This is a genomic window from Aeromonas sp. R7-5, from assembly GCF_040908015.1.
GTDB classification, from domain to species: domain Bacteria; phylum Pseudomonadota; class Gammaproteobacteria; order Enterobacterales; family Aeromonadaceae; genus Aeromonas; species Aeromonas caviae.
In genome coordinates, this window is sequence record NZ_JBFOCZ010000024.1 from 1 (window position 1) to 41,791 (window position 41,791).

Genomic DNA, 41,791 nt, shown 5'->3' on the forward strand with positions numbered 1-41,791 from the left:
ATTGCTTGATTCAAATTGTTAAAGAGCGACGCAGCTTTTGGCTGCTGCGGGAGTGGCATTCTACTCAACCGCCTTCTCGAGTCAAGCCTTATTTGAAAAGGCTTTTCGAGGCTACCGACCGGCTTGTTTGCGTTGCCGCTTGCCCTGTCGATGGAGGCGCATTATAGGGAGCGAATTCGTTCTGGCAACCCCTCCCCTGCAATAAAATTGTAAAAATCGGCACTTTTTTAGTTATTCATATCCAAACACAGCTTTTATACAAACTTATCCACAGAAACCGGTGTCGTCTTGCTAGAATGGCCGAAAACAAGGAGGCCAAGATGGACTTGCGACTGAGACCTTACAAGGGAAAACGCCCGCAACTGGGCAAACGGGTATATGTGGATCCCTGCGCCACCCTGGTGGGGGATATCCAGCTGGGTGACGATGCCAGCATCTGGCCCATGGTGGCCGCCAGAGGGGACGTCAACCATATCCGCATCGGTGCCCGCAGCAATATCCAGGACGGCACAGTGCTGCACCTGACCCGCAAGAGTGCCAGCAACCCCGGCGGCTATCCGCTGCTGATAGGTGAGGATGTCACGGTCGGTCATAAAGCCATGCTGCACGGTTGCACCATAGGCGACCGGGTGCTGGTCGGCATGGGTGCCATCCTGCTGGATGGGGTGATCGTTGAAGACGATGTGATGATCGGGGCGGGCAGCCTGGTGCCACCAGGCAAGCGGCTCGAGGCCGGCTTTCTTTATATGGGCAATCCCGTCAAGCAGGCCCGCCCTCTCAAGCCGGCCGAGATCGCCTTCCTGAAGACCTCGGCCGACAACTATGTGCTGCTCAAGGATGAATACCTGCAAGAGGCCTGACCCTGCAGCCACAAACAGGAAGCCCGGCATCATGCCGGGCTTCTCTGCTTATATAGCTAGCCAATCACTGTGGTCAGGATCAGTGGGCCTGATCCCAGTTGTCGCCGGTACCTGCCTCCACCACCAGCGGCACATGCAGCTCGGCTGCGGCTGACATCTTCTCCTTGATGATGGCGATGTACTCCTCCAGCTTCTCTTCGCGGATCTCGAACACCAGTTCATCGTGCACCTGCATCAGCATGCGGATCGACTGGTCTTCAATTCCGCGGATCCAGCCATCCACGTTGATCATGGCGCGCTTGATGATGTCGGCGGCCGTACCCTGCATGGGTGCGTTGATGGCGGCCCGTTCGGCCGCCTTGCGCAGACCTGCGTTGCGCGACTTGATATCCGGCAGATAGAGGCGGCGGCCAAACAGGGTTTCGACATAGCCCTGGGCGTCCGCCTGCTGGCGGGTACGCTCCATGTACTCCAGCACACCCGGGTAGCGTTCGAAGTAGAGATCCATGTACTTCTGCGCTTCGGCGCGACCGATCCCCAGCTGCTTGGCCAGACCGAAGGCGCTCATGCCGTAGATGAGACCGAAGTTGATCGCCTTGGCGCTGCGACGCATGTCGCTGGTCACCGCATCGAGCGCGACGCCGAATACCTCGGCGGCGGTCGCCTTGTGGATGTCCTTGCCCTCGGCAAAGGCGGTCAGCAGCCCCTTGTCACCGGAGAGGTGGGCCATGATGCGCAGCTCGATCTGGGAGTAATCCGCCGCCACCAGCTTGTAACCGGCGCACGGAATGAAGGCCTGCCGAATGCGGCGCCCCTGTTCGTTGCGCACCGGAATGTTCTGCAGGTTGGGGTCGGTTGACGAGAGTCGACCGGTCGCCGCCACCGCCTGGTGATAGGAGGTGTGCACCCGCCCGGTCTGCGGCTTGATCATCAGCGGCAGCTTGTCGGTGTAGGTGGACTTGAGCTTGGCCAGGCCACGGTGCTCCATCAGCAGACGCGGCAGATCATAGGTCTCCGCCAGCTCGGCCAGCACCTCTTCCGCAGTGGATGGTGCTCCCTTGGGGGTCTTTTTGATGATCGGCAGCCCCAGCTTGGTGAAGAGGATCTCCCCAAGCTGCTTGGGCGAGGAGAGGTTGAACTCCTGCCCGGCCAGCTCATGGGCCTGCTTCTCCAGCTCTGCCAGACGCACTTCGATCTCCTGGCTCTGCTGATGCAGCAGCTTGGGCTCGATGGTGGTACCGAGTCGCTCCATCCGCGCCAGCACCGGCAGCAGCGGCAGTTCGATCTCGCTGAACACCTTGGCAAGGCCCGGCTCGGCAGAGAGCTTGCCCCACAGTGCCTGATGCAGACGCAGGGTGATGTCGGCATCTTCCGCCGCGTAAGGAGCCGCCTGCTCCAGTTCGATCTGGTTGAAGGTGAGCTGCTTGACCCCCTTGCCAGCAATGTCCTCGAACGAGATGGTCTCGACGTTCAGATACCTGCGGGCCAGGGAATCCATATCGTGGCGGCTGGCGGTAGAGTTGAGCACATAGGACTCGAGCATGGTGTCGTAGGCGATACCCTGCAGCTCGATACCGTGGTTGAGCAGCACGTTGCGATCGTACTTGAGGTTCTGCCCCACCTTGAGACGGGCCGGATCTTCCAGCAGCGGCTTGAGCTTGCCGAGTACCACGGCCTCGGTCAGCTGGACAGGCGCCCCCAGATAGTCGTGGCCGAAAGGCACGTAGGCCGCCTTGCCCGGCTCGATGGCAAAGGAGACGCCCACGACGCGCGCTTCCATATAGTCGAGACTGGTGGTCTCGGTGTCGAAGGCAAACAGCGGCGCCGCCTGCAACCGTGCCAGCCACTCGTCGAATTCGGCCTCATCCAGGATGCAGCGATAGTCGGTTTCGATGGCGGCTGCCGGGGCGGCGCCTTCCTCATCACTTTCGGCTTCGCTCTCCTCAGCGCCACCGGACTCCAGCTCTTTGATCAGGTTGCGCAGCTCATACTCGCGATAGACCGCCAGCAGAGCCTCTTTGTCGATGGGGCCAAGCTGCAACTCTTCCAGGCTCTGTTCCAGCGCCACGTCGGTCTTGATGGTGGCCAGCACATAGGAAAGGCGCACCTGCTCTTCCTGCTCGCGGAACTTGTCGGCGAACGCCTTGGAGCCACGGAAGCCGAGCGCCGCCACCTTGTCGAGGTTGGCGGCGATCTCGTCAATGCTGCCTATCCCCTGCAACAGAGCCAGTGCGGTCTTCTCGCCGACACCTGTCATGCCGGGAATGTTGTCCACCTTGTCCCCCATCAGCGCCAGGTAATCGATGATAAGCTCGGGCGGTACGCCGAACTTCTCGATCACCCCTTCCCGATCGGTCTTCACATCCTTCATGGTGTCGATCAGGGTGACATGGTCGGAGACCAGCTGCGCCATGTCCTTGTCGCCGGTGCTGATGAGCACAGGCAACTGTTTCTCGGTCGCCTGACGGGCCAGGGTGCCGATCACGTCGTCAGCCTCCACCCCTTCGACCATCAGGAAGGGGAAACCCATTGCCTTGATCATCTGGTGGATAGGGGCGACCTGGCTGCGCAGATCGTCCGGCATGCTGGCGCGTGTTGCCTTGTATTCGGGATAGATGTCGTCGCGGAAGGTCTTGCCCTTGGCGTCGAACACCACGGCCACGTGGCAGTCGGGGTACTGCTTGCGAAGGCTGCGCATCATGTTGGCCATGACACGGACGGCGCCGCTAGGCAAGCCGGTCGAGGTGCGCAGATCGGCCTGCTGCGAGGCAAAGAAGGCGCGGTAAAGATATGAAGATCCGTCGACCAGAATAAGAGGATTGCTAGAGGCCATGAAAATCGTCCTGCCAAGAATAAACAGCCGCTAGGATGCCACAGGGCCCGCACCACACCAAGGGGACTCCCACCATCACCCCGGCGCACCGGTGGGGCATATTGCTGTGGATAACTCTGTGCTCAAAAATGGCACCATTGCATCACGGCCGTGACAAAGCTGTGGATTAAAACAAAAAATATCTTTTAAAACAATATTTTGAGATCATGAAAACTCAACATGACGCACGCATCATGATCTCGATCAATGTGGAAAAAAATTCAAGAGGGGTGCTGAGGCAGGATCCAAAACGAAACAATCCTAGCACAGGGAGATGACTTGACCAGCGGAGGTCGAACGATAACCATACAAAAGTACAACAATCTACCCTGGCTCACATTTTCAACAACGAGGAGTCTGTCATGAAAAAAGTGGCCGTGATCTTGAGTGGTTGTGGCGTGTTTGACGGCGCCGAAATCCATGAGGCCGTCATCAGCCTGCTGGCGCTGGCCCGTCAGGGAGCATCCGTTCAATGCTTCGCCCCCAATGTCCCTCAGCTTCATGTCATCAATCACCTGACCGGCGAGGTCAGCGAGGGAGAGAGCCGCAACGTGCTGGTCGAGGCGGCCCGCATCTGTCGCGGCCAGATCAGGGATGCGGCTGAACTGGATGCAGCCGACTTCGACGCCCTGCTGGTGCCGGGCGGCTTCGGCGCCGCCAAGAACCTGTGTGACTTCGCCATCAAGGGCGCAGAGTGCCGCATCCAGCCGGATGTGCTGAAGGCTTGCCAGAGCTTTGCCAGAGCCGGCAAACCGGCCGCCTACATCTGCATCGCACCGGCCATGATCCCGCTCATCTATGGGGCAGGCACCCTGGCCACCATTGGCAACGACGAGGGCGCCGCCAACGCCATCGAAGCCATGGGTGGCAGTCATCTCGACTGCCCGGTGAGCGAATTCGTGGTGGATCAGGAGCGCAAGGTCATCTCCACTCCTGCCTACATGCTGGCCAACAATATTGTGGAGGCGGCGGACGGCATCGAGAAGACCGTCAAACAGCTGCTGGCACTCTGATTGCCCGGCAGACCAAAACAAGCGGGCCGCTCAAGGAGCGGCCCGCTTTCATTCCGGTCAGTCTAGACGGGATCAGATGGCATCGCCCATCTGGTCCATCTTGCCCAGCAGGGCACGCAGACGCTCTTGCCAGGCAACGTGCTCGTTGCGCAGTTGGTGGTTTTCGTCTTGCAGCTTGCTGTTCTGCTCTTTCAGCTCGTCCAGCTCCATCTTCAGCAAGGAGATGTTGTCGACGGCGGATTGTACTTTGGATTCGAGTTGCTCAAGGACTTCTAGTGACATATGCATACCTGTATGTTCAATTGCGATGCCCCACAGAGGGCGATTCAAGCGCGTGGAGCCAGCATACCCTGATGCGCTCGGCACAAACAAGCCAGCACGTTGCAAAATGCGCCCTGCGGCCCGGTATTGCTTAAATATGCGTCGGTTTTTCTCGCAGGCAGCAGGAACCTCGATCCCGGGCGTCCGCCGTGGCACAACCCGCCCTCCTGCCGATGCCGCCATCAGCCATGCAAGGCGATGAAGCCCCCCATCATCAGACAGGCCACGGCGTACATCAACAGGCCGTAGAGCAGGTTCCAGCGCAGCAGCAGCCCGGCGCTCAGGTTGTAGCGGGACGCCAGTGCCAGATTGGAGCCGGAGAGCGGGCTCGTCCCGGTCGCCAGCCCCCACCCCATGAGGAAGCACATGCCAAGCAGGCTGGGATCCGGTGCCAGCGGCCAGAGCAGCGGCGCCACCCCCGAGATGCTGATGAGAGGATGCACACCCACTATGGCCACCAGGAAGATCAGCAGCAGGGTCAGACAGGCTTCCAGCCAGCCGAAGTGGTTGAACAGCGGCAGGCCGTGGCCACTGCCAAAGTCCAGTACTGACAGCGCGCTGTTGATGCCAGCCGCCAGCAGGCCGGCCCCCAGAAACAGCACCAGCTGGCCACCGATGGCTGGGAAGCGCTCCACCACCTGGCGCTTGAGAGCAGCCCCTCGCCCCGCTTGCGGCATGAACAGCAAGGCCAGCAAGGGCGCCACCAGGGCGATCACCGCCAGAATGCTGAGTCCGGGCCAGACACGGTGGATCACCAGCACCAGCAGTGCCAGGGTCACCGGTAGCCCCAGGGTCTGGAGCCGCAGCGGATAACCTTCAAAGGTCTCCACGCCAAGCCGCTCTACCTGCCAGGCCGTCAGCCCCATGGCCAGCAAGGCCGCCAGTATGCCAAAAGGCAGTATGCTGCCCAGTTGCAGACCCGGTGCATAGGTGAGGGCCACCGCCATGGCGACGAAGAAGGGGGACCAAAACGCAGCCGCACAGAAGATCCGGCTCAGCACCATGACCTGACGCCGCTCCAGCGTCCCGTTGCGCTCCAGCCGATCGCCGATGATGAAGAGCACCGAAAGATTGATGACGGCCCCCAGCAGATTGAGGCTGGCCATGGTGCTCCACAGCCCCTTGCGACCGGACCAGGAGGCGGTGCCGGTCAAGAGGCCGGAGGTAGCCAGATTGAGGGTGCTCACTGCGGCAAACATGGTCAGCATGTTGATGTTCGGCAAGAGCCAGTCACCTGGGCTGAGGCTGGCCCCTCGCCACCAGGAAAAGAGCAGCAGCAGGAGCGCCGCGCCGTAGAGGGCCAGCGCCTGGCGCCGTGCAGCTCCCACCAGCCAGGGCCAGGTGAGCAGGGAGGCGGCCCAGGCCGCGATGGCGGCGGGCCAGGGGGAGAAGTCCAGATAAAGGTGCAGCAGGTTGAGCAGCCACATCCCCAGGATCAGAAAGCCTGACCAGCGCTTGACCATACAACGGCCTCGGTCAGGGGATCAGAGGCACTGATCCATGTCCAGGGAAGGTTTGTCGCACTCGGGGCGGCCCACAATCCTGGCGGGCACGCCAGCGACCGTGGTGTGAGGCGGCACCGGGTTGATCACCACGCTGCCGGCACCGATCTTGGCACCGACGCCCACCTCGATGTTGCCGAGCACCTTGGCCCCCGCCCCTATCATCACCCCTTCCCGGATTTTGGGGTGACGATCGCCACTCTCCTTGCCGGTCCCCCCCAGAGTCACACTCTGAAGGATGGAGACGTCGTTCTCGATGACGGCGGTTTCCCCGACCACGATACCGGTGGCATGGTCAAACATGATGCCCTTGCCGATGCGGGCGGCCGGGTGTACATCCACGCCGAACACCACGGAGATCTGGTTTTGCAGATAGAGCGCCAGGGCACGGCGTCCCTGACGCCACAGCCAGTTGGCCACCCGATACCCCTGAAGAGCATGGAATCCCTTGAGGTAGAGCAGCGGGGTGGAGAAGAGGTCGACCGCCGGGTCGCGATCCTGCACCGCGCAGATGTCGGCGGCCACTGCGGCCAGCAGCTCGGGCTCGCTGCGCAGGGCCAGCTCGATCACTTCCCGCAAGGCGATGGCAGGCATAGTGGTGCTGTCGAGCTTGTTGGCAAGCTGGAAGCTCAGCGCCGAGCGCAAATCCCGGTGATTGAGAATGGTGGAATGAAAGAAGCTGGCCAGCATGGGCTCCTGGGCCGCCATGCTCTGCGCTTCCTGCTGAATTTTTTGCCAGGTTCTGGCAACCAGATCATCCATGTTGCAGCCTACTGTTGTTCAGGGTGAGTGCTTTGTCGTTCTTTTGTCAGCACCGAGATGGGGTCCATGTGAATGATCACATCCATCCGCTCGAAGGCCTGGCGGACGGCCAGTTCAGCCTCGTCGGCTATCTGATGGGCCCTGACCAGAGGCAGTTGATCATCGAGTTCCAGATGCAACTGCACGAAACGGGTCGGCCCGGATTGGCGGGTACGCAGGTCATGTACGCCATGCACCCCCTCTACGGCGCAGCAGAGGGCCATTATTCTCGCTTGTTCCTCCTCTGGCAACTGACGATCGAGCAGGGCCTGCACCGATTCGTAGCCGATATGGACAGCCCCCCACACCAGGAACAGACCGATCAGAATGGCAAACAGGCCGTCGGCCCAGTACCACCCCTGCCCCGCCAACACCAGTGCCACCAGCACGCCGCCATTGAGCAGCAGGTCGGAACGGTAGTGCAGCATGTCGGCCTTGATGGCCACACTGTTGGTCTTGCGGATGACAAAGCCCTGGAAGCTCACCAGCAGCAGGGTCAGCACGATGGAGCCGACACTGACCCAGATCCCCGCCTCCAGGCGCACCACGGGCACCTGATTCAGCATCGACGAGATGCCGTGCATCACCAGCAGCAGGGCGGACCCCGAGATGAAGGCCGACTGCACCAGACCCGCCAGGGACTCCGCCTTGCCGTGGCCGAAACGATGCTCTTCGTCGGCAGGGGCCAGCGCATAACGGATGGCCAGCAGATTGATGAGAGAGGCGCTGATGTCCATGAAGGAATCGGTCAGGGATGCCAGCAGGCTGGATGAATCCGTCATCAGCCAGGCGATCAGTTTGCCCAGGATGAGCAGGGTGGCGGTGGTCACAGCGGCCATGCTGGCCAGGGTGACCCAGCGGGAATAGTGTTGGTGGCTCAAAACCGGCTTTCCTCCGACGCGTAAAAACTTATTATACCCTGACCCGGACGTCAGTTTGGCGTGCAAAATCAACAGAGTGACTCCCAGATGAACAAAATACTCCTGGTCGACGACGATCTCGAACTGACCCAGCTGCTCACCGAAATCCTGACCCTGGAGGGGTTTGAGGTCACCGTCGCCGAGGATGGGGAAGAGGGATTGCAGCGACTGGCAGAACAGGCTTTCGACCTGGTGCTGCTGGACGTCATGATGCCCAGACTCAACGGTTTCGCGATGCTGACCCGGCTGCGCAAGACCCACGACACCCCGGTGTTGATGCTGACCGCCCGTGGCGACAGCCAGGATCGGGTCAACGGGCTGGAGGCCGGTGCCGACGACTATCTCGCCAAGCCGTTCGACGACAGGGAGCTGCTGGCCCGGGTGCGCGCCATCCTGCGTCGGACCCAGAGCCAGGCTCCCCAGCGCGGAGCCCCGGACGAGCTGAGATTCATGGATCTGGTGCTGCAGCCCGGCCTGCAACAGGCTCGCTGCGACGATCAGTTGCTGGAGCTCACTGCCACCGAGTTCGGCCTGCTGGAGTGCCTGCTGCGCAATCCGGGCCAGATCGTCAGCAAGGGCCTGCTCTCCGAGCAGGTGCTGGGCAAGAAGCTCGAACCTTTCGATCGGGCCATCGACATGCACCTGAGCAACCTGCGCAAGAAGCTGCCGGAGCGGGCTGACGGCCAGCCCCGCTTCAAGACGGTGCGGGGACGAGGCTACTTGTGGCTGGAGCAGGCATGAAATCGGCCCGCACCTTCAACGGCCTGTCCACCCAGATCTTCCTCTGGTTCTGGTTCATCCTGCTGCTGGTCGTGGCTGCGGTGGTGATCCTCCCCACCCTGGACCCCCGCAATATCATCCCGCTGCCGGCCCACGAGGTCACTCGTCTCAACAACAACCTGGCGGCGCTGCAACGGGGCGCGGCTCCCGAGCAGGATTTCGATCTGGCCAAGGCCATCGATGCCGCGGGCCTCTTGCCGGTGGACAACATCTATCTACGCGATGCCAAGGGGCAGATGCAGTCCAGCACCCGGCTGAGCAAGTTCGTGATCCGTTTCATGCTCGACTCGGACAACCCGGCCAAGCCCATGCTGGGCAGCGAACACCAGCGCGCCATCGCCGGCCCCTTCCAGATGGTCCATCACGGCCAGACCTATCACGTCTATTTCGGTCTGAACGTCGAAAACTCCTACCTGTTCCTGTTCATCCAGATCCTGGATCACCCCATCCAGATCCTGGGCATCGCCATGCTGGTCAGCACCCCGCTCTGTCTGTTGCTCGCCTGGCGTCTGACCCGCCCCATACTGCAGTTGCAGCAGTCGGTCTCCCAACTCGCCCAGGGCAACCTGGAAATACAGATCCCCAACCTGGGGCGGCGCGACGAGATAGGCCAGCTGGCCGAACATGTCAGTCGCATGGTCGATACCCTCAAGGACATGATCCAGAAGCAGAAGCAGCTGCTCTCCGACATATCCCACGAGCTGCGCAGCCCCCTGACCCGCATCCAGCTCGCACAGGCGCTGATCCGCCGCAAGCAGGGGGACAGCGCCGAGCTGGCGCGCATCGAAGGGGAGATAGCCCGGCTCGACAAGCTGATAGGGGATCTGCTGGATCTGTCGCGGGTGCAGCAACATGTGGAAGCGCCGGTGACGCTGCCCCTGGCGGAGCTGCTGGAGCCCATCCTGGACGATGCCATGTTCGAGGCAAACCAGAACGGCAAACAGCTCAGGCTCCCTTCCTTGCCCGCCGAATCCCTCACCATGTGGCCGGAGCTGCTGGCCCGCGCCCTGGAAAATCCCCTGCGCAACGCCCTCAAGTATGCCCGCGAGTTCATCAAGGTGGACTGGTACCGGGAGGGACGGGAGTGGGTGATGACCATACGGGATGACGGCCCTGGCGTGCCGGTGGAGCAGCAGCCCCGGTTGTTCCTGCCCTTCTTTCGGGTGGACGATGCCCGCAACGCCAAGACCGGGGGCACTGGTCTCGGCCTTGCCATCGCCGCCGAGGCGATCCAACGTCATGGGGGGACCATCCGGGCCAGCAGCAATCAGCCGACCGGACTGGTCATCACCATCCGTCTGCCCATGCCCTGACCTCCCCCTTTTCATCGACACGGGTGCTGGGTATGCTGGCGCCCGTTTCGCACCAGCCCAGGATCCTTCCATGCTCGATATCGTGCTCTACCAACCGGAAATCCCCCCCAACACCGGCAACATCATTCGCCTCTGCGCCAATACCGGCTACCGGTTGCACCTGATAGAGCCCCTGGGGTTCGAGTGGGATGACAAGCGGGTCAAGCGGGCCGGGCTCGACTATCACGAGTTTGCCGACGTCAAGCGCTGGCCTGACTATGAGGCGTTTCTGGCGGCCGTCGCCCCCCAACGGGTCTTTGCCTGCACCACCAAGGGACGCACCGCCCACTCGGCGGCCCGGTTTGCCCCCGGTGACGCCCTGCTGTTCGGGCCCGAGAGCCGAGGCCTGCCCATGGAGATCATCGAGAGCCTGCCATTCGAGCAGCGGCTGCGCATTCCCATGCTGCCCCAGAGCCGCAGCATGAATCTGGCCAACGCCGTCGCGGTGTTCGTCTACGAGAGCTGGCGGCAGTTCGACTATTCAGGCTCGCTCTGACCGCTGACGATATTGGCAAGGCGGCCAGGATTCAGACTGACTGCGCCTTCCCCTGCCCCGCCAGCAGCCGTCCATCCCGCTCCAGTCGCCAGCAGAGCCAGCCCAGCGTCAGGCCACGACCTGCCATCAGGGCGCTCATGGCGGCCCACAGGGCCGCCACACCCCATCCCTGGCAGAGCCACCAGATGGGAAAGAAGCCGGCAAACACCGCCACCAGCATGCTGTTGCGCATCTCCCGGGCCCGGGTGGCGCCGATAAAGACCCCGTCCAGCAGGAAGCACCAGACCGCCAGCAGCGGCATGGCCACCAGCCAGGGGAGCTGACGTTGCGCCTCGGCGATCACCGCCGGTATGTCGGTAATGTGGCGGATGAGCCAGTGGCCCCCCAGGGCAAACGAGAGGGTGAATGCCAGGGCGATCAGCAGCGCCCAGCCCAGATTGAGAACGATGGCCTCTCGCAGCAGCGGCCGATCACGCCGCCCGATGGCGCGCCCTACCATGGCTTCCACCGCATAGGCAAATCCATCCAGCCCGTAGGAAATCAGCATCAGGAAATTGAGCAGCACCGCATTGGCGGCTACCGCCACATCCCCCAGCCTGGCCCCCTGCAGAGTCATGAACACAAAGCAGAGTTGCAGGCAGAGGGAGCGGATGAAAATATCCCGGTTCAGGGCGAGCAGCCGCAGCAGGGCCGGCCACTGGCGCCAGCGCTGCAAGGCGTTGTGCCACACCCCGGGATCAAGTCGGCGCAGATGCCTGCTCACCAGCCAGAACCCCACCCCGAGCGTGCTGTAATCCGCCAGCAGGGAAGCCGCGGCCACCCCTTTCACCTGCCAGCCCAATCCCAGCACGAACCAGGCATCCAGCACCATGTTGACGAGATTGCCCAGGATCAGCAGCAGCATGGGACTGCGTGCATCCTGCATGCCCAGCAACCACCCCATGATGACCAGATTGCACAAGGCCGCCGGGGCGCTCCAGACCCGCACCGACACATATTGACCGGCATAGGTCTGTACCTCGGAAGAGCCGCCACCGAGGGCGATGATGGCAGGCAGGAACGGCAACAACAGGAACAACAGCGCCATGCCCAGTCCGATCGCCAAGCCCAGGGCCCGCGCCAGGGTGTCGAGCTGCCCTTCGGCATGGGCTGCACCCTGAGCCTGGGCGGCCAGCCCTGTGGTGGACATGCGCAGGAAGCCAAGCAACCAGAACAGCAGATTGATGAAGGTCGCACCGACCGAGACGCCGCCGAGAAACCAGGCCTGGCCAAGATGACCGATCACCCAGGTGTCCACCAGCCCCAGCAAGGGCGTGGTGACGTTGGAGAACACCATGGGCAGGGCCAGGGCGAAGACGGCCCTGTGGCGGCGAGGATCCTTCAGCCAGGCGGGAATCAGCATGGTGCGCGCCGGGCTCACTCGCCAGCCAGCCGCACGATGCGCGCGAAGTCGGCCACCATGGCCTGCATGTCCACGTGGGGCACCTCACCCGGTGCCACTTTGGGTCGGAAGGTGGCCACCAGCTTCCCCTCGGGGTTGATCAGCACGATGGAGGCGGAGTGGTCTATCAGGTAATCCTTGCGATCCCCTTCCACGATGGAATAGACCAGCCCCAGATTGCGGACCAGAGGAAAGAGGGCACTGTGAGGTGCTGTCGCCGCCTTGAACTCGGGCTCGAAGAAGGCGGTATAGCTTTTCAGGCGGGCGCTGTCATCCCGCTGGGGATCCGCCGAGATGAATACCACCTGGCTAGTGGGGGCTATCTTCTTCAACGCCGGATAGACGCTGCGCAGATCCGCCAGCGTGGTCGGACAGACATCCGGGCAGTAGGTGTAGCCGATGAACAGAAAGCTCCAGTGTCCCGTCAGGTTGGCAGGGGTAAAGGGCTGTGCATCCGCATCCGTGAGGGTAAACGGGTTGATGTCTCGCCCCGCCGGGTAGTAATCGGCCTGTTCCGGCACCGCGGGCTGACTCCAGTAATAAGCCGCCGCAATGGCGCCGATGAACAGCAACAGCAGCAGGTAAAAGCGTGGTTTAACCATATAAAACAAAGCCTTGCTTATGTTATAAGCCCTAGGGGCAAAACCGGTAGGGGTCATTGTAACCCGCCTGCCCCCGCCGCTGGCTAGTCTTGCATCCCGGCGGGAAAGCGTCTGTGCCATGGATCAGCCGCATCGGCGCCAAAACAAGAGCCCCGCTCTGGCGGGGCTCTTGTCTGTACAGGAAGAGGGATCAGGGCCGCAGCCTGTGCTGCGGCTGGGCACGTCTCAGGGGGACGCGCAGCGGGATGACGGGGGCAGTCCAGGGCTCATCCGGCAATCCGATGTCGTGATGACGGCGAAACAGACGAACCAGGCGGACAATCTTGTCTTTGGGGCACCCAAGCCAGATGGTCCAACCATCTCCCTTGTGATAGACCCAGAGCGCATAGAACCATGTCATCCGACTGCCCTTGATGAATCGGGTGATGGAAGATGCGGGCGCTGCGGCCGGCACCGGATCCCACGGCGAGCTTGAAGCCATACCTGTCCTCCTTGCTCAACAGGTCACGCTGACGGGTCTCTTTGTCCCCAACGACGAACCAACCACGGCAGCGTACTGACTGTACGAGTCCCCAGTCTGAGGTGACTCTCCCTTCTGCGCACCGAGCCGGCGATCATGCATCCCTGCCATGGCGTACTGCCCGGTGCGACTCCCCCTTCCCTGATCACCGACCATGACGGGGGCCTTATCAAAGGATATATCCGAAATGCATGTCGTGCGGCGAGACTATGTGCACCGGAAGGAGAGGCGAAAAGGTGGGGAGGGAGATGCCATCGGCAGATGAAAATGAAGAGGCCTCCCGCAGGAGGCCTCTTCATCGCATCGGATGTTTACATCCAGTCGGCGTTGCGGATCACGCCGACCGCCAGGCCCTCTATGGTAAGGTGCTGACTGGCGAGATCCACCTCGATGGGGGAGAGCTCTTCGTTTTCCGGCAGCAGCCACACCTGGCTGCCCTTGCGCTGGAAGCGCTTGACGGTGACGTCCTCGTCCAGACGTGCCACCACGACCTGGCCGTTGCGTACCTCCTGGGTCTTGTGTACCGCCAGCAGGTCCCCGTCCATGATGCCGATGTTCTTCATGCTCATGCCCTGCACCCGCAGCAGGAAGTCTGCCCGCGGGTGGAACAGGGCGGGATCCACCTGGTAGTGGCTCTCGATGTGTTCCTGAGCCAGGATGGGTTCCCCGGCCGCCACCTTGCCGATCAGTGGCAGGCCGTTTTCTTCAGGCTGCACGTCCTCTTCTTCGAGCAGCAGACGAATGCCGCGGGACGTACCCGGCATGATCTCGATGACCCCTTTTTTGGCCAGGGCCTTCAGATGTTCTTCGGCCGCGTTGGCCGACTTGAAGCCAAGCTTCTGGGCAATCTCGGCGCGAGTCGGCGGCATGCCGGTCTCGTTCATGTTCGCCTTGATGAGCTCGAGTACTTCAGCCTGGCGAGGGGTAAGGGGTTTCATAGCATGGGCACCTGTCTTTTTATACAGCACACTGGCAGTATATACAGTGCTGGGGCCAAGGCAAGGCGCAACTGGCATTTGTCGCGACCCGACGCACATTTGTCCCTCCCCCTGCTCTGAAGTGCCGACTCATCGTACCTCTCGGCGACAAGCAGCCGGTGATTTGCTATGCTCACGCCGCATTTTTTTGGAGAGCAGACGCACATGTCCCTTGGACAGAAGATTTCCAGAGCCATCCTGCAATGGCCGGTCAGCGGCTTGGTCAATCACAAGAGCCTGCCGGAAAACCCCATCACCGAGCTCAAGCTGGATCCGGCCAGACCCATCGTCTATGCCCTGAAGACCAGCTCGATCACCGACCTGATGACCCTGCAACAGTGCTGCGAGGATCTCGGCTTGCCCGGCCCCTTCACGCCGCTGGAACTGAACGGTCAGCTGCTGCCACGCTACGTCTGTCTGGATCGTCCGCCTCCCCTGTTCGGCACGCGCAACAAGCCGCTCCCCTTCCTGCAGGAGTTCCACCAGCTGCTGGACCTGCACAAGCAGGATCCGGCGCTGGACATCCAGGTAGTACCCGTCACCCTGTTCTGGGGCCGCGCCCCGGGCCGGGAAGGCGAGGAGGCCTCCGGCTGGAACATCATCAGCAGCCTGGCGCCAAACCGCCTGAAGAAGGCGCTGATCGTGATCCTGAAAGGGCGCGAGAACCTGGTGCGCTTCTCCCCGCCCCTCTCTCTGCGCTACATGGCGGACAAGCACGGCACCGACGAGGCCATCGCCCACAAGCTGGCGCGGGTGGCCCGCACCCACTTCAGCCGCCAGCAGCTGGCCGCCACCGGGCCCAAGCTGCCGAACCGCAACCTGCTGTTCAAGCAACTGCTGGATTCGAGCGTGATCCAGCAGGCCATCGAGGAGGAGGCCAGACGGGAAGGGATCAGCCTGGAGAAGGCGCAAAAGCGTGCCCACGGCTACATGGACGAGATCGCCTCCAATTTTTCCTATCGGTTGATCCGCCTCGGCGAAAGCTTCCTTGGCTGGCTGTGGAACAAGCTCTATCGCGGCCTCTCGGTCAACGGAGCAGAGCAGGTGCGTCAGCTGGCCCAGGAAGGGCACGAGATCGTCTACGTCCCCTGCCATCGCAGCCACATGGATTACCTGCTGCTCTCCTACGTCATCTACCACCAGGGCATGGTGCCACCCCACATCGCGGCGGGCATCAACCTCAACTTCTGGCCGGCAGGCCCCATCTTCCGCCACGGCGGCGCCTTCTTCATCCGCCGCACCTTCAAGGGCAATCCGCTCTACAGCACGGTATTCCGGGAGTACCTCAACCTGCTGTTCGCCAAGGGCTACTCGGTGGAGTTCTTCACCGAGGGTGGGCGTTCGCGTACGGGTCGCCTGCTGCCCCCCAAGACCGGCATGCTGGCCATGACCCTGCAGGCCATGATGCGCGGGCTGGACAGGCCGGTGACCCTGGTCCCCGTCTACCTCGGCTACGAGCACGTGATGGAGGTGAATACCTACCACAACGAACTCAAGGGGAGCCGCAAGGAGAAGGAGAGCTTCCTGCAGGTGCTCGGCATCCTGCGCAAGCTGCGCAACTATGGCCGTGGCTTCGTCAATTTCGGCGAACCACTGACCCTCAACAGCTACCTCGGCGAACATGTACCCACCTGGAAGGAGAGCATCGGCCGGGAGGAACGTCCCGAGTGGATGGCCTCCACCGTCAATCAGCTGGCCGAGCTGCTGATGACCCGCATCAACGATGCCGCCGCCGTCAACGGCTTGACCCTGAGTGCCCTGGCCCTGCTGGCCGCCGAGCGCCACGCCCTGACCCGGGACGAACTCCAGGCCCAGCTCAACACCTATCTGGACCTGCTCAAGCAGGTGCCCTACAGCCCGCACAGCACCATGCCGGACGAGGACGCCAGGACCCTGCTGGAGCAGGCGATGGAGCTCAACAAGTTCGAGGTGAGCGAGGACAAGCTGGGCCAGATCATCAGCCTGGACCGCTATCAGGCGATCCTGCTCACCTACTACCGCAACAACATACTGCACCTGTTCGCCATGCCCTCCCTGGTGGCGGCCCTGATCGAGCGGTGCGAGGGGATCTCCCGCAGCGAGATCGTCGCCCGCTGTGTCGACATCTACCCCCTGCTCAAGACCGAACTCTTCCTGCGCTATGAAGAGGACGAGCTGCCTGAACTGATCGATGCCCTGCTGGCCGAGCTGCTGCGCCAGCAACTGGTCGAGGCACGCGACGGCGGCTACTGGGTCAACCCCGGCAACCAGATGCGCCTGCTGCTCTTGGCCGAAAGCATCCAGGAGACCCTGCAGCGCTACGCCATCGTGCTGACCCGCATGCTGGCCCAGCCCCACATCGAGGCGGAGCAGCTGGAAGCGGACGGCCTGATGATGGCGGAACGCCTCGGCACCCTGCACGGCATCAACGCCCCCGAGTTCTTCGACCAGAAGCTGTTCAGCACCCTGATCCACACCCTGCGCAGCGAAGGCTATCTGGATCCGGGCTGCAAACCGGATCTCGGCCGCTTCCAGGCATTGGCCGACAACATAGTGCCGCTGCTCAGCAACAAGATCCGCCGCACCATCCAGGCGGGCAACCGGCTCTGAGGCGTCGACACCCAACAAAAAGGCCGCATCATGCGGCCTTTTTTCATCCAGGAAGGGGGGCGGGTTAGAGGTAGTGAACCATCACCCCGAGCAGCACCAGCGCCCCCACGTAGTTGTTGTTGAGGAAGGCCTGGAAGCAGGCTTCCCGCTGCCGCTCCCGGATCAGTCGCTGCTGGTAGACGAACAGCGCCGCCGCCCCCAGCAGTCCCCAGTAATAACCGGATCCCAACCCCATCAGCTGCCCGACCCCCAGCAGGATCAGCAGGGTCGCCAGTTGCAGCGCGCCGATGATCCGCTTGTCGTGACGGCCGAACAGGATGGCGCTCGATTTCAGGCCGAGCTTGAGGTCGTCATCCCTGTCCACCATGGCGTACTCGGTGTCATAGGCGATGGTCCACAGCAGGTTCGCAAGAAACAACAGCCAGGCTTCCGGCGGCAGGGCATTGGCCTGGGCCGCGTAGGCCATGGGAATGGACCAGGAGAAGGCCATGCCGAGCACCAGCTGGGGGATGGGGATGAAGCGCTTCATGAAGGGGTAGCAGACCGCCAACAGCAGACCGGCAAAGGACAGGCTGATGGTGAGCGGGTTCAACGTCAGCACCAGGGCGAACGAGAGAAGCGCCAGCACGGCAAACAGCACCAGCACTTCCCGCTCGGCGACCCGCCCCATGGGCAGCGGTCGCCCGGCGGTGCGTTTCACATGACCGTCGAAGTTGCGATCCGCATAGTCATTGATGACACAGCCAGCGGAGCGCATCAGGAAGACGCCCACCACGAACACGGTCAGGATCCAGGGGTCAGGCAGGCCACCAGCCGCCAGACAGAGCGCCCACAGGGTCGGCCACAGCAGCAGCAGGGTACCGATGGGCTTGTCGATGCGGGCCAACTGCGCATAGGCCAGTCCCCGCTCCTTGGTTAACAGCTTCACTCCAGCTCCTTATCCGATGGCAACGAATGAGACGATAGCGAGGGCAGGAAAAGTTCATGGACCAGCAGTGGCCATTGCCCCAGAAACAGGCGGGAACGACGCCCCCAGACGGTGGCGGCCGGACACCAGGGATTGCTCGCTATCTCGAAACAGGCCAGTTGCAGGTGATCCCGCCGCGCCGGTGCCTCACCGAAAATGCGCTCTCCCAGCGGCTGCTCTCCCAGATCCTGCAAACCGCCCCCCTGCAAGGCCGCTTCGGCAAACAGGGTCCAACCCAGGATGGCAGGCCCGCCATCACCGTGCAGGATCACCTCGCGGCACATGCCCACGGGGGCCGACACCGCCACCAGCGCCTGCTCGTCCACCGTCAGCGACACGGCGCGATTGCCGAGCAGTTGCACCGAGAGGTGATGATTGTAACGACGCAGGCGCCGGGTCATGGAATCGGCCTCCAGCAACCAGGGACGCAGCGCCTCGGGTGGTTCGCACTCTGCAGGCGCCCGCCACGGGACGAGCTGGACGAGGGGAACAGTCAACTCGGACTTCACAGCTTCACCATCCGGAGATTTCCGTTGTCAGGTTAAAAACCGGTTTATTATCCGTAAATCAATGGCGAATTGTAAGAACATCCGTGCTTGACGGCCCCGATGGCAGCATCAAAAATGGGGCATCCGTCGCTGCCGAGCCATCCAGATGAAGATCTTCAGAATTCTGCTGCTGTCCCTGGGTTGTACCCTCTTGAATACGCAGGCCTTCGCCAACGAGGAAGAGGCCACCGATCCCGCCTCCTCCGCCGTCCAGCCAGGATTCGCCTATCACGCTCTGGATCCGGACATCATCACCAACTACCTTGGCGACGGCAAAACCCTCGGCTATGTACGGGTGACGGTAGAGCTGATGGCCACGGACGCTGCCGACCTCAAGTTGCTGGAGCAGCACGACCCCCTGATCCGCGACGCCATCATCCGGCTGATTGGCAGCAAGACGGGCGCACAGATCAAGTCCCTGGTGAACCGGGAGGAGCTGCGTAAGGAGTGTGAGGCCAAGGTCAACGAGCTGCTGGTCAAGGAGACGGGCAAGAAGGCGGTCCGCGAGCTCATCTTCACCAAATACCTGTACCAGTAACCACACCGGGAGGGGTCCCGCCCCTCTCACCCGTTGCATTCACTGTCGAGGACGTTATGGGTCACAAGACGCTGTGTGAGTGGCGCCGTCACGAGATCCCCGCCGATCTCAAGACGCTGCGCAAGATTGTGCGCAAACCCAAATTCGTGTGTGGCAAGTGTGCCCGCAGCGCCAATGACAAGGATTACCTGTGCCAGCCGCTGCGGCTGAAACATAAGGAAGGGTAGGTCCCTCTTCTCACGAAGAGATTCACGCAAGATTTCAGAAGAGAGAGGAAGGCTGATTTATTGATCAGTCCAGCCATGGCGACCCTGTTCAAACAGGCGACGGGCCTGCACGTCGTTGGGACAGACGCCGCGATACTCCTCTCCCGACCGTCCTGCCAGATAGAGATGCTCGGGTCGGCAATACCAGGCCAGCCCCTTCTGGCGACCCAGCTCCCAAAGGGCAACGTCCACTTTTTCCCCGCACTGGGTCTGGTGAAATGCCACCCGATCGCCAGCAAAACCGAGCTTGCCGTCCGCCTCTCCCACGTCGCTCCACACCTTCTCGCAAGGGTCGTCGGAGTTGGAAACACAGCCCCCGAGCAGGGCGGCACAAAACATGATGACGAGTGAGCGCATATTCATCCTTGGCGTCGTTGGAATCGTTGTTGAGCCGCTGCCTGCCTCGTACAGCGTCATTTGAGCAGTTCATTCTAACCAGCCCGCCCCGTTCTCACCAAGGGCTGCCCCCCTCGCGACACAAAAAATCGGGCGGGCACCAGGCCCGCCCTCAGGCGTTACAGGGGATCACTGATCGTCGAGAGGGTCATAGTCCTGCCAGCTCTCGTCATCCAGCTCCTCCAGCTCGTCTTCCCAGGATTCCGGCTCCCAGTCATCATCGAGATCGAAATCAGGCGTCTGCGTACCCATGCTCATTCTCCTTGGATAGTGCACCGGCCTACAAAGTCTATCCAGAATAATGGGGCTCGCCAGTGGTTCCGCTCAGAGCTTGACCAGGGTGCAGCCAGCCACCTGGAGTCATGGCTCCGGTGGCATCCACGCTCTGTTCCAACCCGGTGACAGACCGGGCGAACACGTCGGCTGGCAGTTCCCGCGCAGGGCGGCGGTGCACCGACCGGGTCTTCGGTCACAACGCCTTGAACATGCTTGCCTCGCCCTGTCGTGGCATCGCTCGTCAGGTGCTCAGACGCTTTTGCAATTGAAAATCCAGGGCGAGGCTCATGCCGGCCACCTCCTCGCCCGCCAGCTGGCGCAGGATCAGCTCCGCCGCCTCCCTGCCCATCTGGTGATAGGGGATCCTGACCGAAGTCAGCGCAGGATGACAGGCGCGCGCCACATCCAGATCGTCGAAACCGGCGATGGCGAGCTTGCCCGGCACGTTCAGATGGCGGCGCTGGCATTCGAACAGCACACCGGCCGCCAGCTCGTCGTTGACGCAGATCAGCGCATCCAGTTCGGGCCAGCGCAGCAGAAACTCCCCCAGCATGGCCGCCCCCGTGCTAAAACTCGGCAGCTCAGAGGTATTGATGATGGCGTCGGGGGAGAGGTAGTTGTCCAGCAGCGCCTTCTGCCAGCCCTGCATGCGCTGCTGCAGCATCCACTGCTCCTGGCGGGCACAGAGAAAGCCGATGTTGCGATGACCGCGCTCGATGAGGTGGCGGGTCAGCTGATAACCGGCATCGAAGTTGGAGACCCCGACGTTCATGTCGATGGGATGGCGCGCCATGGCTCCCACCTCCACCACCGGCAAGCGAGCCGCCTGCAGGCGCTGCCGGATGACCTCCCCGGGATCCCCCCCAAACAACACCACAGCGGCCGGATTGTGCTGCAGGAAATTGCTGAGCAGGCTGGCCTCCTGCTGCTTCAGGTGCTGGGCATCCCCCAGCATGATCTGGTAGCCCTCGGCGAGCAGGGTCTGCTGCAGCCCGGCAATCATGTCACCGCAGGCGCGCTCCGCCAGGCTGGGGACGATGACCACTATGGTCTGGGAAGTGGCGGAAGCCAGCGCCCCCGCCGCCCGATTGGGGATATAGCCGAGTTCATCCACCGCCGCCTCGATGCGCTCGCGCATCTTGTCGGACACCAGCTCGGGGGTGCGCAGGGCGCGCGACACCGTCATGGCTCCCACGCCAGCCAACTGGGCCACGTCGTTGAGGGTCACCCGACCCGTGCTGCGGCGTTTTTTCGCTTCTGACATCCTTTCCCTTCCTCGGCATACGGGCATTCACTTTAAGGCAAAAGCGGGGCACTGACTATTTGCTCAAACCGGATTTTACCTTCTTTGAGGCCGATAAGGGGCAGGATGAATCCCTCCTTTGAGAGAAATGATAGCGCTATCACAGATCAATGTTAGCGCTATCTGGTAGCGCTAACTTTCGGGATCAAGCTCACAGTTATCAAGGGGCAAGATCGCTAGATTGGCGCCATCCTATCCAGCCCGGACACTGCCATGCTGACCCAATTGCTGACCGAGGAGGTCATTTCCATCGAAGCGGGCGCCCGCGACTGGCGCCACGCCATCGAGCTGGCCACCGCCCCCCTGCTTGCCAACGGCACCATAGAGCCCTCCTATGTGGCGGCGCTCTATCGCTCCCACGAGGAGCTCGGCCCCTACTACGTGCTGGGCCCGGGCCTGGCCATGCCCCACGCCCGCCCGGAAGATGGCGTCAACCGGTTGGGACTGGCGCTGACCGTACTGAAAGAGGGGGTCAACTTCGGCTCCGAGGGCAACGACCCGGTGCGGCTGCTGGTCACCCTGGCCGCCAGCGACAGCAACTCCCACGTGGAGACCATCGCCCAGCTGGCCGAGCTGTTCATGAATGAAGAAGACGTGGCGGCCATCATGGCGGCCACCAGCAAAGACGACATCCTGCGCATCCTGGCGCGCTACTGATCTGCGCCACGGCGCACCTGACAGAGGAAGAGAACATGAAGATTCTGGTTGTATGCGGACACGGCCTGGGCACCAGCCTGATGATGGAGATGAGCATCAAGAGCATTCTCAAGGAGCTGGCCGTGACGGCCGAGGTGGATCACCGGGATCTCGCCTCCGCCGGCAGCGAGAGCGCCGAGATCTTTGTCGCCACCCGCGACATCGCCGAACAGCTGGTCAGCATGGGCGTCGACGGCCGGCTGGTATCGCTGGACAACATGGTCGACAAGGCCGCCATGAAAGAAAAACTCGCCATCGCCCTGCGCGAGCTGGGCGCACTCTAACCCCTTTGCGACTGTCTGGGCGGCTGGTGAGCCGCCGCTTCCATCTGCTTGGAGCTGACCATGGAATTTTTCAATTTTCTGATGTTTGACGTGCTGTCGGAGCCGGCCGTGCTGGTCGGCCTCATCGCCCTCATCGGCCTGATCGCCCAGAAGAAACCGGTGACCGAGTGCATCAAGGGCACGGTCAAGACCATCATGGGCTTCGTCATCCTGGGGGCCGGCGCCACCCTGGTGGTGAACTCGCTGGGCGACTTCGCCACCATCTTCCAGCACGCCTTCGGCATCAAGGGGGTCGTCCCCAACAACGAGGCGATCGTCTCCATCGCCCAGCAGTCGTTCGGCAAGGAGATGGCGATGATCATGTTCTTCGCCATGCTGGTGAACATCCTGATCGCCCGGCTCACCCCGTGGAAATTCATCTTCCTGACCGGTCACCACACCCTGTTCATGTCGATGATGGTGGCAGCCATCCTCTCCGCCGGCGGCATGAGCGGTATCCCGCTCATCGCGGTGGGCAGCCTGGTGGTCGGCGTGACCATGGTGCTGTTCCCGGCCCTCGCCCACCCCTACATGAAGCAGATCACCGGCTCCGATGACGTGGCACTCGGCCACTTCTCTACCTGCTCCTATGTGCTGGCCGGCTGGATCGGCGCCAAATTCGGCAACAAGGCCCACAGCAGCGAAGAGGTGCAGGTGCCCAAGAGCCTGCTGTTCCTGCGCGATACCCCGGTGGCCATCTCCTTCACCATGGGCATCATCTTCCTCATCACCTCCGCCTTCGCCGGGCCCGAGTTCGTCGCCAGCGTCGCCAAGGGCAAACACTGGTTCATGTTCTCCCTGATGCAGTCCATCACCTTCGCCGCCGGGGTCTACGTGATCCTGCAGGGGGTGCGGATGGTCATCGCCGAAATCGTGCCGGCCTTCAAGGGGATCTCCGACAAGCTGGTGCCCAACGCCAAGCCGGCGCTGGACTGCCCCATCGTCTTCCCCTACGCCCCCAATGCGGTGCTGATCGGCTTCCTGTCGAGCTTCGCCGCCGGTCTGGTGGGCATGGTGCTGCTCTACCTGCTGGGGCTCACCGTCATCATTCCAGGCGTCGTGCCGCACTTCTTCGTTGGTGCGGCGGCCGGGGTGTTCGGCAATGCCACCGGCGGTCGTCGCGGCGCTCTCCTCGGTGCCTTCGCCAACGGCCTGCTGATCACCTTCCTGCCGGTATTCCTGCTGCCGGTGTTGGGAGATCTCGGCTTTGCCAACACCACCTTCAGCGATGCCGACTTCGGTGTGGTGGGGATCCTGCTCGGCCTCATCGTACGCTGATCACTCTTGCCCATCGGGGGCATGGCCGACGGTGCCATGCCCCCGCTCATCTTCCCGTACTGCCAGCCGGGCCCCACCAGCCCGAACAACGTCGAAAATATGTGCAAACACAGTGCGTTGGATCGGATTTTCACCCCATAGCGGCAGCATCTGACAGGGGAGTGCGATATGCTGATGCGCTGACGTTCAACCCGACCTCGCTCGAGGCCCTTTCCATGAAATACCTGGTAGTACAAACCAAACAGATAGGAGATGTGCTGATCTCCACCGCACTGTGCAACAACCTCAAGCAGCACGACCCTGCCGGGGAAGTTCACTATCTGGTCATGGATTACTGCGCGGGCATGGCAGAGGGAAACCCCAACATCGATCGATTGATCGTCATCGAAAAGGCGCGCCGCAACGAGTGGCGCTATATGAAGGATTTGCTGCTGGGCATTCGCCGCGAACGCTACAATGTGGTGATCAACAGCCAGGGCCAGATGATAGGCCTGCTGACCTGCCTCTTCTCCGGCGCCCGCCTGCGGATCGGCTTCGACTCTTTCCCATGGCGCCTGGGCCACAACCGCATCGTGCGCTTTCGCCATGACACCGAGCATCAGGGCAACAGCACCCTGGTGGACGATCGATTTTCACTGCTTAAGCCCCTCGGCCTCGCCAGGGAGGATCGCAACTACTACCTCTGGCTGAGTGAAGAAGAGAAACAACAAGGAAGGGATGCCCTGCTGGCCGCTGGCGTCGACCCGACCCGGCCACTCATCGCCATGGGAGTGAACTCCCTCGGCCATTACAAGCGCTGGCCCATCGACTGCTTCGCCAAAGTCGCCCAGTGGCTCATCGAGGAGCACAATGCCCAGATCCTGGTCTATTGCGGACCGGGGGAAGAGGAGTACAACCGCAGCCTGAAGCCGTTACTGCCAGCAGCGCTGCAGGCCAGCGTGTTTGACCATGTTCAGACCCGCTCGGTACGGGAACTGGTGGGGCTCTTCGCCCATTGCCAGCTCTTCGTCGGCAATGACACCGGACCGCGGCACATGGCGCAGGCGCTGGATATCCCCCTGCTCACCATCGTCTCTCCCCTCGGACACTCCGCCATTGCCAATCCCGTCTCTCATCCCCGTTATCGCTTCGTCGACACGGGTCGTCAGGATCCGCAGCAGGAAGTGCGCGAGGTACAGATGCAGCTGGATCAGCTCTGGAGTCAAGTCACACCCGTCACCGGCAAGCAGGCAGATGGAGACATGGCTCCCCTGCCCACTGTCTAGCACGGTGATGCCATATCGCCGTCATTTGCGCAGGCGGAAGAACTCCTTCTGCCATTCATAGAGATACCCTGACCAGCCTTTGGCCTTGGCACGCAGGAACACAAGACCGGATGAGCGTTTCCAGCTGTGCTGGAACCAGTGGGTCATGTAGCGCTCTGCCGCCGGCTCGAAATGAATCGCCTCCCCCTGGTAGTTGTAGAAATAGTGCACGGGGGCGATCAGGGCGGTATCCCCTGATGATGCCAGCTTCTCCGAGACCAGGTGTGTCATGATCTCCGGCCCCATGTACATGGGAGAGGACATGATCTCCTGTTCATAGAAGCGCACCAGTTCGGACAGCATGGCCGAATCTTGTCTGGCGTAGATGACCGCGGTGCCGATCAGCCGATCGGATTCGTAGCCAACGCCAAAGGCCACGGACTCGAAGAGCGGGAAGGGATCCTGGTTGATGGTGACATCGGTATCCAGATACAGACCCCCTTCCTGAGCGAGGATCTTGAGCCGCAGGTAATCGGTCACGAAGGCCAGCAGGCCTCGCCGGTAGCACTCCCGGGCAAAGGTGCACTCCTGTATCCAGCGTTTGACCTGCGGATCCGTGTCCAGCCAGAGCTTGTAGTCGTAACCCTGCTTGCGCCAGTCATCGATACACACGTGCGCCAGAGGAGGCAAGCGGCTGCCGAGCCAGATGGCGTGAATGGTTCTGTTGGTCGCACTCATGCCTTGCCCCCCGCCTGTTTCATGTTCCACAGGGCCATCCTGACGAAGCGGTAGAAGCGATAGAGTTCACGGGTCAACTTGAATCCCAGCGGAACTTTCTTCAGCACGACCTGATTCTGGATGTCGCTGCCCATGTCCCGCGGACTGTAGATGGCATAGGGAATAAGGCCGGTACAGATGAGCCCGGTGCGATAGGACTCACCGATGAAGTTGTCGACCGAACAGAGCCACCGCTGGCTGTGGGCCAGCAACCGGCGGGCCCCTTGGGGAGAGATGCTGTATCCCGTGGTCCAGCACGAGTTGTTGTGCCAGAACATGAGCTGCATGTTGTCCACTGTAGTCAGGGCCGTGGCGGTACCGATCTGGGGTTCCACCTTCACGTACTCGTACTGTTCGTGGATCTTCGGCAGGGTACCCACCACCTCTTCAAAATACTGGGTGGGCAGGAAATCGTCTTCCAGGATGAGGATGGGCTCGTCGAGCTCGACACACTTCTCCCACAGCAGATAGTGGCTGGCATAGCACCCCTTTTCCCCGGGCGTCAGCGGTCTGCTGCGAAACCGGATCCTGTGCTGATCATCCGGCAGGGCCTGCAGCCGCTCGGGCAGCCCCTCAAAGCCGTTCACTGCGCTGAAAAATTCGAAGGGGATGCCTCTGGCAGAGAGCACAGACTCGACACGACTGCGCCGCTCGACGGCCCTGTCCAGACTAATGACGTAAATTTTCATGACCTTCCTTTCCAAGCCTGTTCAGTTCCCAATGCAATGCGGTCGAGTAGATGGCGCCCATGAAGACGCTGAATACCCACTGCCCGGAACGCATGTAGAAGAATGATTCGAAGTTGTTGATGATGAGCCAATAGAGGATGAAGGAGATGGCCAGCATCTTGATGAAACGGGACGAAACCGGACAGCACAGCACCTGGCGGAGCACCGAGAAAAGTGTGCCATACAACACCAGGAAACCGGCTACCCCCCAGCACACCAGTGTTTCCATGTTGGAGTTGTGCAGGTGACGAAACTCCCGGGTAATGTAGTCAGGCAGCGTCTTGGAGAGGGTGATCACCAACGACTGGCTGCCATAGCCTGTCCCGAAGAAGGGGTGAGCCAGGAACCACTGGATGGCCTCCAACCAAGTTTTCAGCCTAATTCCGATACTACCGTCTTTTACCTCATTCCAGTTGCCAGTCAGGATGGCATGCACATCCCCCTGATGCACAAAGCCGGCCAGCAGCCGCTCCCGGATGAACGAAACCTGATACAGCGCCAGCATGGTCATCAGCAAGATGGCGTAGCTCAACACCACCTTGCACCTTGGCCAATACTCTCCTCCCCCCAGCAGGGGCAGGATGGCCAGCGAAGCCGAGATCGCCAGCCAGGACTGACGGGACTGCAGAATGACGGAGAGAACCCCGAACAACAGGATGCCGAGCAGGATCCCGGCATTGCCCAGCGACAGCTTCCTGAATTTCGATGTAAGCAACAAGAGCACAAAAAACAGGAAGCAGGCACCCGCGATCAGGGAGCCGTGCTGGGCATTGCGGTAATTGAAATCTACTCTGGCCCCATCAAGACCTGTCTCGACGATGGAGAAGAAGGAGGAGTGATAGGCAAAGGTGAAAATGACACCGAGGCAGAAGGTCAGCAGGGTGATGACGATGCGGCGAGGGTCCCCCTTCAGCCAGTAGGCGAGACCAAGAAAGAAGAAGAGGTATGCCATCGACTTCACAGAAGGGTATTTGAGGGCATAGTCGGGCACGAACTGTCTGGATGCGACCCAGCTCAGGCACTGTACCACCAGGGCCAGACAGAGCAGTTGAAAGATCCTGTTCCTTGTAAAGAAGGCCCTCTCCACATAGAAGGCCATCAGGGTGGCCAACACTATGATGGTCTGGCAGACGTCGGCGATCAGCTGAATCGAATCCTTGAACAGGGTGTAACCCAGAATATTCAGGAAGATGAAGTTGCCGAACGCCTGGCCGTGAAAGATACGGAGAAAATCGTCACTCGTCGATGAGTCATGATCTGTCATACGGAGCAAGGTGTATTCCCTGTCAGGTTTTTCGGAAGACATAGTTGCCACGGATCTTGCGCCACAGACCGAACATGTCTGTGCGGGGGAAGATGGCGATCCGGCGGATCTGGAACGGATCCCGGTGCATGGCTCTGGGGCCGCTGTTGGTGGCCACAGCATAGCGATAACCGGCGGCAACGGCCTGGGATTTTGCACTGTCGTTCAGATCCCCGTAAGGATAGGCAAACGAGATCAGGGGATGGCCGAGCAGCTGCTCCAGCCAGGCCTTGTTGGCCTGGATCTGGTGGGCCTGCTCCTCTGGGGGGAGCGTACTCAGGCGGGGGTGAGTCAGGGTATGGCCCCCGATCTCCACATGACCGGAGGCCACCAGCGCCTTGATCTCCTCCGGGGTCATCAGGGTCACCGGGGTATCGGGGTGGGTCGGGTGCTCCACATCCCAGCGATTGTGATCCTCACCGGTCACCACATAGACCACCGCCTTGTAGCCATACTTTTCCAGCAGCGGCAGCATGCGGGTGAGGTTGTCCCGATAGCCGTCGTCCACGGTGATCATCAGGTACTTCTTGCCGTATTGCAGCCGGTGGATGAACCCGTTCTCCGCCAGGTCGGCAAATGTCAGCGTCTCGTAGCCCAGCCACTTCATCAGCTTGAGGTGCTTCTCGAACATGGCGACCGGGAGCCAGGTGCCATGCACTCCCTTTTCGCTCTCGTGCTCGATGAAGCGGTGATACATGATGACCGGCATCTCCCGGCGCAGAGTCTCGACCACGGCATCCTGATAGACGGATTCCAGCCCGGTCACGACGCCTTGCAAGTCATACTCTTGCAGGATCCGCTGGCGCACTGGGTCTGGCACCACCTTGGAGGCCAGCGCCGAAGGGATCTGCGCCTTCAGCCCGGCAAAGTCGATGGCCAGATCCCTGGGGCCGATGTCGCCGAAGTTGCTGGCGAGGGCCTCGTCCAGATTCTGCTCCGTCACCAGACCGATGGCCCTGGCTTCGCCGATGGCAAACGCCGGACGACCGCACAGCAGCGTCTCCATCGCCACCCGACCGGCACCGATCACCAGATCGCAGCCCGCCATCAGGGCGGGCACATCGTCCACATAACCGACGAAGTCGACCTTGTCCTGAAAACGGGCAAAACGCGCCGGCACCTGGGTGCCGCTGACGACGCGCACCCGGCAGGCTTCCAGATCCAGCACCTCGTCCAGCAACCGGTAGCAGAGCTCCCCCTTGGGACCGCTCAGCCGACCAATGATGGCGATCACCGGTTTGTCGTTGTCCGGTATCGGCACGGGCTGGAACTTGTCGGTCTCGATGCCGTTGCGCAGCACCTGCACCATGGCCGGGTCCACCCCCAGGTTGTCGATGATCTGGCTGGCGATATCCTCGCACACCGCCACCGCCCGATAGCCCAGCGCATGGAATGCCTTGCGGGAGGCGTGTACCGGCTGGCGCCCGTGCACCGTGGTGATCATGGGGGTTCTGGTCAGCTTGCAGGCGACGTAGCTGCTCCAGCCCGAGGCGCGCGAATGGGCGTGCACAAGCTGGATCCTGTGCTTGCGGATCAGATAGATGAGATAGAAGACGTGCCAGAAGCGGCGCAGGATGCTGCGCTTGTTGAAGCGCAACCGAAAGACCGGCCCCAGAGTCGGCTTGGTCAGGGTGTCAGAGACGTAGAAAACCTGGTGGCCACGGCGGGTCAGCTCGTTGCCGACCGTGGTGGCATAGACCTCCGCGCCCGTCACTTCGAGCTGGGAGAGAGCCATCAATATGTTCATGCAAGCGCATCCGATCGACGGGTGGCCAGAGCCACCCGCCAGAGGGGGATCAAGCCCGGTTCAACCAGGCCATGTAATCGGCCACGCCTTCGGCCACAGTCTTGAACTCGCCGTCATAGCCGACGCCGCGCAACTTGGTGAGATCCGCCTGGGTGAAGCTCTGGTAGCGACCCTTGAGGTGATCCGGGAAGGGAATGTATTCGATGGCGCCTTTCTGGTGATGCCTGATCACGGCTTCCGCCACGTTCTGGAACGGCTCAGCCCGGCCGGTGCCGCAGTTGAAGATGCCGGAGTGCTGCGGATTCTGCCAGAACCAGAGGTTCACCTTGCAGACGTCGTCCACGTAGATGAAGTCGCGCATCTGGCCGCCATCCGGGAAGCCGTCACAGCCCTCGAACAGCTTGGGATTGTCACCCTGCTTCACCTGGGTATTGAGGTGGAAGGCCACGGACGCCATGGAGCCCTTGTGCTGCTCGCGGGGACCATAGACGTTGAAGTACTTGAGACCCACCACCTGGGAGTTGATCTCCGGCATCCAGCGACGCACATACTGATCGAACAGCTGCTTGGAGTAGCCGTAGACGTTGAGGGGCTGCTCGAACCTGGGATCTTCGATGAAGTTGTCGTTGCGCCCGCCATAGGTCGCGGCGGAAGAGGCGTAGATGAAGGGGATTTCCCGTTCGATGCAGTAGTGGAACAGATCCTTGGAGTACTCGTAGTTGACCTCCATGATGAACTTGCCGTTCCACTCGGTGGTCGCGGAGCAGGCGCCTTCGTGGAAGATCACCTCGATGCCGTCATCCCACTCCTCGAATTCGTCACCGGAGACGATCCGCGCCTGGAACTCGTCCTTGTCCATGTAATCGGCGATGGTGAGGTCGACCAGGTTGACGAACTTGGTGCCGTCGGTCAGGTCATCGATGACCACGATATCGGTCCGTCCTTGAGCGTTCAGCTGCTTGACCAGATTGCTGCCGATAAAGCCAGCACCGCCAGTTACTACGATCATGGAGTTTGCCTCGCGTACGTTGTGGCCCCGTGTGACTGCCTGTTAAAGCTGTGTATAGTGGGCCAATTTGAAATTGCCGAAAAGTTTATCACGGGCCGCAAGGGGATTCGACCTCGATGACTTTTCCCCTTCGGGCCCGGCAGAGGGACCAGCGATGAAGACCAGAGACAGGATCATCCACAGCGCCACCGAGCTGTTCAACGATCAGGGCGAGCGCAACATCACCACCAACCACATTGCCGCACACCTTGGCATCAGCCCGGGCAACCTTTACTACCACTTCAGAAACAAAGAAGACATCATCCACTCCATCTTCGATCAGTACGCCCGCCACCTGAGCGACAGCTTCACCCCGATCCGCAGCAGCGCGATCCGGCTGGAGGATCTGATGGGCTACCTGGATGCCATCTTCTATTTGATGTGGCAGTTCCGCTTCTTCTACGCGAACCTGCCGGACATCCTGAGTCGCGACGAGCTGCTGCAGCAGAAATACCTCAAGGCACAGGAGCAGCTCCGTGCCACCGTGGAGACGCTGCTCAGAAGCCTGCGCGAAGGCGGCATCATCGCCGTCAGCGATGAAGACCTGCCGGATCTCGGCCAGACCATCAAGATGGTCGTCACCTGCTGGATCCCGTTCCAGATTGCCCAGGCCCCGGCCACCCGCATCACCAAACCCCTGCTCTACCAGGGGGTCTTGCGGGTGCTGTTTTTGCTGCGCCCCTACGTGCAGCCACAGGTGGCCCCCCAGATACATCAACTGGAGCAACATTATCACCAACTGGCCCAACCAGCCGGGTGAGATCTGTTTCACAATTGTTGATTATCAGCATAAAAATTTGAATTTATACGCAGGGATTACAGTAAAATGTTGCCCATTCTAGGGTCTGTCGGCGTTTCGTCGCGACCGTGACGACGCCGAACCGTGCGGGTTGCACGGCCCGGGATCCTGATAACACAGTCGATACAGCAATGAGGACCGAGGATGTCTAACGGATTCTATCGTCACCTGACCGCACAGCTCGAACAGGTCAAGGCGGAAGGGCTATACAAGCAGGAGCGCATCATCACCTCGGCCCAGCAGGCCCAGATTGCGGTGGGCGGCGAGCAGGTACTGAACTTCTGTGCCAACAACTACCTGGGGCTGGCCAACCATCCCGACCTGATCGCCGCCGCCCATCAGGGGCTCGAGAGCCACGGCTTCGGCATGGCCTCGGTGCGCTTCATCTGTGGTACCCAGGACCAGCACAAGGAACTGGAGCAGAAGCTGTCCGCCTTCCTCGGCACCGAAGACAGCATCCTCTACTCCTCCTGCTTCGACGCCAACGGCGGTCTGTTCGAGACTCTGTTCGGTGCCGAAGACGCCATCATCTCCGACGCCCTCAACCATGCCTCCATCATCGATGGGGTGCGGTTGTGCAAGGCCAGGCGCTATCGCTACGCCAACAACGACATGGCCGAACTGGAAGCCCAGCTCAAGCAGGCCGATGCCGACGGCGCCCGCTTCAAGCTGATCGCCACCGACGGCGTCTTCTCCATGGATGGCGTCATCGCCGACCTCAAATCCATCTGCGATCTGGCCGACAAGTACGATGCGCTGGTGATGGTGGATGACTCCCACGCCGTCGGCTTCATCGGTGAGAACGGCCGCGGCACCCACGAATACTGCGAGGTGATGGAACGGGTCGACATCATCACCGGTACCCTGGGCAAGGCGCTGGGTGGCGCGTCCGGTGGCTACACATCCGGCAAGAAAGAGGTAATCGACTGGTTGCGTCAGCGCTCCCGTCCCTACCTCTTCTCCAACTCCCTGGCACCCTCCATCGTCTCGGCCACCATCAAGGTGATCGACATGCTGGCCGAGGGTCACGACCTGCGTGCCCGCCTCAAGGAGAACAGTGCCTACTTCCGCGAGCGCATGAGCGCCGCCGGCTTTACCCTGGCCGGTGCCGATCACGCCATCATTCCGGTCATGCTGGGGGATGCCAAACTGGCCGCCGAGATGGCGAGCCGCATGCTGGACGCCGGTATCTATGTGGTGGGCTTCTCCTTCCCCGTGGTACCCAAGGGTCAGGCGCGCATCCGGACCCAGATGTCCGCCGCCCATACCCGGGAGCAACTGGACAAGGCGATCGATGCCTTCATTCGCATCGGTCGCGAGCTCGGTGTGATTTGATCACATGGCTGGCTGATTAAAACGGGGGCCAAGGTTGGGCCCCATTTTATTACCCTCTGTACCCGGCATGGCGCCGTGAGGAATCTGTCATGAAAGCACTCTCCAAACTCAAATCCGAAGTCGGCATCTGGATGACTGATGTCCCGGCTCCCGAGCTCGGCCACAACGATCTGCTCATCAAGATCCGCAAGACCGCCATCTGCGGCACCGACATGCACATCTACAACTGGGACGAGTGGGCCCAGAAGACCATTCCCGTCCCCATGGTGGTGGGGCACGAGTATGTGGGAGAGGTGGTCGCCGTCGGCCAGGAAGTGCGCGGCTTCGCCATCGGCGATCGCGTCTCCGGCGAAGGCCACATCACCTGCGGCCACTGCCGCAACTGCCGTGCCGGTCGCACCCACCTGTGCCGCAACACCATTGGTGTGGGTGTGAACCGCCCGGGATCCTTCGCCGAATACCTGGTGATCCCGGCCTTCAACGCCTTCAAGCTGCCGGACAACATCCCCGATGAGCTGGCCGCCATCTTCGATCCGTTCGGCAACGCCGTGCACACCGCCCTCTCCTTCGATCTGGTGGGTGAAGACGTGCTCATCACCGGCGCAGGCCCCATCGGCATCATGGCCGCTGCCGTCTGCCGTCACGTTGGCGCCCGTCACGTGGTGATCACCGACGTCAACGAATACCGGCTGGAACTGGCCCGCAAGATGGGCGCCACCCGTGCCGTCAACGTGGCCAAGGAGAAGCTCTCCGATGTCATGGAAGATCTCGGCATGACCGAAGGGTTCGATGTAGGGCTGGAGATGTCCGGGGTGCCCAGCGCCTTCCAAGACATGATCGACAAGATGAACCACGGCGGCAAAATCGCCATGCTCGGCATTCCTCCCTCCACCATGGCCATCGACTGGGGCAAGGTGATCTTCAAGGGACTCTTCATCAAGGGGATCTACGGCCGCGAAATGTTCGAAACCTGGTACAAGATGGCAAGCCTCATCCAGTCTGGCCTGGATCTCAGCCCCATCATCACCCACCATTTCCATATCGATGACTTCCAGCAGGGCTTCGAAGCCATGGGCTCCGGCAAGTCCGGCAAGGTGATCCTGAACTGGGATTGACGACGCGCGAGGGGCGTCTGGGCAATCAGCGCGCCCTATTTTGTTCAGCCTCACGAAACCCGGCGCATGCCGGGTTTTTTTATGTGGGATCACCCCTTCCCGCTCTACCACTTTGTTTGCAGATTGCTTAACACTTCACACACAAGCGTTTAAATGGCTGTAACTATTCGGTTATAATCCCGTCGTTTTCTGGGGATAATAAGAGCCTGCTGGGAGTACATGAGCGTGTTGAAAAAACTGAGCTATTTGCTGGCTGCCGGGATGGCGGCTGCCACTCTATCCGGCGCCGTCCTTGCCGCCGATGACATGTCGACAGAGGCCATCGCCGAGCGTATTGCCCCGGTTGGCCAGGTTTATACCGCCAAGGATCTGGAAGGTATTGCGACCGCGGCGGCCGCGCCTGCGGCAGCCTCCTCCGGCCCACGTGACGGCGAGACCGTGTTCAAGGGTGCCTGCTTCGCCTGCCACGATACCGGTGCCGCCGGCGCCCCCAAGCGAGGTGACAAGGCCGCCTGGGAGCCACGCATCGCCCAGGGCTTCGACACCTTGCGCAAACACGCCATCGAAGGCTTCACCGGCAAGGCTGGCATGATGCCACCGCGGGGGACCTGCGCCACCTGCAGTGACGAAGAGATCGAGAACGCCATTCACTACATGATCGACAAGCTCTAAGTAATTGAAAGGGCTCCTCTTGCAGCCCTTTCAATCCCATCACTTCCGACTACGCTTGAAGGTAAGTTTTTTCGGGAGTGTTGCATGCCAGTTCAGCCCACCACACCGCCAGACTCGCACTCCTTGCTGGCGGTCGTCTCCTCCATCATGGATTTTCCCGCCCCCGGCATTGCCTCCCCCGAGGATTACGCCCGACTGGTCGGTCTGCTGGACAAACTCTGCCCTCTGCAACATTTCGCCATGCTGGGGCTGGCCGACGGGGGGCTGAACTGGCGCTACACCTATCAGCTTCCCGACGTGTTCAAGCAACAATTGGGACGGGAAGAACCTCGCCTCACCGAACAGCTCACCCGGCTCGATGAAGGTCAGGGCTGGTGCGTGCAGCCTGTGGAGCATATCGACGTGCAGTGGTTGCTGGCACGCAGCACCCCGGATCAGGCACCCACCCTGAGGTTGCTGTTGGAGTGCCTGGCCAAACGCCTGCACGAAACCCAGACCGGTACCCAGCTGGCGGGGCAGGCTTCCCCTCTCATGCAGCGGGATCCCCAGTGGCAGGAGAAAATCGAGAAGATCGGCCGAGTCATGCGCCTGGCTCACAACCTGCCTCAGCATGCCCTGTTTGCCCAGTTGGAAGCTGTGTTGCGCCAGATGCTCTCGGTCAGCGACATGTTGCTGATCCGGCTGGAAAACCAGCGACTGGAGCGACTCTATCCACCACACCTGACATACGACGATGACATCATTCGGGCCATGTGCCACAGCACCAACAGCGTAGAGCGCCATGAAGAGGGGCTTTACTGGTACAGCCTGCCCCTGCGTCAGCAGCAGCAATATTTTGCCCACCTCATCCTCAACATGACCCGGCCTCTGGAAACCGATGACAGGCTGTTCCTCGATTTCCTGCGCCATCAGCTGACCCTGTTGCTGGAGCTCAAAAGGGTGCGACAGCAACTCGATGAGCTCAACTCGGAGGAGTCCATCAACCAGCGACTCCAACAGCTGCGCCAAACCAACTTGAGGTTGCAGAAACGGCTCAAGCATCATCAGGAGCTGGAGCGGCGGCTCCAGTTCAATGCCCTGCACGACCCGCTGACCCAGTTGCCAAACCGAGCGCTGCTGATGAATCACCTGCATCATGCCATGACCCGCTACCGCCGTTACCAGACAGCCGGCTTCACCCTGATTTTCGTCGATGTGGATCACTTCAAGCAGGTCAATGACGCCCTGGGCCACAGTGCCGGCGATCAGTTGCTGCAGGAGCTGGGCAGCAGGCTGCAAGGCTGCATCCGGCAAAATGACATGGTGGCGAGGCTCGGAGGGGACGAATTCGTCATCTATCTTGACAACAGCCAGCGGGAAGAGGACATCAGCCCCGTGCTCAATCGCCTGATTGGCCGTATCGGCCATCCGTTCCGGCTCCAGGGCAACGAACTGACCATCACCGTCAGTCTGGGGGTCGCCAGCGTGACGGAGCAAACGGCCGATGTCAGTGAACTGCTGCACCAGGCAGACCTCGCCATGTACCAGGCCAAGCGCAACGGCCGCAGCCGCATCGTCATGTATTCGGAGGCCTGTACCGAACAGGCGGGGTCACCGGAAGAGCGGCTCTTCAGAGCCTTGCGGGAAGGGCGGATTGTGCCCTACTTCCAGCCAGTGATCAGGCTGTGTGACAGCCGCCTTGTCGGACTGGAGGTCATGGCGCGCTGGATAACGGAGGAAGGGGAGCTCAAGGATGCATTCGACTTCATTCCTCTGGCGGAACAGTGCGGCCTCATTCAGGATCTGGACCGCCAGATCCTCAAGCGCACCTGCCAGCAACTGAAGCTTTGGCAACCCGCCTCCGGGGTCGGTCGTTTCAGGATAGCCATCAACCTCTCCGGCAAGCACCTGGCCAGCCACGAGCAGATCATGCAACTGCTCACCATCATGGAGGAGGAGGGTGTCATCCCCGCATGTTTCATCTTTGAGTTCAACGAACGCGAGCTCTCCCGGCAGAGTGCCGACTCCCTCACTGCCCTGCATGAACTGAGGGCGAAAGGGATCCAGGTCAGCCTGGATGACTTCGGCACCGGTTTCTCTTCCCTCAACGCCCTGTTTCACTTCCCGGTGGATTACATCAAGGTGGACGATAGCTTCACCCATCGCATGTTGAACTCACCCAAGGATCTGGCGCTTATCCGCGCCATGCGGGACATCTGCCAGGACCTCGACTTCACCCTGGTGGTCGAGGGGATCGAAAATCAGCAGCAGTTGCAAAAGCTCATCGAGCTTGGCTGCGCCCTCGGGCAGGGGCGCCACATCTCGCCCCCGCTGCCGGGAGCCGATATTCCCCCTCTGCTGGGTCAGGCTTCTCGAGAGACCAAGCCTTCCGACCTCAATCCTTCTTGAACAGGGCCCGCAGGTTGGCGACACCAACCTGCCCCTTCTGCTGGCGCTCCTCGGCCGTCACCTTCTTCTGGTTTTCCCACTCCAGGTCATCCTGGGGCAGCTCCAACAGGAAGCGGCTCGGCTCCGGCCGCACCGACTCGCCAAACTGGCGACGCTCCTTGCAGAGGGTAAAGGTCAGCTCGGTCTGGGCCCGGGTGATCCCCACGTAGGCGAGGCGTCGCTCCTCCTCCACGTTGTCCTCGTCGATGCTGGTCTGGTGCGGCAGCAGCCCCTCCTCCATGCCCACCATGTAGACATAGGGAAACTCCAGCCCCTTGGAGGCGTGCAATGTCATCAGCTGCACCTGATCCGCCTCATCCTCCCCTTCGTTGCGCTCCATCATGTCCCGCAGGGTGAGGCGAGTCACCACCTGAGCCAGCGTCATCGACTCCTCCAGCTCATCCCCCTCCAGCATCTCGCTGATCCAACGATAGAGGGTGGAGACGTTCTGCATCCGCATCTCCGCCGCCTTCGGGCTGGGGGAGGTCTCGTAGAGCCACTCCTCGTAGTGGATCTCCTTGATCATGTCCCGCACCGCCTCCACCGGATTGCCGCGCAGCGCCTGATCGCCGAGCCGTACCAGCCAGTTGGTGAAGGCCTGCAGGGCGGATAAACCGCGTCCGGAGAGGTGTTGCTCCAGCCCCAGCTCGAAACTGGCGGCAAACAGGCTCTTGCCACGCTGGTTGGCGTACTGGCCCAGTTTTTCGAGGGTGGTGGGGCCTATCTCGCGGCGCGGCAGGTTGACCACCCGCAGGAAGGCAGTGTCCTCGTCCGGGTTCACCAGCAGCTTGAGGTAGGCCATGATGTCCTTGATCTCGGTACGGGAGAAAAACGAGGTACCGCCCGAGATACGGTAGGGAATGCGGTTGGTCATCAGCGCCTTCTCGAAGATGCGCGACTGATGGTTGCCCCGATAGAGGATGGCGTAATCCTTGAACCGGGTGCGGTTCATGAACTTGTGGCCCATCAGCTCGGCGGCGATACGCTCCGCCTCGTGCTCCTCATTCTTGGCAAACAGCACCTGGAGCTTCACCCCTTCATCCAGTTCGGAGAAAAGCGCCTTGTCATAGACGTGGGGGTTGTTGGCGATCAGGATGTTGGCGCACTTGAGAATGCGCCGCTTGGAGCGGTAGTTCTGCTCCAGCTTGATGAGTCGCAGATTAGGGAAATCTTCGTTCAGCAGCACCAGGTTCTGCGGCTTCGCCCCGCGCCAGGAGTAGATGGACTGGTCGTCATCCCCCACCACGGTGAAGCGGGCCCGCTCGCCGACGATCTGCTTCACCAGCTCGTACTGGCTGGTGTTGGTGTCCTGGTATTCATCGACCAGCAGATAGCGGATCTTGTTCTGCCAGCGTTCGCGCACCTCCTGATTGCTCTTGAGCAGCAGGGTCGGCATCACGATGAGGTCGTCGAAATCCAGCGCATTGTAGGCCACCATCTGGCGGTGGTAACGCTCGTAGAGCTGGGCCATCAGCACCTCTTCAGGCCCGCGGGCGATACGCATGGCCCGGGCCGGCAGGATGAGGTCGTTCTTCCAGTTGGAGATCTGACTGATGAGGGCAGAGAGCTTGTCCTTGTCGTTGTCGAGCTCCGCCTCGGTCAGCTCTTTCAGCAGCGCCAGCTGATCGGTGTCGTCGAACAGGGAGAAGTTGGCCTTGAGGTTCAGACTCTTGTGCTCGCGACGAATGATTTCGAGTCCCAGGGTATGGAAGGTGGAGACCATCAGCCCCCGCGCCTCCTTGCGACCCAGGGTCTGACCGACCCGCTCCTTCATCTCCCGCGCCGCCTTGTTGGTAAAGGTGACCGCCGCTATGTTGCGTGCGTTGTAGCCGCACTGCTGTACCAGATAGGCAATCTTGTTGGTGATGACGCGGGTCTTGCCCGATCCGGCACCCGCCAGCACCAGGCAAGGGCCGGAGACATACTTGACCGCTTCGTTCTGATTGGGGTTGAGCTTCATGGGCCGGATCTCTTGGCTTATGATGAGGGGCGGCATTGTAGCAGAGATCCCGCAGGCAGCCGAAACCGGGCACGGGATCCCGCCACTTCATCTTGTGTTTGCCCGCCATTTTCCGGATCATGACCGACTTTTCCAGACGAGATGAGGGGAGCATGAATCAGCAACAGCACGCCCGGCTGCGCGGCCAGTTTCCGGCGTTGGCGCAAGAGGTCAACGGCCACCCTCTGGTCTATCTGGACAACGCCGCCACCACCCAAAAACCGCAAGCCGTGCTGGATGCGATCAATCACTACTATCGGGCCGACAATGCCAACGTGCACCGCGCCGCCCATGCCCTGAGCGGCCGGGCCACACGCGCCTTCGAAGATGCCCGCAAGACGGTTGCCCGCTTTATCAATGCCCCTCGCAGCCACGAAGTGATATGGACCCGTGGCACCACAGAGGCGATCAATCTGGTGGCCCAGAGCTGGGGGATGAACGAGCTGAGGGCGGGGGATGAAATCGTGCTCAGCACCCTGGAGCATCACGCCAATATCGTCCCCTGGCAGCTGGTCGCCCAGCGCACCGGCGCCGTCATCCGGGTCATTCCCCTCGATGAGCGGGGCGATCTCGACATCGCTGCCTATCTGGCCCTGCTGGGACCACGTACCCGGCTGGTGAGCGTGGCTCACGTCTCCAATGCCCTTGGCACCGTCAATCCAGTCAAAGAGATGGTGGCAGCGGCCAAGGCGGTCGGGGCCCTGAGCCTCATCGACGGCGCCCAGGCGGTGGCCCATCTCGAGGTGGATGTGCAGGCTATCGGCTGCGACTTCTACGCCTTCTCCGGCCACAAGCTCTATAGCCCGACCGGCATCGGCGTACTGTGGGGGCGCACTGCACTGCTGGAGCGGATGCCCCCCTGGCAGGCCGGCGGCGAGATGATCGACAGGGTCAGCTTCAGCGGCACCACCTTCAACACCCTGCCCTTCAAATTCGAGGCAGGCACCCCCCATATTGCCGGCGCCATCGGCCTCGCAGCAGCCATCGACTTTGTGATGGAGCAGGACAGGGACTCACTGGCCAGCCATGAAGCAGCGCTGACCGACTATCTGATTGCCGGACTGCAACAGGTGCCAGGGCTGCGTCTGGTCGGCGAACCCGGTCAGCGCGCCGGCGCGGTCTCTTTTCTGCTGGACGACATTCACCCGCAAGATGCCGCCACCCTGCTCGACATGCAGGGCATAGCCCTGCGGGTCGGCCACCACTGCGCCATGCCGCTGATGGAATCGCTCGGTATCGGCGGCACCCTGCGAGCCTCGCTGGCCTGCTACAACAACCGGGACGATGTGGACGCCCTGCTGGCCGCCCTGCACAAACTCAGTGACTTCTTCTAAGGCAGACAACCCTATGAACAGCCTCGCAACCTATACCCGGATCGGCCTTGAGCCCGATGCCGATACCATCCGCCAGCAGTTTGCGGCGGCGAACGGCTGGGAGAACCAGTACCGCCTCATCATACAGCTCGGCAAGCTGCTACCCACCTTGCCAGCAGAGTGGCAGCAGGAAGAGAACCGCCTGAAAGGGTGCGAGAGCCAGGCCTGGCTCAAGGGAGAAGTGGGTGAGGACGGCAATTGGCACTTTGCCTGCGACTCCGATGCTCGTATCGTGCGCGGCCTTATTGTCATCGTGCTGGCGGCGTTCAATCATCAGACTGCCGATGCTATCCAGGCTTTTGATATGGATGCCTATTTCAGCGAATTGGGGCTCGAAAAACACCTGAGCCCGTCGCGGGGCAACGGGCTCAGGGCAATCGTGTTGGCGATCCGGGAGCAGGCTGTCTAACCCGCAGTGCAATGGTCGATCAGGCTGCGCCAATCGACCCTGTGTCTTCATTTCCGGCCTCTTTCTCGGCGCGGGCCCCCCGTTCGGCAATCTTCTTCAATACCCGGGACGCGGCAACCAAGCCAAAAGTGGCCGTCACCGGCGTCACGGCACCGAAGCCGGAGGCGCAATCCATCTTCATATTGCCGTCGCTGGCCGCCTTGGCCTGGCAGGTGCCGCCATTGCCATCCGGGTAACTCAGCTGCTCGGTTGAGAAGACACACTCCACCCCGAATTTGCGCGCCGGATTCTTGCTGAAGTTGTGCAGTCGGCGCAGGTCGGAACGCACCTTGGCGGCCAGCGGATCCTGAATGGTCTTGGCCAGGTCGGCCACGGTGATCTGGGTCGGGTCCATCTGCCCGCCGGCACCGCCCGCCACGATCACCGGGATCTTGTTGCGCTTGCAGAAGGCAATCAGCGCCACCTTGGCCTTGACCGAGTCGATGGCATCCACCACATAGTCAAACTCCCGCTTAATATGCTCGCCCAGGTTGTCGGCGGTGACGAAGTCATCCACCTCGATCACCTCGCAATCCGGGTTGATGGCACGGATGCGCTCGGCCATCACCTCCGTCTTGAGACGGCCGACCGTGCCCTGCATGGCATGGATCTGGCGATTGGTGTTGGTGATGCAGATATCATCCATGTCGATCAGAGTGATCTGGTTGATGCCGGCCCGAGCCAGCGCCTCGGCCGCCCAGGAGCCGACGCCACCGATCCCGACCACGCAGACTTTCGCCTGGCTGAAGGAGCCAAGGGCACGCTGGCCATAAAGACGGGCTATGCCCCCGAATCGCTGTAGATACTCTGCTTTCATACCACCACCTTGCTTGAGGGCGGCCATTATAGCGGCAACCTCTCTCAGGGGCGATGATCGGATGATGATGGTGGTGTTGATGTGAGAGAAAAGGAGTGCGGTATCGAAAACGAAAAAAAGCCCAGTCGTTAGACTGGGCTTCTTAAGTAGTGGCGGAGCGGACGGGACTCGAACCCGCGACCCCCGGCGTGACAGGCCGGTATTCTAACCGACTGAACTACCGCTCCGCATTCGGTTAGCTTTCGCTAAATCTTTTGCTGCTTGTTTGTGAGGTGTCATCCTCGCAGCCAGCCATGTGATTCTTCACATCACCGTTTAATTG

40 protein-coding genes and 1 tRNA gene are annotated in these 41,791 nt (G+C 61.3%); 19 read left to right on the plus strand and 22 right to left on the minus strand.

The window, feature by feature from the left end:
• Nucleotides 1–320 precede the first annotated feature (320 nt).
• On the plus strand, nt 321–860 hold the full coding sequence (locus AB5Y53_RS07750; protein ID WP_053288965.1) for a gamma carbonic anhydrase family protein: 540 nt from the start codon (nt 321–323) through the stop codon (nt 858–860).
• Nucleotides 861–939: 79 nt separating this feature from the next.
• Here the strand turns inward: AB5Y53_RS07750 and polA are convergent, their stop codons facing one another.
• Complete coding sequence (gene polA, locus AB5Y53_RS07755; RefSeq protein WP_368181550.1) at nt 940–3,693, minus strand: DNA polymerase I; 2,754 nt, start codon at nt 3,691–3,693, stop codon at nt 940–942.
• A gap of 401 nt (nt 3,694–4,094) precedes the next feature.
• On the opposite strand from polA, the gene elbB reads away from it, so the two are divergent.
• Complete coding sequence (elbB, locus tag AB5Y53_RS07760) at nt 4,095–4,745, plus strand: isoprenoid biosynthesis glyoxalase ElbB (protein WP_124244667.1); 651 nt, start codon at nt 4,095–4,097, stop codon at nt 4,743–4,745.
• A gap of 72 nt (nt 4,746–4,817) precedes the next feature.
• Here elbB and AB5Y53_RS07765 read toward each other — a convergent pair whose 3' ends face one another.
• From AB5Y53_RS07765 to AB5Y53_RS07780, 4 genes are all read right to left on the minus strand, one after another.
• Entirely contained in the window at nt 4,818–5,027 is a 210-nt protein-coding gene (locus tag AB5Y53_RS07765; RefSeq protein ID WP_010672454.1) for a cell division protein ZapB, read from the minus strand.
• A 221-nt stretch (nt 5,028–5,248) separates the two neighbouring features.
• Nucleotides 5,249–6,529: a hypothetical protein gene (locus AB5Y53_RS07770; protein WP_201970291.1), complete on the minus strand. Its 1,281-nt coding sequence runs from the start codon at nt 6,527–6,529 to the stop codon at nt 5,249–5,251.
• Between the two features lie 21 nt (nt 6,530–6,550).
• On the minus strand, nt 6,551–7,330 hold the full coding sequence (cysE, locus tag AB5Y53_RS07775) for a serine O-acetyltransferase (RefSeq protein WP_010672452.1): 780 nt from the start codon (nt 7,328–7,330) through the stop codon (nt 6,551–6,553).
• An 8-nt stretch (nt 7,331–7,338) separates the two neighbouring features.
• Entirely contained in the window at nt 7,339–8,250 is a 912-nt protein-coding gene (locus tag AB5Y53_RS07780; protein WP_043155671.1) for a cation diffusion facilitator family transporter, read from the minus strand.
• Between the two features lie 87 nt (nt 8,251–8,337).
• Here AB5Y53_RS07780 and AB5Y53_RS07785 point away from each other — a divergent pair, with 87 nt between their 5' ends.
• From AB5Y53_RS07785 to trmL, 3 genes are all read left to right on the plus strand, one after another.
• Nucleotides 8,338–9,030: a response regulator gene (locus AB5Y53_RS07785; RefSeq protein WP_069651467.1), complete on the plus strand. Its 693-nt coding sequence runs from the start codon at nt 8,338–8,340 to the stop codon at nt 9,028–9,030.
• Nucleotides 9,027–10,382: an ATP-binding protein gene (locus AB5Y53_RS07790; protein ID WP_368181552.1), complete on the plus strand. Its 1,356-nt coding sequence runs from the start codon at nt 9,027–9,029 to the stop codon at nt 10,380–10,382. The genes AB5Y53_RS07785 and AB5Y53_RS07790 overlap by 4 nt, the downstream gene beginning before the upstream one ends.
• A 70-nt stretch (nt 10,383–10,452) precedes the next feature.
• Nucleotides 10,453–10,917, plus strand: coding sequence for a tRNA (uridine(34)/cytosine(34)/5-carboxymethylaminomethyluridine(34)-2'-O)-methyltransferase TrmL (gene trmL, locus AB5Y53_RS07795; protein ID WP_039041146.1), 465 nt, complete (start codon nt 10,453–10,455; stop codon nt 10,915–10,917).
• Nucleotides 10,918–10,948: 31 nt separating this feature from the next.
• On the opposite strand, the gene AB5Y53_RS07800 is transcribed toward trmL, so the two are convergent.
• The 4 genes from AB5Y53_RS07800 to lexA form a co-directional block, all read right to left on the minus strand.
• A complete protein-coding gene (locus AB5Y53_RS07800; protein WP_368181553.1) occupies nt 10,949–12,319 on the minus strand; it encodes an MATE family efflux transporter in 1,371 nt (456 codons plus the stop codon).
• A gap of 14 nt (nt 12,320–12,333) precedes the next feature.
• A complete protein-coding gene (locus tag AB5Y53_RS07805) occupies nt 12,334–12,960 on the minus strand; it encodes an SCO family protein (protein ID WP_045522510.1) in 627 nt (208 codons plus the stop codon).
• Between the two features lie 190 nt (nt 12,961–13,150).
• Complete coding sequence (locus AB5Y53_RS07810) at nt 13,151–13,441, minus strand: hypothetical protein (protein ID WP_010672445.1); 291 nt, start codon at nt 13,439–13,441, stop codon at nt 13,151–13,153.
• Between the two features lie 350 nt (nt 13,442–13,791).
• Complete coding sequence (lexA, locus tag AB5Y53_RS07815) at nt 13,792–14,418, minus strand: transcriptional repressor LexA (protein WP_010672444.1); 627 nt, start codon at nt 14,416–14,418, stop codon at nt 13,792–13,794.
• A 204-nt stretch (nt 14,419–14,622) separates the two neighbouring features.
• Here lexA and plsB point away from each other — a divergent pair, with 204 nt between their 5' ends.
• Entirely contained in the window at nt 14,623–17,046 is a 2,424-nt protein-coding gene (gene plsB / locus AB5Y53_RS07820) for a glycerol-3-phosphate 1-O-acyltransferase PlsB (protein ID WP_010672443.1), read from the plus strand.
• Between the two features lie 64 nt (nt 17,047–17,110).
• Here the strand turns inward: plsB and ubiA are convergent, their stop codons facing one another.
• Nucleotides 17,111–17,974 carry a 4-hydroxybenzoate octaprenyltransferase gene (ubiA, locus tag AB5Y53_RS07825; protein WP_010672442.1) on the minus strand — a complete coding sequence of 288 codons (864 nt, stop codon included), beginning with the start codon at nt 17,972–17,974 and terminating at the stop codon, nt 17,111–17,113.
• Nucleotides 17,971–18,522: a chorismate lyase gene (locus tag AB5Y53_RS07830; protein ID WP_042879173.1), complete on the minus strand. Its 552-nt coding sequence runs from the start codon at nt 18,520–18,522 to the stop codon at nt 17,971–17,973. The genes ubiA and AB5Y53_RS07830 overlap by 4 nt, the downstream gene beginning before the upstream one ends.
• Before the next feature lie 145 nt (nt 18,523–18,667).
• Here AB5Y53_RS07830 and AB5Y53_RS07835 point away from each other — a divergent pair, with 145 nt between their 5' ends.
• The gene (locus AB5Y53_RS07835) at nt 18,668–19,099 is read left to right on the plus strand and encodes a flagellar basal body-associated FliL family protein (protein WP_010672440.1); all 432 of its coding nucleotides are present in this window, start codon (nt 18,668–18,670) and stop codon (nt 19,097–19,099) included.
• A gap of 56 nt (nt 19,100–19,155) precedes the next feature.
• Nucleotides 19,156–19,326 carry a hypothetical protein gene (locus AB5Y53_RS07840; RefSeq protein WP_010672439.1) on the plus strand — a complete coding sequence of 57 codons (171 nt, stop codon included), beginning with the start codon at nt 19,156–19,158 and terminating at the stop codon, nt 19,324–19,326.
• A gap of 57 nt (nt 19,327–19,383) precedes the next feature.
• Here the strand turns inward: AB5Y53_RS07840 and AB5Y53_RS07845 are convergent, their stop codons facing one another.
• The 3 genes from AB5Y53_RS07845 to AB5Y53_RS07855 all read right to left on the minus strand — a co-directional run bounded on the left by AB5Y53_RS07845 (nt 19,384) and on the right by AB5Y53_RS07855 (nt 21,301).
• The gene (locus AB5Y53_RS07845) at nt 19,384–19,722 is read right to left on the minus strand and encodes a DUF2799 domain-containing protein (protein ID WP_010672438.1); all 339 of its coding nucleotides are present in this window, start codon (nt 19,720–19,722) and stop codon (nt 19,384–19,386) included.
• 168 nt (nt 19,723–19,890) lie between these two features.
• Nucleotides 19,891–20,013: a hypothetical protein gene (locus tag AB5Y53_RS07850; protein WP_010672437.1), complete on the minus strand. Its 123-nt coding sequence runs from the start codon at nt 20,011–20,013 to the stop codon at nt 19,891–19,893.
• Between the two features lie 265 nt (nt 20,014–20,278).
• Nucleotides 20,279–21,301, minus strand: a complete 1,023-nt coding sequence (locus tag AB5Y53_RS07855) for a LacI family DNA-binding transcriptional regulator (RefSeq protein WP_368181554.1) — start codon at nt 21,299–21,301, stop codon at nt 20,279–20,281.
• Nucleotides 21,302–21,553: 252 nt separating this feature from the next.
• Here AB5Y53_RS07855 and AB5Y53_RS07860 point away from each other — a divergent pair, with 252 nt between their 5' ends.
• The 4 genes from AB5Y53_RS07860 (at nt 21,554) to AB5Y53_RS07875 (ending at nt 24,902) form a co-directional block, all read left to right on the plus strand.
• A complete protein-coding gene (locus tag AB5Y53_RS07860; RefSeq protein ID WP_005307534.1) occupies nt 21,554–21,997 on the plus strand; it encodes a PTS sugar transporter subunit IIA in 444 nt (147 codons plus the stop codon).
• A gap of 35 nt (nt 21,998–22,032) precedes the next feature.
• Nucleotides 22,033–22,320, plus strand: coding sequence for a PTS sugar transporter subunit IIB (locus AB5Y53_RS07865; RefSeq protein ID WP_016349013.1), 288 nt, complete (start codon nt 22,033–22,035; stop codon nt 22,318–22,320).
• 60 nt (nt 22,321–22,380) lie between these two features.
• A complete protein-coding gene (locus AB5Y53_RS07870) occupies nt 22,381–23,637 on the plus strand; it encodes a PTS ascorbate transporter subunit IIC (protein ID WP_011704190.1) in 1,257 nt (418 codons plus the stop codon).
• Between the two features lie 215 nt (nt 23,638–23,852).
• Entirely contained in the window at nt 23,853–24,902 is a 1,050-nt protein-coding gene (locus AB5Y53_RS07875) for a glycosyltransferase family 9 protein (RefSeq protein ID WP_368181555.1), read from the plus strand.
• Nucleotides 24,903–24,923: 21 nt separating this feature from the next.
• On the opposite strand, the gene AB5Y53_RS07880 is transcribed toward AB5Y53_RS07875, so the two are convergent.
• Genes AB5Y53_RS07880 through rfaD form a run of 5 tightly spaced genes read right to left on the minus strand, consistent with a single transcriptional unit; the run spans nt 24,924 to nt 30,445 of the window.
• The gene (locus AB5Y53_RS07880) at nt 24,924–25,619 is read right to left on the minus strand and encodes a glycosyltransferase family 32 protein (protein WP_039041138.1); all 696 of its coding nucleotides are present in this window, start codon (nt 25,617–25,619) and stop codon (nt 24,924–24,926) included.
• A complete protein-coding gene (locus AB5Y53_RS07885; protein ID WP_042864640.1) occupies nt 25,616–26,347 on the minus strand; it encodes a glycosyltransferase family 25 protein in 732 nt (243 codons plus the stop codon). Before AB5Y53_RS07885 ends, AB5Y53_RS07880 begins: the two co-directional genes overlap by 4 nt.
• Entirely contained in the window at nt 26,328–27,650 is a 1,323-nt protein-coding gene (locus tag AB5Y53_RS07890; RefSeq protein WP_368181562.1) for an O-antigen ligase family protein, read from the minus strand. The genes AB5Y53_RS07885 and AB5Y53_RS07890 overlap by 20 nt, the downstream gene beginning before the upstream one ends.
• A 22-nt stretch (nt 27,651–27,672) precedes the next feature.
• Nucleotides 27,673–29,436 carry a polysaccharide deacetylase family protein gene (locus AB5Y53_RS07895; RefSeq protein ID WP_368181556.1) on the minus strand — a complete coding sequence of 588 codons (1,764 nt, stop codon included), beginning with the start codon at nt 29,434–29,436 and terminating at the stop codon, nt 27,673–27,675.
• Nucleotides 29,437–29,485: 49 nt separating this feature from the next.
• Nucleotides 29,486–30,445 (minus strand): ADP-glyceromanno-heptose 6-epimerase, encoded by a 960-nt coding sequence (gene rfaD / locus AB5Y53_RS07900; RefSeq protein WP_039041134.1) that lies wholly within the window; start codon nt 30,443–30,445, stop codon nt 29,486–29,488.
• A 154-nt stretch (nt 30,446–30,599) separates the two neighbouring features.
• On the opposite strand from rfaD, the gene AB5Y53_RS07905 reads away from it, so the two are divergent.
• The 5 genes from AB5Y53_RS07905 (at nt 30,600) to AB5Y53_RS07925 (ending at nt 36,793) form a co-directional block, all read left to right on the plus strand.
• Nucleotides 30,600–31,244, plus strand: a complete 645-nt coding sequence (locus AB5Y53_RS07905; protein WP_103244028.1) for a TetR/AcrR family transcriptional regulator — start codon at nt 30,600–30,602, stop codon at nt 31,242–31,244.
• 183 nt (nt 31,245–31,427) lie between these two features.
• Nucleotides 31,428–32,618 carry a glycine C-acetyltransferase gene (locus tag AB5Y53_RS07910; protein WP_319863278.1) on the plus strand — a complete coding sequence of 397 codons (1,191 nt, stop codon included), beginning with the start codon at nt 31,428–31,430 and terminating at the stop codon, nt 32,616–32,618.
• A gap of 89 nt (nt 32,619–32,707) precedes the next feature.
• Nucleotides 32,708–33,733, plus strand: a complete 1,026-nt coding sequence (tdh, locus tag AB5Y53_RS07915) for an L-threonine 3-dehydrogenase (RefSeq protein WP_010672427.1) — start codon at nt 32,708–32,710, stop codon at nt 33,731–33,733.
• A 219-nt stretch (nt 33,734–33,952) separates the two neighbouring features.
• Nucleotides 33,953–34,405 (plus strand): cytochrome c5 family protein, encoded by a 453-nt coding sequence (locus tag AB5Y53_RS07920; RefSeq protein ID WP_039041132.1) that lies wholly within the window; start codon nt 33,953–33,955, stop codon nt 34,403–34,405.
• Between the two features lie 84 nt (nt 34,406–34,489).
• Nucleotides 34,490–36,793: a putative bifunctional diguanylate cyclase/phosphodiesterase gene (locus AB5Y53_RS07925; RefSeq protein WP_368181557.1), complete on the plus strand. Its 2,304-nt coding sequence runs from the start codon at nt 34,490–34,492 to the stop codon at nt 36,791–36,793.
• Here the strand turns inward: AB5Y53_RS07925 and rep are convergent.
• A complete protein-coding gene (gene rep / locus AB5Y53_RS07930) occupies nt 36,780–38,792 on the minus strand; it encodes a DNA helicase Rep (protein WP_368181558.1) in 2,013 nt (670 codons plus the stop codon). The genes AB5Y53_RS07925 and rep overlap by 14 nt on opposite strands.
• A gap of 152 nt (nt 38,793–38,944) precedes the next feature.
• Between rep and AB5Y53_RS07935 the strand changes: the two genes are divergently transcribed.
• Entirely contained in the window at nt 38,945–40,165 is a 1,221-nt protein-coding gene (locus AB5Y53_RS07935; RefSeq protein WP_368181559.1) for a cysteine desulfurase, read from the plus strand.
• Between the two features lie 13 nt (nt 40,166–40,178).
• Nucleotides 40,179–40,613 carry a SufE family protein gene (locus tag AB5Y53_RS07940; protein ID WP_368181561.1) on the plus strand — a complete coding sequence of 145 codons (435 nt, stop codon included), beginning with the start codon at nt 40,179–40,181 and terminating at the stop codon, nt 40,611–40,613.
• Nucleotides 40,614–40,632: 19 nt separating this feature from the next.
• Here AB5Y53_RS07940 and tcdA read toward each other — a convergent pair whose 3' ends face one another.
• On the minus strand, nt 40,633–41,469 hold the full coding sequence (gene tcdA, locus AB5Y53_RS07945; protein WP_049636414.1) for a tRNA cyclic N6-threonylcarbamoyladenosine(37) synthase TcdA: 837 nt from the start codon (nt 41,467–41,469) through the stop codon (nt 40,633–40,635).
• Nucleotides 41,470–41,619: 150 nt separating this feature from the next.
• Nucleotides 41,620–41,696: transfer RNA gene (locus AB5Y53_RS07950), tRNA-Asp, on the minus strand.
• Nucleotides 41,697–41,791 lie beyond the last annotated feature (95 nt).

Bases quoted from the DNA above. Each gene is read 5' to 3' on its own strand.
- AB5Y53_RS07850 (WP_010672437.1), bottom strand. From the start codon at position 20,013: ATGGGTACGCAGACGCCTGATTTCGATCTCGATGATGACTGGGAGCCG.
- AB5Y53_RS07880 (WP_039041138.1), bottom strand. From the start codon at position 25,619: ATGAGTGCGACCAACAGAACCATTCACGCCATCTGGCTCGGCAGCCGC.
- AB5Y53_RS07905 (WP_103244028.1), top strand. From the start codon at position 30,600: ATGAAGACCAGAGACAGGATCATCCACAGCGCCACCGAGCTGTTCAAC.
- AB5Y53_RS07885 (WP_042864640.1), bottom strand. From the start codon at position 26,347: ATGAAAATTTACGTCATTAGTCTGGACAGGGCCGTCGAGCGGCGCAGT.
- AB5Y53_RS07845 (WP_010672438.1), bottom strand. From the start codon at position 19,722: ATGCGCTCACTCGTCATCATGTTTTGTGCCGCCCTGCTCGGGGGCTGT.
- AB5Y53_RS07785 (WP_069651467.1), top strand. From the start codon at position 8,338: ATGAACAAAATACTCCTGGTCGACGACGATCTCGAACTGACCCAGCTG.
- AB5Y53_RS07810 (WP_010672445.1), bottom strand. From the start codon at position 13,441: ATGGCTTCAAGCTCGCCGTGGGATCCGGTGCCGGCCGCAGCGCCCGCA.
- elbB (WP_124244667.1), top strand. From the start codon at position 4,095: ATGAAAAAAGTGGCCGTGATCTTGAGTGGTTGTGGCGTGTTTGACGGC.
- AB5Y53_RS07860 (WP_005307534.1), top strand. From the start codon at position 21,554: ATGCTGACCCAATTGCTGACCGAGGAGGTCATTTCCATCGAAGCGGGC.
- AB5Y53_RS07865 (WP_016349013.1), top strand. From the start codon at position 22,033: ATGAAGATTCTGGTTGTATGCGGACACGGCCTGGGCACCAGCCTGATG.
- AB5Y53_RS07895 (WP_368181556.1), bottom strand. From the start codon at position 29,436: ATGAACATATTGATGGCTCTCTCCCAGCTCGAAGTGACGGGCGCGGAG.
- AB5Y53_RS07870 (WP_011704190.1), top strand. From the start codon at position 22,381: ATGGAATTTTTCAATTTTCTGATGTTTGACGTGCTGTCGGAGCCGGCC.
- AB5Y53_RS07805 (WP_045522510.1), bottom strand. From the start codon at position 12,960: ATGGTTAAACCACGCTTTTACCTGCTGCTGTTGCTGTTCATCGGCGCC.
- rfaD (WP_039041134.1), bottom strand. From the start codon at position 30,445: ATGATCGTAGTAACTGGCGGTGCTGGCTTTATCGGCAGCAATCTGGTC.
- AB5Y53_RS07855 (WP_368181554.1), bottom strand. From the start codon at position 21,301: ATGTCAGAAGCGAAAAAACGCCGCAGCACGGGTCGGGTGACCCTCAAC.
- tdh (WP_010672427.1), top strand. From the start codon at position 32,708: ATGAAAGCACTCTCCAAACTCAAATCCGAAGTCGGCATCTGGATGACT.
- AB5Y53_RS07800 (WP_368181553.1), bottom strand. From the start codon at position 12,319: ATGCTGATTCCCGCCTGGCTGAAGGATCCTCGCCGCCACAGGGCCGTC.
- AB5Y53_RS07835 (WP_010672440.1), top strand. From the start codon at position 18,668: ATGAAGATCTTCAGAATTCTGCTGCTGTCCCTGGGTTGTACCCTCTTG.
- AB5Y53_RS07770 (WP_201970291.1), bottom strand. From the start codon at position 6,529: ATGGTCAAGCGCTGGTCAGGCTTTCTGATCCTGGGGATGTGGCTGCTC.
- tcdA (WP_049636414.1), bottom strand. From the start codon at position 41,469: ATGAAAGCAGAGTATCTACAGCGATTCGGGGGCATAGCCCGTCTTTAT.
- AB5Y53_RS07875 (WP_368181555.1), top strand. From the start codon at position 23,853: ATGAAATACCTGGTAGTACAAACCAAACAGATAGGAGATGTGCTGATC.
- polA (WP_368181550.1), bottom strand. From the start codon at position 3,693: ATGGCCTCTAGCAATCCTCTTATTCTGGTCGACGGATCTTCATATCTT.
- rep (WP_368181558.1), bottom strand. From the start codon at position 38,792: ATGAAGCTCAACCCCAATCAGAACGAAGCGGTCAAGTATGTCTCCGGC.
- AB5Y53_RS07790 (WP_368181552.1), top strand. From the start codon at position 9,027: ATGAAATCGGCCCGCACCTTCAACGGCCTGTCCACCCAGATCTTCCTC.
- AB5Y53_RS07765 (WP_010672454.1), bottom strand. From the start codon at position 5,027: ATGTCACTAGAAGTCCTTGAGCAACTCGAATCCAAAGTACAATCCGCC.
- AB5Y53_RS07910 (WP_319863278.1), top strand. From the start codon at position 31,428: ATGTCTAACGGATTCTATCGTCACCTGACCGCACAGCTCGAACAGGTC.
- AB5Y53_RS07840 (WP_010672439.1), top strand. From the start codon at position 19,156: ATGGGTCACAAGACGCTGTGTGAGTGGCGCCGTCACGAGATCCCCGCC.
- plsB (WP_010672443.1), top strand. From the start codon at position 14,623: ATGTCCCTTGGACAGAAGATTTCCAGAGCCATCCTGCAATGGCCGGTC.
- trmL (WP_039041146.1), top strand. From the start codon at position 10,453: ATGCTCGATATCGTGCTCTACCAACCGGAAATCCCCCCCAACACCGGC.
- lexA (WP_010672444.1), bottom strand. From the start codon at position 14,418: ATGAAACCCCTTACCCCTCGCCAGGCTGAAGTACTCGAGCTCATCAAG.
- AB5Y53_RS07750 (WP_053288965.1), top strand. From the start codon at position 321: ATGGACTTGCGACTGAGACCTTACAAGGGAAAACGCCCGCAACTGGGC.
- AB5Y53_RS07940 (WP_368181561.1), top strand. From the start codon at position 40,179: ATGAACAGCCTCGCAACCTATACCCGGATCGGCCTTGAGCCCGATGCC.
- cysE (WP_010672452.1), bottom strand. From the start codon at position 7,330: ATGGATGATCTGGTTGCCAGAACCTGGCAAAAAATTCAGCAGGAAGCG.
- AB5Y53_RS07920 (WP_039041132.1), top strand. From the start codon at position 33,953: ATGAGCGTGTTGAAAAAACTGAGCTATTTGCTGGCTGCCGGGATGGCG.
- AB5Y53_RS07935 (WP_368181559.1), top strand. From the start codon at position 38,945: ATGAATCAGCAACAGCACGCCCGGCTGCGCGGCCAGTTTCCGGCGTTG.
- AB5Y53_RS07925 (WP_368181557.1), top strand. From the start codon at position 34,490: ATGCCAGTTCAGCCCACCACACCGCCAGACTCGCACTCCTTGCTGGCG.
- AB5Y53_RS07890 (WP_368181562.1), bottom strand. From the start codon at position 27,650: ATGACAGATCATGACTCATCGACGAGTGACGATTTTCTCCGTATCTTT.